Source organism: Paracoccus albicereus (genome assembly GCF_024359525.1).
Taxonomy (GTDB): Bacteria; Pseudomonadota; Alphaproteobacteria; order Rhodobacterales; family Rhodobacteraceae; genus Paracoccus; species Paracoccus albicereus.
In genome coordinates this window covers 168,736-224,175 of sequence record NZ_JAKZEU010000003.1, presented here as the reverse complement: position 1 = coordinate 224,175, position 55,440 = coordinate 168,736, and the positions used below count along the sequence as shown (strand labels likewise).

The 55,440-nt window shown below is 64.3% G+C and carries 57 protein-coding genes, 2 tRNA genes and 1 pseudogene (2 of these 60 cut by a window edge); 29 read left to right on the top strand and 31 right to left on the bottom strand.

Features of this window, described 5'->3' with window-relative positions; all coding sequences use genetic code 11:
• On the bottom strand, positions 1-934 hold the 5' portion of the coding sequence (locus MLD63_RS09905; protein ID WP_255329741.1) for a nitrite/sulfite reductase. 740 nt of this gene lie to the left of the window's left edge; the window shows 934 of its 1,674 coding nt (coding positions 1-934); it begins with the start codon at positions 932-934; its stop codon lies beyond the left edge, outside the window.
• Entirely contained in the window at positions 927-1,265 is a 339-nt protein-coding gene (locus tag MLD63_RS09900) for a DUF2849 domain-containing protein (RefSeq protein ID WP_255329740.1), read from the bottom strand. The genes MLD63_RS09905 and MLD63_RS09900 overlap by 8 nt, the downstream gene beginning before the upstream one ends.
• A gap of 143 nt (positions 1,266-1,408) precedes the next feature.
• Here MLD63_RS09900 and MLD63_RS09895 point away from each other — a divergent pair, with 143 nt between their 5' ends.
• From MLD63_RS09895 to MLD63_RS09885, 3 genes are all read left to right on the top strand, one after another.
• Positions 1,409-1,879 carry an Lrp/AsnC family transcriptional regulator gene (locus MLD63_RS09895; protein ID WP_255329739.1) on the top strand — a complete coding sequence of 157 codons (471 nt, stop codon included), beginning with the start codon at positions 1,409-1,411 and terminating at the stop codon, positions 1,877-1,879.
• Between the two features lie 78 nt (positions 1,880-1,957).
• Positions 1,958-2,641: an arsenical resistance protein ArsH gene (gene arsH, locus MLD63_RS09890; RefSeq protein ID WP_255329738.1), complete on the top strand. Its 684-nt coding sequence runs from the start codon at positions 1,958-1,960 to the stop codon at positions 2,639-2,641.
• 243 nt (positions 2,642-2,884) lie between these two features.
• Complete coding sequence (locus MLD63_RS09885) at positions 2,885-3,250, top strand: PEP-CTERM sorting domain-containing protein (protein WP_255329737.1); 366 nt, start codon at positions 2,885-2,887, stop codon at positions 3,248-3,250.
• Positions 3,251-3,270: 20 nt separating this feature from the next.
• Here MLD63_RS09885 and MLD63_RS09880 read toward each other — a convergent pair whose 3' ends face one another.
• Positions 3,271-3,729: an Rrf2 family transcriptional regulator gene (locus tag MLD63_RS09880; RefSeq protein ID WP_255329736.1), complete on the bottom strand. Its 459-nt coding sequence runs from the start codon at positions 3,727-3,729 to the stop codon at positions 3,271-3,273.
• A 173-nt stretch (positions 3,730-3,902) separates the two neighbouring features.
• Between MLD63_RS09880 and MLD63_RS09875 the strand changes: the two genes are divergently transcribed.
• Positions 3,903-4,565 carry an alpha/beta hydrolase gene (locus MLD63_RS09875; RefSeq protein WP_255329735.1) on the top strand — a complete coding sequence of 221 codons (663 nt, stop codon included), beginning with the start codon at positions 3,903-3,905 and terminating at the stop codon, positions 4,563-4,565.
• Positions 4,566-4,600: 35 nt separating this feature from the next.
• Here the strand turns inward: MLD63_RS09875 and MLD63_RS09870 are convergent, their stop codons facing one another.
• Positions 4,601-5,749 carry a Hint domain-containing protein gene (locus tag MLD63_RS09870; protein ID WP_255329734.1) on the bottom strand — a complete coding sequence of 383 codons (1,149 nt, stop codon included), beginning with the start codon at positions 5,747-5,749 and terminating at the stop codon, positions 4,601-4,603.
• 263 nt (positions 5,750-6,012) lie between these two features.
• Between MLD63_RS09870 and purQ the strand changes: the two genes are divergently transcribed.
• The 5 genes from purQ to MLD63_RS09845 all read left to right on the top strand — a co-directional run bounded on the left by purQ (position 6,013) and on the right by MLD63_RS09845 (position 13,371).
• Positions 6,013-6,681 carry a phosphoribosylformylglycinamidine synthase subunit PurQ gene (gene purQ / locus MLD63_RS09865; protein ID WP_255329733.1) on the top strand — a complete coding sequence of 223 codons (669 nt, stop codon included), beginning with the start codon at positions 6,013-6,015 and terminating at the stop codon, positions 6,679-6,681.
• A 76-nt stretch (positions 6,682-6,757) separates the two neighbouring features.
• Entirely contained in the window at positions 6,758-8,569 is a 1,812-nt protein-coding gene (locus MLD63_RS09860; RefSeq protein WP_439957645.1) for a sensor histidine kinase, read from the top strand.
• 21 nt (positions 8,570-8,590) lie between these two features.
• A complete protein-coding gene (locus MLD63_RS09855) occupies positions 8,591-9,916 on the top strand; it encodes a sigma-54-dependent transcriptional regulator (RefSeq protein ID WP_255329732.1) in 1,326 nt (441 codons plus the stop codon).
• A gap of 80 nt (positions 9,917-9,996) precedes the next feature.
• Entirely contained in the window at positions 9,997-12,183 is a 2,187-nt protein-coding gene (gene uvrB, locus MLD63_RS09850) for an excinuclease ABC subunit UvrB (RefSeq protein WP_255329731.1), read from the top strand.
• A gap of 18 nt (positions 12,184-12,201) precedes the next feature.
• Positions 12,202-13,371 (top strand): hypothetical protein, encoded by a 1,170-nt coding sequence (locus tag MLD63_RS09845; RefSeq protein ID WP_255329730.1) that lies wholly within the window; start codon positions 12,202-12,204, stop codon positions 13,369-13,371.
• Between the two features lie 6 nt (positions 13,372-13,377).
• On the opposite strand, the gene MLD63_RS09840 is transcribed toward MLD63_RS09845, so the two are convergent.
• From MLD63_RS09840 to rpmH, 11 genes are all read right to left on the bottom strand, one after another.
• A complete protein-coding gene (locus MLD63_RS09840) occupies positions 13,378-13,896 on the bottom strand; it encodes a SixA phosphatase family protein (RefSeq protein WP_255329729.1) in 519 nt (172 codons plus the stop codon).
• Positions 13,893-14,501 carry a ferredoxin gene (locus tag MLD63_RS09835; RefSeq protein ID WP_255329728.1) on the bottom strand — a complete coding sequence of 203 codons (609 nt, stop codon included), beginning with the start codon at positions 14,499-14,501 and terminating at the stop codon, positions 13,893-13,895. The genes MLD63_RS09840 and MLD63_RS09835 overlap by 4 nt, the downstream gene beginning before the upstream one ends.
• Positions 14,491-15,390 carry an acetylglutamate kinase gene (argB, locus tag MLD63_RS09830; protein ID WP_255329977.1) on the bottom strand — a complete coding sequence of 300 codons (900 nt, stop codon included), beginning with the start codon at positions 15,388-15,390 and terminating at the stop codon, positions 14,491-14,493. The genes MLD63_RS09835 and argB overlap by 11 nt, the downstream gene beginning before the upstream one ends.
• Positions 15,391-15,465: 75 nt before the next feature.
• Positions 15,466-16,116, bottom strand: coding sequence for a ribosome biogenesis GTP-binding protein YihA/YsxC (gene yihA / locus MLD63_RS09825; RefSeq protein WP_255329727.1), 651 nt, complete (start codon positions 16,114-16,116; stop codon positions 15,466-15,468).
• Positions 16,113-16,865: an MOSC domain-containing protein gene (locus tag MLD63_RS09820; RefSeq protein ID WP_255329726.1), complete on the bottom strand. Its 753-nt coding sequence runs from the start codon at positions 16,863-16,865 to the stop codon at positions 16,113-16,115. Before MLD63_RS09820 ends, yihA begins: the two co-directional genes overlap by 4 nt.
• The gene (gene yidC, locus MLD63_RS09815; protein WP_255329725.1) at positions 16,862-18,715 is read right to left on the bottom strand and encodes a membrane protein insertase YidC; all 1,854 of its coding nucleotides are present in this window, start codon (positions 18,713-18,715) and stop codon (positions 16,862-16,864) included. Before yidC ends, MLD63_RS09820 begins: the two co-directional genes overlap by 4 nt.
• A 204-nt stretch (positions 18,716-18,919) precedes the next feature.
• Entirely contained in the window at positions 18,920-20,224 is a 1,305-nt protein-coding gene (locus MLD63_RS09810; RefSeq protein ID WP_255329724.1) for an EAL domain-containing protein, read from the bottom strand.
• 96 nt (positions 20,225-20,320) lie between these two features.
• A complete protein-coding gene (ttcA, locus tag MLD63_RS09805) occupies positions 20,321-21,178 on the bottom strand; it encodes a tRNA 2-thiocytidine(32) synthetase TtcA (protein WP_255329723.1) in 858 nt (285 codons plus the stop codon).
• A complete protein-coding gene (yidD, locus tag MLD63_RS09800; RefSeq protein WP_255329722.1) occupies positions 21,168-21,419 on the bottom strand; it encodes a membrane protein insertion efficiency factor YidD in 252 nt (83 codons plus the stop codon). The genes ttcA and yidD overlap by 11 nt, the downstream gene beginning before the upstream one ends.
• Positions 21,416-21,748 (bottom strand): ribonuclease P protein component, encoded by a 333-nt coding sequence (gene rnpA, locus MLD63_RS09795; protein ID WP_255329976.1) that lies wholly within the window; start codon positions 21,746-21,748, stop codon positions 21,416-21,418. The genes yidD and rnpA overlap by 4 nt, the downstream gene beginning before the upstream one ends.
• A 128-nt stretch (positions 21,749-21,876) precedes the next feature.
• Complete coding sequence (gene rpmH, locus MLD63_RS09790; protein WP_255329721.1) at positions 21,877-22,011, bottom strand: 50S ribosomal protein L34; 135 nt, start codon at positions 22,009-22,011, stop codon at positions 21,877-21,879.
• 287 nt (positions 22,012-22,298) lie between these two features.
• Here rpmH and MLD63_RS09785 point away from each other — a divergent pair, with 287 nt between their 5' ends.
• Positions 22,299-23,726 carry a sensor histidine kinase gene (locus MLD63_RS09785; protein WP_255329720.1) on the top strand — a complete coding sequence of 476 codons (1,428 nt, stop codon included), beginning with the start codon at positions 22,299-22,301 and terminating at the stop codon, positions 23,724-23,726.
• Between the two features lie 77 nt (positions 23,727-23,803).
• Positions 23,804-23,880 (top strand) — tRNA-Arg (locus MLD63_RS09780).
• 69 nt (positions 23,881-23,949) lie between these two features.
• Here MLD63_RS09780 and MLD63_RS09775 read toward each other — a convergent pair.
• The 9 genes from MLD63_RS09775 to MLD63_RS09735 form a co-directional block, all read right to left on the bottom strand.
• Positions 23,950-26,304: a calcium-binding protein gene (locus tag MLD63_RS09775; RefSeq protein WP_255329719.1), complete on the bottom strand. Its 2,355-nt coding sequence runs from the start codon at positions 26,302-26,304 to the stop codon at positions 23,950-23,952.
• Positions 26,305-26,450: 146 nt separating this feature from the next.
• A complete protein-coding gene (gene rpe / locus MLD63_RS09770) occupies positions 26,451-27,131 on the bottom strand; it encodes a ribulose-phosphate 3-epimerase (RefSeq protein ID WP_255329718.1) in 681 nt (226 codons plus the stop codon).
• A gap of 80 nt (positions 27,132-27,211) precedes the next feature.
• On the bottom strand, positions 27,212-29,374 hold the full coding sequence (locus tag MLD63_RS09765) for a calcium-binding protein (protein ID WP_255329717.1): 2,163 nt from the start codon (positions 29,372-29,374) through the stop codon (positions 27,212-27,214).
• A gap of 124 nt (positions 29,375-29,498) precedes the next feature.
• Complete coding sequence (gene ptsP / locus MLD63_RS09760) at positions 29,499-31,745, bottom strand: phosphoenolpyruvate--protein phosphotransferase (protein ID WP_255329716.1); 2,247 nt, start codon at positions 31,743-31,745, stop codon at positions 29,499-29,501.
• Between the two features lie 74 nt (positions 31,746-31,819).
• Complete coding sequence (locus tag MLD63_RS09755) at positions 31,820-33,076, bottom strand: aspartate kinase (protein ID WP_255329975.1); 1,257 nt, start codon at positions 33,074-33,076, stop codon at positions 31,820-31,822.
• A 78-nt stretch (positions 33,077-33,154) separates the two neighbouring features.
• The gene (locus tag MLD63_RS09750) at positions 33,155-33,580 is read right to left on the bottom strand and encodes a DUF1178 family protein (protein WP_255329715.1); all 426 of its coding nucleotides are present in this window, start codon (positions 33,578-33,580) and stop codon (positions 33,155-33,157) included.
• A 27-nt stretch (positions 33,581-33,607) separates the two neighbouring features.
• Positions 33,608-34,870 (bottom strand): 3-deoxy-D-manno-octulosonic acid transferase, encoded by a 1,263-nt coding sequence (locus tag MLD63_RS09745; RefSeq protein ID WP_255329714.1) that lies wholly within the window; start codon positions 34,868-34,870, stop codon positions 33,608-33,610.
• A gap of 2 nt (positions 34,871-34,872) precedes the next feature.
• Positions 34,873-35,199: a DUF1330 domain-containing protein gene (locus MLD63_RS09740; protein WP_255329713.1), complete on the bottom strand. Its 327-nt coding sequence runs from the start codon at positions 35,197-35,199 to the stop codon at positions 34,873-34,875.
• Between the two features lie 138 nt (positions 35,200-35,337).
• Positions 35,338-35,411: transfer RNA gene (locus MLD63_RS09735), tRNA-Cys, on the bottom strand.
• A gap of 147 nt (positions 35,412-35,558) precedes the next feature.
• On the opposite strand from MLD63_RS09735, the gene MLD63_RS09730 reads away from it, so the two are divergent.
• Genes MLD63_RS09730 through MLD63_RS09720 form a run of 3 tightly spaced genes read left to right on the top strand, consistent with a single transcriptional unit; the run spans position 35,559 to position 38,922 of the window.
• Positions 35,559-36,215, top strand: a complete 657-nt coding sequence (locus MLD63_RS09730; protein WP_255329712.1) for a protein-L-isoaspartate O-methyltransferase family protein — start codon at positions 35,559-35,561, stop codon at positions 36,213-36,215.
• Positions 36,212-37,609 carry a TolC family outer membrane protein gene (locus tag MLD63_RS09725; protein ID WP_255329711.1) on the top strand — a complete coding sequence of 466 codons (1,398 nt, stop codon included), beginning with the start codon at positions 36,212-36,214 and terminating at the stop codon, positions 37,607-37,609. Before MLD63_RS09730 ends, MLD63_RS09725 begins: the two co-directional genes overlap by 4 nt.
• 32 nt (positions 37,610-37,641) lie before the next feature.
• The gene (locus MLD63_RS09720) at positions 37,642-38,922 is read left to right on the top strand and encodes a hypothetical protein (protein ID WP_255329710.1); all 1,281 of its coding nucleotides are present in this window, start codon (positions 37,642-37,644) and stop codon (positions 38,920-38,922) included.
• Between the two features lie 64 nt (positions 38,923-38,986).
• Here the strand turns inward: MLD63_RS09720 and MLD63_RS09715 are convergent, their stop codons facing one another.
• From MLD63_RS09715 to surE, 3 genes are read right to left on the bottom strand one after another with little or no spacing between them, the layout of a single operon-like run.
• Positions 38,987-40,096 carry a LysM peptidoglycan-binding domain-containing protein gene (locus MLD63_RS09715; RefSeq protein ID WP_255329709.1) on the bottom strand — a complete coding sequence of 370 codons (1,110 nt, stop codon included), beginning with the start codon at positions 40,094-40,096 and terminating at the stop codon, positions 38,987-38,989.
• Positions 40,097-40,130: 34 nt separating this feature from the next.
• Positions 40,131-40,808 carry a protein-L-isoaspartate(D-aspartate) O-methyltransferase gene (locus tag MLD63_RS09710; protein WP_255329708.1) on the bottom strand — a complete coding sequence of 226 codons (678 nt, stop codon included), beginning with the start codon at positions 40,806-40,808 and terminating at the stop codon, positions 40,131-40,133.
• Positions 40,805-41,611, bottom strand: a complete 807-nt coding sequence (surE, locus tag MLD63_RS09705; RefSeq protein WP_255329707.1) for a 5'/3'-nucleotidase SurE — start codon at positions 41,609-41,611, stop codon at positions 40,805-40,807. The genes MLD63_RS09710 and surE overlap by 4 nt, the downstream gene beginning before the upstream one ends.
• A 122-nt stretch (positions 41,612-41,733) precedes the next feature.
• Here surE and MLD63_RS09700 point away from each other — a divergent pair, with 122 nt between their 5' ends.
• Positions 41,734-42,648, top strand: a complete 915-nt coding sequence (locus MLD63_RS09700; RefSeq protein ID WP_255329706.1) for a sulfite exporter TauE/SafE family protein — start codon at positions 41,734-41,736, stop codon at positions 42,646-42,648.
• On the top strand, positions 42,645-43,562 hold the full coding sequence (locus MLD63_RS09695; protein ID WP_369697001.1) for a TIGR02186 family protein: 918 nt from the start codon (positions 42,645-42,647) through the stop codon (positions 43,560-43,562). The genes MLD63_RS09700 and MLD63_RS09695 overlap by 4 nt, the downstream gene beginning before the upstream one ends.
• A gap of 123 nt (positions 43,563-43,685) precedes the next feature.
• Here MLD63_RS09695 and MLD63_RS09690 read toward each other — a convergent pair whose 3' ends face one another.
• The gene (locus tag MLD63_RS09690) at positions 43,686-44,651 is read right to left on the bottom strand and encodes an HpcH/HpaI aldolase/citrate lyase family protein (protein WP_255329705.1); all 966 of its coding nucleotides are present in this window, start codon (positions 44,649-44,651) and stop codon (positions 43,686-43,688) included.
• A 156-nt stretch (positions 44,652-44,807) separates the two neighbouring features.
• Between MLD63_RS09690 and MLD63_RS09685 the strand changes: the two genes are divergently transcribed.
• Complete coding sequence (locus tag MLD63_RS09685) at positions 44,808-45,668, top strand: D-amino-acid transaminase (RefSeq protein ID WP_255329704.1); 861 nt, start codon at positions 44,808-44,810, stop codon at positions 45,666-45,668.
• A gap of 7 nt (positions 45,669-45,675) precedes the next feature.
• On the opposite strand, the gene MLD63_RS09680 is transcribed toward MLD63_RS09685, so the two are convergent.
• Positions 45,676-46,416 carry an N-formylglutamate amidohydrolase gene (locus tag MLD63_RS09680; RefSeq protein ID WP_255329703.1) on the bottom strand — a complete coding sequence of 247 codons (741 nt, stop codon included), beginning with the start codon at positions 46,414-46,416 and terminating at the stop codon, positions 45,676-45,678.
• Between the two features lie 124 nt (positions 46,417-46,540).
• Here MLD63_RS09680 and pyk point away from each other — a divergent pair, with 124 nt between their 5' ends.
• The 5 genes from pyk (at position 46,541) to MLD63_RS09655 (ending at position 50,185) form a co-directional block, all read left to right on the top strand.
• Complete coding sequence (pyk, locus tag MLD63_RS09675) at positions 46,541-47,986, top strand: pyruvate kinase (protein WP_255329702.1); 1,446 nt, start codon at positions 46,541-46,543, stop codon at positions 47,984-47,986.
• 33 nt (positions 47,987-48,019) lie between these two features.
• The gene (locus MLD63_RS09670) at positions 48,020-48,241 is read left to right on the top strand and encodes a hypothetical protein (RefSeq protein ID WP_255329701.1); all 222 of its coding nucleotides are present in this window, start codon (positions 48,020-48,022) and stop codon (positions 48,239-48,241) included.
• Between the two features lie 120 nt (positions 48,242-48,361).
• Positions 48,362-48,562, top strand: coding sequence for a 50S ribosomal protein L35 (rpmI, locus tag MLD63_RS09665; protein ID WP_143791292.1), 201 nt, complete (start codon positions 48,362-48,364; stop codon positions 48,560-48,562).
• A gap of 14 nt (positions 48,563-48,576) precedes the next feature.
• Positions 48,577-48,936, top strand: a complete 360-nt coding sequence (gene rplT / locus MLD63_RS09660) for a 50S ribosomal protein L20 (RefSeq protein ID WP_255329700.1) — start codon at positions 48,577-48,579, stop codon at positions 48,934-48,936.
• A 145-nt stretch (positions 48,937-49,081) separates the two neighbouring features.
• Positions 49,082-50,185 carry a calcium:cation antiporter gene (locus tag MLD63_RS09655; RefSeq protein ID WP_255329699.1) on the top strand — a complete coding sequence of 368 codons (1,104 nt, stop codon included), beginning with the start codon at positions 49,082-49,084 and terminating at the stop codon, positions 50,183-50,185.
• Here the strand turns inward: MLD63_RS09655 and MLD63_RS09650 are convergent.
• A complete protein-coding gene (locus MLD63_RS09650) occupies positions 50,182-50,544 on the bottom strand; it encodes an ASCH domain-containing protein (RefSeq protein WP_255329698.1) in 363 nt (120 codons plus the stop codon). The genes MLD63_RS09655 and MLD63_RS09650 overlap by 4 nt on opposite strands.
• Positions 50,545-50,607: 63 nt before the next feature.
• On the opposite strand from MLD63_RS09650, the gene MLD63_RS09645 reads away from it, so the two are divergent.
• The 6 genes and pseudogenes from MLD63_RS09645 (at position 50,608) to MLD63_RS09620 (ending at position 54,673) form a co-directional block, all read left to right on the top strand.
• Positions 50,608-51,972, top strand: a complete 1,365-nt coding sequence (locus tag MLD63_RS09645; RefSeq protein ID WP_255329697.1) for a cytochrome P450 — start codon at positions 50,608-50,610, stop codon at positions 51,970-51,972.
• A gap of 68 nt (positions 51,973-52,040) precedes the next feature.
• Positions 52,041-53,123, top strand: coding sequence for a phenylalanine--tRNA ligase subunit alpha (gene pheS / locus MLD63_RS09640; RefSeq protein ID WP_255329696.1), 1,083 nt, complete (start codon positions 52,041-52,043; stop codon positions 53,121-53,123).
• Complete coding sequence (locus tag MLD63_RS09635; RefSeq protein ID WP_369697000.1) at positions 53,057-53,485, top strand: DUF2513 domain-containing protein; 429 nt, start codon at positions 53,057-53,059, stop codon at positions 53,483-53,485. The genes pheS and MLD63_RS09635 overlap by 67 nt, the downstream gene beginning before the upstream one ends.
• A 53-nt stretch (positions 53,486-53,538) precedes the next feature.
• Positions 53,539-53,841, top strand: coding sequence for a BrnT family toxin (locus tag MLD63_RS09630; protein WP_255329694.1), 303 nt, complete (start codon positions 53,539-53,541; stop codon positions 53,839-53,841).
• 36 nt (positions 53,842-53,877) lie between these two features.
• Positions 53,878-54,015 (top strand): annotated as a pseudogene (locus tag MLD63_RS09625) (BrnA antitoxin family protein); the annotation flags it as partial.
• A gap of 184 nt (positions 54,016-54,199) precedes the next feature.
• The gene (locus tag MLD63_RS09620) at positions 54,200-54,673 is read left to right on the top strand and encodes a hypothetical protein (protein ID WP_255329693.1); all 474 of its coding nucleotides are present in this window, start codon (positions 54,200-54,202) and stop codon (positions 54,671-54,673) included.
• A gap of 77 nt (positions 54,674-54,750) precedes the next feature.
• Here the strand turns inward: MLD63_RS09620 and MLD63_RS09615 are convergent, their stop codons facing one another.
• Entirely contained in the window at positions 54,751-55,050 is a 300-nt protein-coding gene (locus tag MLD63_RS09615; RefSeq protein WP_255329692.1) for a TM2 domain-containing protein, read from the bottom strand.
• A gap of 127 nt (positions 55,051-55,177) precedes the next feature.
• Here MLD63_RS09615 and MLD63_RS09610 point away from each other — a divergent pair, with 127 nt between their 5' ends.
• Positions 55,178-55,440, top strand: the 5' portion of a protein-coding gene (locus MLD63_RS09610) for a YrhK family protein (protein WP_255329691.1). 43 nt of this gene lie beyond the right edge of the window; 263 of the gene's 306 nt are visible here — the first part of the coding sequence; the start codon lies at positions 55,178-55,180; the stop codon falls past the right edge of the window.

The window sequence follows — 55,440 nt, the reverse complement described above, 5'->3', positions numbered from 1 at the left end:
CAGCGTCATAGCTGTCGGTCGGCGCGTCCCGGAAACTGGGTGCCGCGAACCGGTTTTGGAACCCGTGCAACGCCTTTCGGACAACGCCGGTGAACGCTGCGCGGCGGCGGACGAACTCGTCTTCCGTATCGGCGCGAAACGCATCGATCCCGCGTTCCGATACGGTGATCTTGATCCGCGCCTTGTACTTGTTGTCGCGGCGACCGCTGAGGTTGTATGTTGCAACGATCGCTTCGAGATAGGGCAGCACGTCATCTTCGGGCAGGAAGTCGCGGATCACCTGACCCAGGATCGGGGTCCGGCCCAAGCCGCCGCCGACCCAGACTTCAAAGCCGCGCGCGCCATCGCGTTCGACCAACCGCAGTCCGATATCGTGCGCGGTCACCAAGGCGCGGTCCTCGGCCCCGCCCGAGATCGCGATCTTGAATTTGCGCGGCAGGAACTGGAACTCTGCGTGGTCGGTCGACCAGTGGCGGATCAGCTCGGCGTAGGGGCGCGGGTCCGCAACCTCATCAGCGGCCGCACCGGCGAAGGCATCGGTGGTGACGTTCCGAATCGTGTTGCCCGAGGTCTGGATGGCATGCATCCCGACAGTCGCCAGGGCATCCAGCATGTCAGGGATGTCGATCAGTTTCGGCCAGTTATACTGAATGTTCGTGCGCGTGGTGAAGTGGCCGTAGCCCTTGTCGTAAGTCTCGGCGAGATGCGCCAATACGCGCATCTGGTCGGCATCCAGAGTGCCATACGGGATCGCGACCCGCAGCATGTAAGCGTGAAGCTGAAGATAGACGCCGTTCATCAACCGCAGGGGGCGGAATTCCTCTTCGGTCAGGCTACCGTCAAGACGGCGGGCGACCTGCTGGCGGAATTGTGCGGCGCGGTAGCGGACATACTCGGATTCTGTCTCGGGGCGGGACGGGCGGGCGTCAAACATGGCTGGCCTCGTGATTGCGATCCAGATCGGCTTGGATGCCGTGGAAATGGTTCGAGGGTCCCGTCTGGCGGAACGCCTCGCGGAAATGGGCGGGCTGGGGACCGTTGGGACCGCGCCGTGCCTCGACGAGATAGGCCCCGACGACGACGTTCGACTGTCCGATCGCCTTCAACAGATCCAGTTCCGCGATCGCCTCGTCTTCATAGAGCGTTGCGTCAGCCGGGTTGCGCGACCAGCCAGTGGTCGTCATCCAGACGTTATGGCCTTCCCGCAGATCGTTTGCGGTAATGACGCCGGGCTTGGCGGTGCTCGGGGTGAAGGCCTTGCTCATCTGTCGCCCTTTCGTTGCTTCAGGGAAATATAGAATTTTGTTCTGGAATTTGGCAGGAGGGTCGGCCAAATAAGGACGAACAGCCGGCAGCGGTTCCCGGCAAAGGACGTCGTTCCTGAATTGGTCGAAAAGGACGAACAGTCATGCGGCTGGACGATACCGACGCGAAAATTCTGTCGCTGATGCAGCAGGACGCGAGCCTGTCTCTCGATCAGATTGCGGAACGGGTAGGGGCCTCCAAAACCCCGGTCTGGAACAGGATTCGCAAGCTGAAGGACGCTGGTGTCATCAAGGGCCAGGTCGCGATTCTGGATGCCGAAGCGCTTGGGCTAGAGGCCTGCTTCTTCGTGCTGATCCGCACCAGCGAGCACGATCCGGACTGGGCACGGCGCTTCCTTGCGACCGTGCGCGCCAGTCCCGAGGTGCTTGAGGCGCACCGTCTGGCCGGCGATATCGACTATATTCTCAAGGTGCAGGTCAAGAATGCCCGGGCCTACGATCGGTTCTATCAGTCGCTGATTTCGCAGGTGAAGATCCACAACGTCACCGCGCTTCTGTCGATGGAGGAACTGAAGGCGACGACCGCGCTTCCCATCCCCGACCGCGCGGACTAGGATTCGACCGATGTTGGGCGATCGTTCCTTGGCCACTGGTTGTCGTGCCGTGCCGGCTTGTTCGGGCCTGCACGCCTGATGCCCCTGCGTGAACTTCGCGAGCCGGACCTGCTTCCAGCGCTAAGCCCGGACTACGATCCCCGCCAGGCTGTGTCAGCCTTCGGGACTAACGAGCCTCCCGTCCGAGTCCTCATTCTTTACGGCAGCCTGAGAGAGCGCAGTTATTCACGCTTTTCCGCCGAAGAGGCCGCGCGGCTGCTGCTGCGCATGGGGGCCGAGGTTCGCATCTTCGATCCTTCCGGACTGCCGTTTCCGGATCAGGACGGTGAGCGCGACCCTGCCGTCGCCGAGTTGATCGATCACGTTATCTGGTCCGACGCGATGGTGTGGTCCAGCCCAGAAACTCACGGCAACATGTCCGGCCTGCTTAAGGCGCAGATCGATCACATCCCGCTGTCGGTCGGCGCCATCAGGCCGTCGCAGGGGCGTTGCCTCGCACTGATGCAGGTTTGCGGCGGTTCGCAAAGCTTCAATGCATTGAACAGCATGCGCGTGCTGGGTCGCTGGATGAGGTTGATCACGATCCCGAACCAGTCTTCGGTCGCCAGGGCCGGGGCCGAGTTCGACAAGGCAGGACGGATGCGGCCCTCTGCCTACTATGACCGGATCGTGGACGTGGCTGAAGAACTGATGCGGATAACGTTGTTGACCCGACCGCATCGGGATCGACTGGCCGAGCGCTATTCGGAGCGCCAGCGCTGAAGACGCTGCAGTTCTGGCTACATCGCGAAATTTTGAGATTTTTGGTTAACACAGCTGCACTGACGCTGCGTCATTTTCCCGCGAAATCAGGGATTTGTCGTTTTCGTCCGAAATCGTTGTCTATTTGGACAACTTCCATGCGTCCAAAAGATCGTTATGTGGGTCGTAGTGTAAGTTGACGAGTTTGACATGGTTTCGAGTGACATCACTGCCGCAGGGCGTTTTCGCTCAGCGACGAGGGTATTGCTGACTGCGGGCGCGCTTTCCTGCGCGTTGGCGCAGTCGGCACCCGCGGGTGGGTACGTGGCGCCCGTCATCGAATATCCCGTTGACATGACGCCGATCCGGGGGGTGACAACCTCGGCTCCGTCGAATGCTGCCCTGTGGTTTGTGGGCGGTGCTGTGATCTTGTGCGCGATCTTCTGCTTCGGGAGTGGTGACGACAGTTCCAGCAGTGACGACGATGACGGCCCCGATCGTCCGGACAGGCCCGACGAACCGGATACGCCAGACACGCCGGCACCGGTTCCGGTGCCCGGTGCGCTGATCGGCACGCTGACAGCGTCAGGCGCGCTTTGGGCGATCCGCAGGAAGCGGCGCAAAGGCTGAATGTCGACCCCGGTTGGCCGTCAGTCGTCGACGACGTTCAAGATGGATGGCAGGGCCGGACAAGGAAGCAGTTGATTGCGTGCCACATCCGCCAATGTGTGGTTGTGCAAAAACACGTAGACATGGGCGGAGAGCCCTTCCCACAGTCGGTTCGACAGGGTCTGCGCCTTAGAGCCCGAAACCCCGCCCGACGCGCCCGCACCGACATGCATGGCGCTTACGGTCTCGTCCACGGCTTCGAGAACCTGGGCGATGCGGACCGTTTCCGGCGCGCGTGCCAGGCGATAGCCGCCGCCCGGGCCGCGAACCGAGGTGACCAGGCCAGCGCGGCGAAGCTTGACGAAAAGCTGCTCCAGATAAGGCAACGAGATATCTTGCCGCGCCGAAATTTCGGTCAGCGAGGTTGGTGCGCCCTCTGGCGCGGTGGCCAGATCGACCAGCGCGATGATTGCATAACGTCCCTTTGTCGAAAGCTTCATCCCGTCCCCCTCTCGGCCCGCCTGCGGCACCGTTCCCTCTGCGCGATTTCTTGACGCGAAGCGCTCTGCTGCGCTATCCCCGCCCGGCGCGTTTCTTGCGCTTTTTTCGCAGGCATCCCAGATAAGGGCCAAGCGCGATTGCGTCAAGAAATCCCCAGCTGCGAAGGAATCCCATGCCAGAGCTGATTTTCCCCGGTCCCGAGGGCCGTCTTGAGGGCCGTTACCATCCCCAGCCCGGCAAGCCAGACGCCCCGATCGCGATCGTCCTTCATCCGCATCCGCAATATGGCGGGACGATGAACAACCGGGTCGTCTACAACCTGCATTATGCCTTTCATAAGATGGGCTTCACGGTAATGCGCTTCAATTTCCGGGGCGTGGGGCGCAGTCAGGGTGAGTTCGACCAGGGGATCGGCGAGTTGTCCGACGCCGCCTCTGCGCTGGACTATTTGCAGGCGATGAACCCCAACTCAAAGCATTGCTGGGTCGCAGGCTTCAGTTTCGGTGCGTGGATCGGGATGCAGTTGCTGATGCGTCGGCCGGAGATTACCGGTTTCATCAGCGTCTCTCCGCCCGCCAACATCTACGATTTCAGCTTCCTCGCGCCGTGCCCCAGCTCGGGGTTGATCGTGAACGGGACGGCCGACCGCGTGGCGCCGCCGAAGGACACGCATGCCCTTGTCTCGAAACTGCGGGAGCAGAAGGGCATTACGATCAGCCATGAAGAGATCGAAGGCGCCGATCACTTCTTCCGCGACGACGAGGCGCATATGGCCCCGATGATCGGCCTGGTCCAGAACTATGTGCGCCGCCGGTTGACCGAGACGAGCCGCTAGCAGTCCTTTCGGCGCAGCCCTTGGTCGGCTCGGCGTCAGTTCAACGGACGGTCGTTCTTGAGGTGCCGGTCAGCCAGCGCGCGCGCCTTGCGACCCTCTGCGACAAGGCGCGCCGTGGGATAACTGGCCGCGCCGTCCCGCAGGGTTGGAAACAGAGCAAAGATCTCTTCCGTTTGCGGGCCGACCGCCGCCATGGCCTGTGCGCCGGGATAAAAGGATTCGGTCAGCGCACCGTCCGACATCAGCACCTGATGACGGTCGAACATGAGATGAAGATAGGTGATCGGCGCGGGCTCCGTCACGGCGTCGATTCCCGGCAGGGCAACAAGTTGCCGCGCGGCGACGAGCAGTTCTTCTGCGCCAAACATCCGCCGGGCGATGGCTGAACGCACCAATACCCGGTGTTGCGGAGACACCGTCAAAGTCCGGCACGGTTGGTTCTGGCCAAGCGCGCCGGCGAGGATCCTGATGGGCGCAACCTTCGGCAGCGCCGCGACTTCCGCCGCGCTCAGGTCGCGACGTCCGATCCAGCGGATCGGTTGCAGCCCCTCATCCCGGGTCCAGACGAAGTCGCCGACCACAAGCGTCTCGACCGGGCGCTCACCCTCACCGGTGCGTATCATCGTTCCGGCGGCGAAGCAGTTCACGAACTTCGCCAGATCGTGGCGCCCTGCATAAGCGGCGTTATAATCGGTCTTGTAGGATGAGGCGGTCGTCGGCAGCTTGATCCCGACGATGGGAAATTTCGTCAATGCATCGACTTCGGCCTGGGTCGTATCGGTCAGGGGCGGCGGTATGACGAATGCGTTGCCCTCCGTATCCTGAAAGATGCGCACCATCGCGCGGATGGTGCTGGTCGTGCCGTCGGGCATCATTCGGGTGACCGTGGCGTCCTTGACCGTAAAGGCCCCATCGATCTCGTTTCGGTGCTGGGTGCCGTCCGCGAGCGTGTAGCTGATATCTTCCTGCGTGCCCTTCCAGTTGTCGGTCAGGATCATGCCGTCACCGCTGGTGTCGTGCATCGTGACCGCGGTCAGTTGCCGATAGAGCGGCGCGACCGACGTCCCGAAGGCTTTACCCGCGAAGATCTTCGTCGCGTTTTCGGAGTTGAAGTCACGTTCGTCGACATCAATGTCGGCGAATTTGCCAAGATGGATCATGTTGTAGACGGGCGGCGTGAGCATTGTCGTTTTCGGTCAGATGACCTACTGCCGATACCACGCAATATGCCTCATGTATCTTGGATTACATGCTGTTTTTTATGCATATTCTTGCAAATCGATAACAGGCCGTTAAGCGTCGGGCTTCGGGCCGGATACGGCCTCTAATCAATCGGCTCAGGCTGGACGCTTCTGCCGAAACTGCAGGTCGCCTATCGCGGGGACGCGCTTTCAATGTGGCGCATGATGGGATATCCGCTGACAATCCTCTTTTCGGAGCCCGCCCCATGAAAGCCGCCGTCATCACCTTCCCCGGCTCGAATTGCGATCGCGATCTGGCGGTCGCGCTGGAACGCGCGGGGGCCGACGTGACACGCGTCTGGCACAAGGACACCCAACTGCCGGAGGGGACCGATCTCGTGGGGGTGCCGGGGGGGTTTTCGTACGGTGATTATCTGCGGTGCGGGGCGATCGCGGCGCATTCGCCGATTGCCGCGAGCCTGCGCGATCACGCGGCGCGCGGGGGTTACGTGCTTGGCATCTGCAACGGCTTCCAGGTCCTGACAGAGCTTGGCCTGCTTCCGGGTGCGCTGATGCGCAATGCGGGTCTGACCTTCCTGTGCAAGCCAGCGGCGCTGACCGTCGTGACGACCGACAGCGCCTTCACGGCGGGTTATTCAGCAGGCGATGAGATCACCGTGCCGGTCGCCCATCACGACGGAAATTACCAGATCGACGCCGACGGTCTTGCCAAATTGAGTGATGGCGATCGGATCGCGTTTCGGTATGCAAGCGGGCTGAACGGCTCGGTCGACGATATCGCCGGTGTCCTGTCGGACAACCGTCGCGTGCTGGGAATGATGCCGCACCCGGAACGCGCGTCCGATCCGGCGCTGGGCGGCAGCGACGGCGCGGCGCTTTTCGACGCGGTTGTGAAGGGCGTCGTCGCGGCGTGATCCAGCTGCGACTTGAGCCATTGCCCATCTAAGAATAGATTGCGTCAATTCATGGGCCTAAGGGGGTATGGGCCGGGTGGCCGCCAATCGTGACACCAGTGAGGACGACGATCCGCTGACGCAGGAGGCTGCGCCGCTGCAGAACCCATGGTGGCTGCGGACCGCGATCGGGCTGATCCTGGTCGCAGGTTTGACGGTGATCTGGGCCACGAATGCGTGGCTGACCGATCGCTTTTCCGAAAATACGCGCGTCCGGTCTGAATTGCGCGCGACGCTTTATACCGGGAACCTGTTGTCGGAACTGCAGCGAACCTCGGTCGTGCCGCTGCTTCTGGCGCGCGATCCCATGTTGATCAATGCGCTGCGAGGAAATGATTTTTCGACCACGTCGGCGTGGCTGATCGGCGCGCAAAAGGAAATCGCCGCGTCCTCGATCCGGCTCTTCGACGCGTCGGGGCGAACCGTCGGGTCGACCGATCGCTATCAGATCGGCACGAACAATGTTCTTGCGCCTTATTTCGTCGAAGCCTTGCGCTCGCGAGACACTGTCTTCACCGTGGCCGAGGTTGCCTCGGGCGCCTACGAGTTCACCTATTCGCGCGCGATTGTTGCAGATGGCAAGACGCTGGGCGTCATCGCGGTCGGCGCCGATCTGACGCGGCTTGAACGGTCGTGGGCCGGGATTTCGGACGCGGTCGCGGTATCGGACAGCGAGGGGCGGATCATCCTGTCGACCGAGCCGCGCTGGCGCGGGCTCACCATGCCAGAGGCGCTGGCGGTCCGGTCCGCACCTTCGGCGATCCAACGCGCCTTTCAGGTCACCGCGGACTGGACCAGCATGCCGGCCGACGCCTATGTCCGCGGCCGCGCCGTCATGCGCACCGAAAGTCGCATCCCGTTTCGCGGCTGGCGGATGATCAACTTCACGACCTACGCCTCGATCCGCGACAGGGTGAATGCATTCCTCGCGCTGGAGATCATGGGCTTCGCGATGCTCCTGGCCGCGACGTTCTATGTGCTGTCGCGCCGGGCGCGGCGGCAGTCGGCGGCCTATATGCGCGAATCGGCGGATTTGAGGGCGCTGAACAGTCGCCTGACCCGAGAGATCGCCGAGCGCGAGCGCGTGCAGAAGGAACTGCGCGTCGCCGAACAGACCGTGCAGCAGTCGAGCAAGCTGGCAGCCTTGGGCGAGATGTCGGCCGGGGTCAGCCACGAACTGAACCAGCCCCTTGCGGCGATGAAGACCTATCTGGCTGGTTCGCGGCTGCTGCTTCAGCGCGGTCGGTCGGAGGAGGCGCTGACCTCGTTCCAGCGCATCGACGATCTGGTGGATCGCATGGGCGCGCTGACCCGGCAGCTCAAGGGTTATGCGCGGAAGGGCGGCGAAGCCTTCGAACCGGTGGACCTGCGGCAGGCGGTGTCGAGCGCGCTGAGCATGATGGAGCCGCAGCTGCGCGCCCGCACGATCGAGATCCGTCATCATTTCCCGCGCCAGCCTGTCACCGTGCTGGCCGATCGCATCCGCCTTGAACAGGTTATCGTGAACCTGTTGCGAAACGCCATCGATGCGGTCAAATCGACGCGCAAGCCGCTGGTCGAGATTGGAGTCAGCAGCGGTTCGCTTGCGCATCTGACGGTGCGCGACAACGGGCCCGGCGTCTCCGACCTCGAAAAGCTGTTCGAGCCTTTCTGGACGACGAAGAAACCTGGGGAGGGCACCGGTCTCGGGCTGGCGATCTCGTCCGGGATCGTGACCGATTTCGGCGGACGCCTGACCGCGCATAACGCGGTCGACGGCGGCGCGGTTTTCGAGATGGAACTGCCGTTGCACCCCGCCGGTTCGAGAGCGGACCGCGAGGCGACGGTAAACCCGCTAGCGGCGGAATGAGTTGGAAGGAACGATGAGACGATGAGCCGTAAACTCAAGATCGCGATCGTGGACGACGAACCCGACATGCGGGAATCGATCAGCCAATGGCTGGTGCTGTCCGGCTTCGACACGGAAACATTTGCCAGCGCTGAAGATGCGCTGAAGGTCATCGGTCCAGACTGGCCCGGGGTGGTGGTCAGCGACATCCGTATGCCCGGCATGGACGGCATGGCGTTCCTGAAGCGTCTGATGGGCATCGATTCAGCGCTGCCGGTGGTGATGATCACAGGGCACGGCGATGTTCCGATGGCAGTCGAGGCGATGCGCGTCGGCGCAATGGACTTCATGGAAAAGCCTTTCAATCCCGACCGGATGACTGAGCTTGCCAAGAAGGCCACACAGGCGCGACGCATGACGCTGGACAACCGCGCGCTTCGTCGTGACCTGTCCGAGGGTCAGCAGGTGATGTCCAAGCTGATCGGCGCGAGCCCTGTGATGGAGCGTCTTCGCGAGGACATCCTGGACCTGGGCCAGGCCGATGGTCACGTCCTGATCGATGGCGAGACAGGCACCGGCAAGACGCTGGTGGCGCACGCGCTGCACGCCGTCGGACCGCGCGCATCGAAGAAGTTCGTGCAGGTGTCCTGCGCGGCCTATGGGGACGAGGCCTTGGCCGCGCGCCTGTTCGGCCCCTTGGAGGACGGTGTGCCGGCGCTGGAAGAGGCGCGTGGCGGGACCCTTTGCCTGGAGGATGTCGAGGCGCTTTCGGATCCGCTGCAGGGTCGTCTGCTCGCCTTCATCAGCGATCAGACCATTCCTGCCGATACGCGGATCATTGCGATCTCAAATGCGCGCGGCGAGGGCCGAAAGGCAGAGGATTCGCTTCGCCCCGATCTGTTCTACCGGCTATCCGCTCTGAAGATCACCGTTCCGCCGCTTCGGGCGCGGGGCGAGGACATCCTGTCACTCTTCACGCGGATGACCGAGCAGTTTTCCGAGGAATACGGCTGCGAGCCGCCTCAGGTGAACGCGCAGGAGGCAGCGCAATTGCTGCAGGCGCCCTGGCCGGGCAACATCCGGCAATTGATCAATGTCGCCGAGCGCGCCGTGCTGCAGAATCGGCGCGGGTCGGGCAGCATTGCCTCGCTGCTGATGACAGGTGGCGAGGACACCCAGCAGGCCACCACGACCGAGGGCAAGCCGCTGAAGGAATATGTCGAGAGCTTCGAGAAGATGCTGATCGACAACACGATGCGCCGCCACAAGGGCAGCATTGCCAGCGTAATGGATGAGCTGTGCCTGCCGCGCCGGACGCTGAACGAGAAGATGGCGAAATACGGTCTGTCTCGCGGCGATTATCTGTAGGCGCGATCTAGCAAGCCTGCTGACGAAAACCGTCAGCAGGTGCGCTTGACTTTCGACCGTCCGCGCCCACCTTGACCGGCATGGGTCACAATAACACGAACGCGCCCGTGGCGCGCTTTCCCGAGGTCAGCCGCCCCAAGCTTGAGGGCGGCAAACGTTTCGTCATGGCGAGCGAATTCCAGCCCGCCGGCGACCAGCCGACCGCAATTGCAGAATTGTCTCAGGGCGTGAATGACGGCGAGCGCGATCAGGTGCTGCTTGGCGCCACCGGCACAGGCAAGACCTATACGATGGCCAAGGTGATCGAGCAGACGCAGCGCCCGGCGATCATCCTTGCACCCAACAAGACGCTCGCCGCGCAGCTTTATGGCGAGTTCAAGGGCTTCTTTCCCGACAACGCCGTCGAATACTTCGTCAGCTACTACGATTACTACCAGCCGGAGGCTTACGTCCCACGGTCGGACACGTATATCGAGAAGGAAAGCCAGATCAACGAAGCGATCGACCGGATGCGCCACTCGGCGACCCGAGCGCTACTGGAACGCGATGACGTGATCATCGTCGCTTCGGTCAGCTGCATCTACGGCATCGGTTCGGTCGAAACCTATTCGGCGATGACGCAGGATATGGTCGTCGGCCAGTCCTACGATCAGCGCGAGTTTCTGGGCCAGCTTGTCGCGCAGCAATACCGTCGGCTTGACGGCGCCTTCCAGCGGGGTAGCTTCCGTGTGCGCGGCGACGTGGTCGAAGTCTGGCCCGCCCACCTTGAGGATCGCGCCTGGCGCTTCGATTTCTTCGGAAACGAGTTGGAGGCGATCACAGAATTCGATCCGCTGACCGGCGCCAAGACCGACAACTTCAAGCAGATCCGCATCTACGCGAACAGCCACTATGTCACGCCCCGGCCGACGATGCAGCAGGCGGTCAAGGGCATCAAGAAAGAGCTCGCGGACCGGCTGAAGGTGCTGCAGGACGAAGGCAAGCTGCTGGAAGCGCAGCGGCTGGAACAGCGGACGAACTTTGACATCGAGATGCTGGAGGCGACCGGCGTCTGCAACGGGATCGAGAACTATTCCCGCTATCTGACAGGGCGAGCGCCGGGCGAACCGCCGCCCACCCTGTTCGAGTTCATTCCTGACAACGCCATCGTCTTTGCCGACGAATCCCATGTCAGCGTGCCGCAGATCGGCGGCATGTATCGTGGCGACTTCCGGCGCAAGTTCACGCTGGCCGAACACGGCTTCCGGCTGCCGTCCTGCATGGACAACCGCCCGCTGAAATTCGAGGAATGGGACGCGATGCGCCCGCAATCGGTCTTCGTCAGCGCCACGCCAGCCGATTGGGAGATGGATCAGACCGGCGGCGTCTTCACCGAACAGATCATCCGCCCGACCGGCCTGCTGGATCCGCAAGTCGAGATTCGTCCGGTCGAGATGCAGGTCGACGACCTGCTGGACGAGGTTCGCAAGGTCACCGCGAAGGGGATGCGCACCCTGGTCACTACGCTGACTAAGCGCATGGCCGAGGACCTGACCGAATACCTGCACGAACAGGGCATCAAGGTCCGCTACATGCATTCCGACATCGACACGATCGAGCGGATCGAGATTTTGCGCGACCTGCGTCTCGGTGCGTTCGACGTCCTGGTCGGCATCAACCTGCTGCGCGAGGGCCTCGACATCCCGGAATGCGGATTGGTTGCCATCCTCGATGCAGACAAGGAAGGCTTTCTGCGCTCGGAAACGTCGCTGATTCAGACGATCGGTCGGGCGGCGCGGAACGTGGACGGGCGCGTCATCCTTTACGCCGACCGGATCACCGGCAGCATGGAACGCGCGATGGCTGAAACGGACCGGCGGCGTGAAAAGCAGATGGCCTACAATCTGGAACACGGAATCACGCCCCAGACCGTTCGCAAGAACGTCGATGACGTGCTGGCCGGCTTGTGGCAGGGCGACACCGACCAGTCGCGGGTCACGACCAAGATCGACAAGCCGATGGTCGGCGCGAACCTTCAGGCGCATCTGGACGCGCTGCGCACGCAGATGCGCAAGGCAGCCGAGAACCTTGAATTCGAAGAGGCGGCCCGACTGCGCGACGAGGTGAAGCGCCTGGAAGCCGTCGATCTTGCGATTTCTGACGATCCGATGGCGCGTCAGTCGGCGATCGATGAGGCGGCAGAGGCGGCGGTTCGTTCGTCAGGTCGATCGTCGGCCGGCCGTGCCGGTCAGCGCGGCGGCAACAAACGCTCGAAGCGGCGGCGCTGAATCTGCTATGGCGTGATCATGCGCCATTACCTGACCAAGCTGAAACAGTTGATGAGTGGCCGGCAATGGTCGGGTGAGTCGGTCGGCGTTACCGTGGGGGGCTTCGGCATCAATGTCCCCATGGGTCGTGCAAGCAATCTTCCCGCCGTCCTTCGGCACGGTCTGGACCCGGCTGATCCGACGCCGCTTTACAACATGGACGCACCGACATTGATGCGGTGGTTCAACGGCTATGCCCAGACACCGGAATTCATGCAGCATGTGCTTTACGGTGAAACCGTGGCCCTGTTCGAAGGCGCGATGCGTCCGATCGTGCGCGGTGGACTTGACGTTGCGGACCTGACGATCGAGTTCGAGGCGACGCCCTATCAGGTGCCGATCGCACTCCAACGGCACCGGGATGCCATGCTGGACTTCTTCCGGCACACCGGGCGCTCTCGACGGCTGCCGGATGGCGAGTGGGAAAACAATATCACCGCGCGCCTGTGCGAGTTCGACCCGTCAACGGGGCATATGGTGCTGCAGCAAGCCCGCTACACCGACCAGATTGCCACCAACCTGTCGGTGGATACGAACTCGAACCATCTTCCGCCCGGCATGCTGTCGATCAGGCGCGGGTTTGAGCCGCCGCACGATGGCCGTCTGGTCCCGCTTCATCGGTCCGGCCTGGCAAACTCCCTAGGTGTGGCCGGGGTGCTTTTCGCGCGCGACGGGCAGCCGTTGATGCGAGAGCGCAGCAAGCATTTGGGTTCCATCAACAGCCAGAAGATCCATTGTTCGGTCTCGGGCGTTTACGAAATACCGCCCGGCACGCGGCTGGGCGAGCGGCATGGCTACCCGCTGCTGCGTCACGGGATCGAACTGGAAATCCGTCACGAACTGGGTCTTGAACCGGGCGAATACAGGCTGTTCCCCATCGCTTTGTCCCGCGAATTGCCGCGCCATGGTAAGCCTCAACTGTTTTTCGCGATCCTCAGCGACATGCCGGTCACGGATCTTATCGCGCGAATGCAAACGGCCGACGAGAGGCACGAATTCCTGAACGATCCGAACTTCATGTTCAGGATCGCGCCCGCCGATCACTCGACTTACAGCCGATACACCTATGAAGGCTGGGCCGCGTTGCATTTCGCAACGAAGTTCCTTCAGGCAAATCAGGAATCGCTGGCGTTTGCACCGAGGAGGTGAGTTTCGCTACCGGCGCCCGTCGAAGCGAACGAAATCCATGACACTGCCGGTGCCGGGTTTTAGTTGACCCCAATCCTCGATCTGAAAGTCGACTACCAGGGTCGCTGCGGTCGGGTACTGGCGGAACTCGGGGTCGAGCGGTGCCTCGGCGGGCAGGCTGGCCGCAAACTCCGCGATGCCGGGATTGTGGCCCAGCATCATCACCGTCTGGTGCTGGGCGGTTCGCAGGATCTGCAACATCCGCTCGGGCGAGGCGTGATAAAGCTTCGGCTCCATCCTCACGAGCGGCCGCACTTCCAGCGGCGCGCCCGCAACGACCTCCCATGTCTCGGCGGTGCGGCAGGCGGTCGAGCACAGGACCTCTTCGGGTTCGTAATCCCGACTGGCCATCCAGTCGCCCAATTCTCGGGCGGCGCGGCGCCCGCGTGGGTTCAGCGGCCGGTCGTGGTCCTCCATCTTCGGGTCGTCCCACGAGGATTTGGCGTGGCGGGTCAGGATCAGGCGGCGATAGCCGAGCGGGGTCATGGGTGGAACTGCCTCATATGCCATGCCGATTGCTCGGGCAGCCTGCCACAGCCCTTGCTGATCGGGCAAGCACGACGCGCAAGACAGCCCGCTGCAAGACAATTTCCGCCGGCCGGTGTGTCGAGCCACCGGTGGCAGGCGTCCGTATCGTACCGACCGTCGGTGAAGGCATCGACCGGGCAGGCGCTCAGACAGGGGGCATCGCAGTCCGTGCAGGGCGAGGTGTGCGCATTAAGCTTTGCGGGCGGACCGGGGACGCGCAGCGCGCCGCGAAAGCTGACGAAAAGACCCATGCGGCGATCGACCAGCATCCCGGTGGGCGAGGACCAGAAACGCCCCGAGAGAAGGGCCCAAGCGACAAAGGGCGGATAGGGAGGGTCCGAGGGGAACAACGCCTCGACCCCGATGGCATTTGCCGATGCGCCGATCACCCGGCGCGACCAGCGGTCCATCGGATCCGCGGTACCATCGGCATATTCGGGCGCGGCAATGAAAATCGGCCAGAAAGCTGGCTCATCCGGCGCGATCAGGACGATGGAGTGGCCGCCGCTCTCACAAATGCCCCCGACGCGCAGGCCGGGTGGCGGTTTCAGGTCAACGGCCATCCTCGCCCTGCCGCAGCCCGCGGGGTTTGACGCGAGGCTCGGTCGAGCGGATCAGGCTGCCCGCGCCATGTTCGGTGAACAGCTCCAGCAGCGCGGCATTGTCCACCCGGCCGTCCAGGATCACCACCGCGCGCACGCCATCCTCGATCGCCTTCAGCGCGGTTTCAGTCTTGGGAATCATTCCGCCCGCGATGGTACCGTCGGCAATCATCGCGCGAACCTGCTCGGGGGTCATCTGCGTGACGACCTCGCCTGACGAATCCTTCACGCCAGCGACGTCGGTCAGCAGCAGCAGTCGATCCGCCTTGAGCGCACCGGCGATGGCACCCGCCGCAGTGTCGCCGTTGACGTTGAAGGTCTCGTTATCGGCCATGCCGGTGGCCACCGGAGCAATAACGGGGATCAGTCCGGCCATGTAAAGGTCGCGGATGATCTGGACGTTCATCTCGATCGGGCGGCCGACGAAGCCCAGTTCGGGATCATCCGCCTCGCAGACCATCAGGTCGTCGTCCTTGCCGCTGATCCCGACCGCGCGCCCGCCGGCATCGTTGATCGCCTGCACGATGCGCTTGTTCACGAGGCCGGACAGGATCATCTCAACGACTTCGACGGTTTCCTGCGTGGTCACGCGCTTGCCACGGACGAAGCGGCTTTCGATGCCCAGCTTGCCCAGCATCTCGTTGATCATCGGGCCGCCGCCGTGGACCACGACCGGATGGATGCCGACCTGCTTCATCAGCACTATGTCGCGGGCGAATTCGGCCATGTCGTCCTGATCGCCCATCGCGTTGCCGCCGAACTTGACGACGACAACGGCGCCGGAATAGCGCTGCATGTAGGGCAGGGCCTCGGAAAGCGTGCGCGCGGTCGTCGTCCAGTCCCGGTCCATACTCTGCTTTCTCATCCATCTGCCCCTGTCTGTTGGGGCGGAGCCTAGGCCGCGCGTCCCGGCCAGTCCAGAGCGTCAGTCCAAGGCCGCGATGATCGCGCGAAGGGTCGCGATGCCCTGACCCTTGTCCGAAGATGTGACGACCAGTTCGGGAAAAGCGGCAGGGTGCTTCTGCAGCGCGTCCTCGACCTGCGCGATCACGGGCTTGATTGCGTTCGGACCAAGCTTGTCGGCCTTCGTCAGAACCACCTGAAAGGGCACGGCTGAGCGATCGAGAAGCTGCATGATCTCGTGATCGACGTCCTTCACGCCGTGACGGGCATCGATCAGGCAGAAGGCGCGGCGCAGGGTCTGTCGCCCGGCAAGGTATGATTTCAGCAGAGCCTGCCATTTCGCCACCACCGCGACGGGGGCCTTGGCGAAGCCATAGCCCGGCAGGTCGACCAGATAGGTCTGATCGCCGAGGGTGAAGTAGTTGATCTCTTGCGTGCGCCCCGGCGTGTTCGACGCGCGCGCGAGGCCCTTGCGGCCGGTCAGGGCGTTGATGAGGCTCGACTTGCCGACATTGCTGCGTCCGGCGAAACAGACCTCGGGACGGTCGGCAGGCGGCAGGCCGTCCATGCCGACGACCCCCTTCACAAAATCGACGGGTCCGGCGAACAGCAGCCGTGCGGCCTCGGCGGCTTCGGCCTTGGGGTCCGGCGCAACGGGAAACGCGACCTTCATGCAGCGATCCTGTCGCCGATGGCGATGTCGCCGCCGGTGACCACTTCGGCGTAGATGCCGAAATCCGTGTGGCCGAAGGTCGATGCAAGGGTCGCGAGCATGTCGATGTCGCGCGTGCCCGTGTCGGTGTTCGCGCTGGTCGCCTCGCATCGGCCGATTGGCTCGGTCACACGCAATTCGATGGTCCCTAGCCTGATGACATGTCCGATCAGGTCGCGCTCGGCCGATGGCTCCCAGCCCTCGACCCACAGATTGCCCCGCCAGCGCTCGATCCCGAGCGATTTGCCTGCGGATTCTTCCAACTGGGACAATGTAGACAGCGACAGGATCGAAACCCACGGCCATTTGACGTCGGTCCAGATGCCCGCGCCGCGCACCAGCCTGCTGGCCGCTGGCTTGTCCTCGGGCCAGAGGGGGGCAATCCAGTCGGTCAGCCGCGCGCCTTCGGTTTCAGGCTCGAAGATGAGGTCGGGAAGGCTGGGGTGCGTCAGCCGCATCCGGCGTTCGTCCATCCAGCCATCGCTGACAGCCTGCAACGGCGCAGCCGCGACACCACGAAGGAAACAGGATTTCGGCAGCCAGGTGGCCGGCTCGCCCTGACCCGCGTGACGCTCGCCGCTTTGCGTCAGAATGGCCCATTCACGGTCGCCGGGGAGGCGGCGTGCTGGGGCAAGGGTCACCCGGTCCAGATCTTCGCCGCCGACCGATTTGATCGGATGGCGGCGGATCCGGGCGAGTCGCCCCGTCACTTTCCGCCCTTGCGGGGCTTTGGAACCGACGCCTTGATGTTGCCGAACAGGTCGGGTCGGTGCCCGTGCATCGACATGATCGTGTACTGCTGCGCGATCGTGATCAGGTTGTTGGTGATCCAGTAAAGAACCAGCCCCGACGCAAAGCCGCCCAGCATGAACATGAACACCCATGGCATCCAGGCGAAGATCATCTTTTGTGCCGGATCGGTGGGGGCCGGGTTCAACTTCTGCTGCAACCACATGCTGACGCCAAGGATGATCGCGAGGATCGGCAGCGACAGCGAGTGCAGCAGCGTGCCCTGCGCGGGAGGCGCGAAGGGCAGCAGCCCGAACAGGTTTAGCAGGCTCGACGGGTCGGGCGCCGACAGGTCACGGATCCAGCCGACCCACGGTGCGTGGCGCAGTTCGATCGTGACGAAGATCACCTTGTAGAGCGAGAAGAAGATCGGGATCTGTAGCAGCACGGGCAGGCAGCCCGCCGCCGGGTTCACCTTCTCGCGCTTGTAAAGCTCCATCATCTCTTTCTGGAACTTCACGCGGTCGTCGCCGGTGCGCTCTTTCAGCGCCTCCATCTGCGGCTGCAATTCCTTCATCTTCGCCATCGAGATGTAGGATTTGCGCGCCAGCGGGAAAACGATCAGCTTCAGGATGAAGGTCAGCGCGATGATCGACCAGCCCATATTGCCGATATGGGCGTTCAGCCAGTGCAGCACCTGGAAGATCGGCTTGGTCAGGAAGTAGAACCAGCCCCAGTCGATCGAGTCGACAAAGCGTTCGATGCCCGGATTTTCTTCATAGTCGCGGATGACTTCCCACCGCTTCGCGCCTGCGAAGAGGTAGCTCGACGCGCTCAGCACTTCGCCCGGCGCGACGGTCTGGGTCGGATAGCGCGCCTCGGTCTGATAGATGTCGGCGCCGTCGGCGTATTTTGCGACAGCGGTGAAGGCCTGGCCGGGTGCCGGCGCGAGCGTCGTCATCCAGTACTTGTCGGTGAAACCGATCCAGCCGTTGGAATTGACCGAGATCAGGTCGGCGCGACCTTCGCGCTCGATCGGGTCGAGATCGGCGATGTCACCATAGTCGAGCTCGATCAGCTCGCCGTCATGCATCCCGACAATGCCTTCGTGAAGGACGAAATAATTTGAGGTGTCAGGGCGCCCGTGGCGCGCGATGATCGCGTAAGGGGCTGCCGAGAAGGGCGCCGCGCCGTCATTCGTCACCGACTGGGTCACGGTGAACAGATAGTTGCGGTCTAGTTCGAACGTGCGGCGGAAAACCTGGCCTGCGCCGTTGTCCCAGACCAGAGTCACAGGGCTGTCGGGCGTCAACTCAGCGCCGCTTTCAACTTCCCAGACCGTTGCCGGCCCCGGTACGGCGGCGGGGTCGGTGCCACCGGCGGGAGCCCATCCATAGACCGCGTAATACGGCTTCGTCGCTGGGGCTTCGGCGGAGTCGCGGGGCGCGCTGCCGGTCGGGCTGAGCAGCCGGACATTGGGCGAGGCGTCCGACAGTGTCTCGTGATAATCGGTCAGCAGAAGGTCGTCGACGCGCCCGCCCGCAAGAGAGATCGAACCCTTGAGCGAGGGCGAGGCGATGGTGACGCGACCGGCTTCTGCGGTCGGGTCATCGCTGCCCGTCGCGGCGTTGTCGAGCGTCGCGCCGGCGGGCGCATCGCTCGCGGCATCCGGCGTCACGGGCTGGCCTGGCGCGTCCGTCGCCTGCTGGCTTTGCGCCGCAGGTTCGTTAACCGGCTCCGTGGGGGCTGGGGCGAAGACGGTGTACCACACCAGGATCACCAGGAACGACAGTACCGTCGCCAGGATCAGATTGCGGTTGTTGTCGTCCATTCGGGCCCACCCGTCCTGTCGCAGTCGCGCCGGTTCAACAGAAGGGAGGCTGAAAGGTCAAGGGCTATCCGGGGAAACGCCACGGATGCTGCATGGAACGACAAGCCTGACAGGCTTTCCGAACGCGTGACGCTGGGTCGTGGCGTCTAATGGCCGCGCCCGTACAGGAATGCCGGACGTCTTAGGCCGGGCAGGATGTATCGCTCAGCCCGCGCGCTTGATCTGCAAGCTGGGAATGTCACCCTGTCGCGCGGCATAGTCGCGCAGGAAATCCATCGTCTGGTCTAGCTGCATGGGGCGTGCGATCGCATAGCCCTGAACCTCGTCGCAGCCGATCTGGGCCAGGAAGGAATGCTCCTCGACGGTTTCGACACCTTCGGCCAGCGTTGCGATTCCCAGCCTTTCGGTCATCGCGAGGATGCTCAACACCATCCGTTGCTGGCCCGGATCGCGGTCACATCCGCTGATGAACGAGCGGTCGATCTTGATACGATGGACACCGAAATGCCGGATCGAGTCGAGACCCGCATAGCCGGTCCCGAAATCGTCGAGGTCCAGACGGCAGCCGGCGTCGGCCAACTGCGCCAGGTTTCGGCGCGCATGTTCGCAGCTGTTGATCGGACCCACCGATTCCAGCACCTCGACCACCAGACGCTCTGGCCTGATGTTCATGCGGTCAAGCTCCCAGATCACCATCTCGGCAAAGCCGTGGTCGGAGAGTTCGGGTTGCGAGATGTTGATCGACACCGTCGGCACGCGCATTCCTTCGGCATCCCAGGTTGCAAGAGCCTCCAGCGAACCGCGCAACATCCTTAGCGTCAGCGCCGCATGATCGAGCGCCGTCATTCCGGCCATGAAGGCCGCCGGCGTCAGGGTGCCTCGCAGCGGATGGATCCAACGCGCCAGCGCCTCGAACCCCGTGACAGCACCGGTGTTGCAGCAGACCTGCGGCTGGAACCAGGGTTCGATCTGTCCTTCGGCCACAGCCTCCGCGACGGTCGCGGGCAACGACGAGGGCTGCTTCTGCCAGTGCTCGTAGGGCAAGAGCACGATACGCCCCAATTGCTCAACTTCGATCGCATCGAGCCTGTTGCGGCCCCATTCGACCAGCGTCAGTGTCGGGACCGCGGTCGCACTATTGTTCTGCACAAGGACCCCGCTCAGGATCGGCACCACGGCCATGCCGGCGACCTGATACGCAGTCTGACAATCGGCCTGCAGCCGCAGCGCGATGCGCATCGCCTCGACCTCGGACCCGGTATGAAGCACGACGGAAAAGACGCCCGGCGCCGCGATCTGAACCGGATCGTGGGGCCTGAGCGCGCGCGACATCCGGACCGAGATCTGCACCAGGAAATGGGCGAAGCCTGCGTTGCCGAGGTAATCGCCCAGAAGGCTGACATTCTCCAGTCGCAGGACCAGCGCGATCCGATCGGCGTCGGTGCCATCTTGGCGCGACATCCGTGCCACCCCTTGGCGCAGTCGCGCCAGCCAATTCTTGAACCGCATCAGCTTGTCCCGTTCTCGTCAGGACAATCGCTATCAGGAACGGATGATCGTTCAGTTAATGTTCCGCAATTGCGGCCCAATGAAAAGGATCAAATGCTATCCTTGTTCGCCGCGGGGGGGCGGGAACAGCCCTGCGAAATCGAACAGCGACGGGTCGGGCAGATGCGACGCCCGCACGTTGGTCAAGGCGCGGAACATGACCTGGCGCCGTCCGGGCGAACGACGCTCCCATTCGTCCAGCATAGCCTTGACCTGCTGGCGCTGCAGCCCTTCCTGACTGCCGCACAGATCGCAGGGGATGATCGGATAACCCATGATCCGCGCGAAGCGGTCACAATCGGCCTCTGCGACATAGGCAAGCGGACGCAAGACGGTCAGGTCGCCATCCTCGTTCAACAGCTTGGGCGGCATTGTTGCCAACCGACCGCCGTGGAACAGGTTCATGAAGAAGGTCTCGAGGATGTCGTCACGGTGATGACCCAGCACCACGGCAGAGCAGCCTTCTTCGCGCGCGATCCGATAAAGATTGCCCCGTCGCAGACGTGAACACAACGAACACATCGTGCGACCCGGCGCGATCTTGTCCACGACGATGGAATAGGTGTCCTGATACTCGATCCGATGAACGACACCACGTTCGGTCAGAAAGCGGGGCAGAACCGTCGCCGGGAAGTTCGGTTGCCCCTGATCGAGGTTGCAGGCGAGCAGATCGACAGGCAGCAAACCGCGCCATTTCAGTTCATGCAGAACGGCCAGCAGCGTGTAGCTGTCCTTGCCGCCGGACAGGCAGACAAGCCAGCGATCGCCTTCGCGAACCATCCCGTAATCCTCGATCGCGGCCCTCGTCTCGCGAACGAGTCGTTTGCGCAGTTTGCGGAATTCGGTTGTCGAGGGTGCGCCGGAGAACAGCGGATGGATGTCGCCGCCAGATGGCTCTTCGCTGTCATCCAGCATCGCGTGGCTCCTTGGCCGAAATTTCTGGCACCGGGTCGAAACCGTGGCCGCCCCAGGGATGGCAGCGCAGGATGCGCCGCATTGTCAAAGCTCCGCCCCGAAACGCGCCGTGACGGTCAAGCGCCTCCAGCGCATAGGCAGAGCAGGTCGGCTGAAAGCGGCAGCCGTGTCCCACCCAAGGCGAGGCAGCCAGGCGATAGCCCCGCACCGGAAGCGCGATCAGGGCCGCCAGCGGGCTCATGATCGGTGAATCTTTCGCAGGGCGGCGGTCAGTTCGTCACGCATTGCGGCAAAGTCGCGGTCGACGGTCGCACCGGGTCGGCCGACCAGAACGTAATCCCAGCCCGAACGTGCCAGCGCTGGCATCACGTCGCGCGCCAGCGCACGCAGGCGGCGCTTGGCGCGATTCCGCGTCACTGCGTTGCCGATCTTCTTCGAACAGGTATAGCCGATCCGCGCAGGACCTTCGGTGCCCCTTGCCAGAGCCTGAAGAAGGAAACCGGGCATCCCCTGTCGACGTCCCTTTGCTGCGGCCAGAAAATCCGCGCGCTTGCATAGCGTATCGGGCATGACGAAAACCGCCCCGCCGGCATCCGTCCGCTGATCGTCAGCACGGGGATGGGGCAGAGGCGGCATGAAAGAGCCTCGGACGATGAACGGCTGATCCGCGTGGCGGGCGTCGTACCCGCCGATAGCGATCAGGCCGAAAGGCGCTTGCGACCGCGGGCGCGGCGGCGGTTCAGAACCTGGCGGCCAGCCTTGGTGGCCATACGCGCGCGGAAGCCGTGACGGCGCGCACGAACGAGATTCGAGGGTTGGAAAGTGCGCTTCATGGTCGTTACTCCGGAATCGTCTGTCGGTCTGTCTAAAGTTCGCGGCGGGCGGTCGCGGCGCAATGGTCCGGCACACAGCCAGACCCCTGCCAACGGCCGGGTCGATGGAAGTGCGCTGGATAGGGCAGGCATCTCGACCTGTCAACCGGCGAATCGTCGCCCAAGTGAAGTGGCGGAACCGCTTGCGGTCGCTGCGGGTTTGACACCGAAAGCGGTCGGTTCCATCACACCATCGGGATCGTGGGCCCGCGTTGCTAAGCAGAACGAGGGCCAGAACTGGGGACGGAATGCGGCTGAATTCTTTATCCGGGCGTTTTGCGGCACTGACGATCATCTTCGTGCTGCTCGCCGAGATCCTTATCCTTGTTCCGGCATTGTCCAATTTCCGGCTGAACTTCCTGCAGCAGCGTCTGGAGCGCGCACAGATCGCGAGTCTGGCGGTGCTGGCAAGCGACCAGGCCATCGCCGCCGATCTGGAAGAGGAGCTGGTCCGTAACGCCGGGGTCTACAACGTCGTCTTGCGCCGGGACGAGATCAGACAACTGATGCTGGCATCGCAGTTCCTCGATCCCGTCGAAGAAACCTTCGATCTGCGTGACCAGACGATCTGGGTCGCAATGGACGACGCGCTGCGGCAGCTTTTCGATCGCAGCAACCGCACGATCCGGGTAATCGGCGAGCCCGTGAACCAGGCGGGTCAGCTGATCGAGATCACGCTGGGAACGGAAGCGCTGCGTCAGGCAATGATCGATTTCGGTCTGCGGCTTCTGGCGCTTTCTGCCGCCTTTTCGGTGTTGACGGCTTTGCTTCTGAACCTTGCCGCACAACGGATGATCCTGAAGCCGATGCGTCGCGTCATCAGCCACATGTCGACCTACGCGTCGGCGCCCGAGGATGAGCGCTCGATCATCATTCCCGATGCGCGGCTGGTCGAGATCGCCGAGGCGGAGACTGCGCTGGCTTCGATGCAGCGAACGCTGACCTCGGCCTTGAAGCAGAAGGACCGGATGGCCCAGCTGGGGCAGGCCGTTGCGAAGATCAGCCACGACTTGCGCAACATCCTGACGACTAGCCAGATCTTCGCCGATCGGCTGGAGGAAAGCGCTGACCCAAAGGTCCGTCGTGCGGCACCGAAACTGGTCAATTCGATCACGCGCGCGGTCAATCTGTGCGAGACGACGCTGGCCTTCGGACGGGCGGAAGAACCACCGCCGACGCTGTCCCGCTTCCCGCTGGCGCCGCTGGTGGCAGAGGTGATCGAGGCCGAGGCTTTGCTGGCAACAGGGGGCGAGCAGTCCAACATCGTCGACTATGTGACCGACATCCCGCCGACGCTGGTGATCCGTGCCGATCGCGACCAGTTGCACCGGGTGCTGTCGAACCTTGTCAGGAACGCCCGCCAGGCGATCGAAGGAACCGTCCAGCCCGGCACGATCGAGGTGGCAGGCGCGGAAAATGACAATGAATGGTGCATTCGCGTCGGCGACACCGGTCCCGGCCTGCCGCCAAAGGCCCGCGAATTCCTGTTCCAGCCGTTTTCCGGCTCTGTCCGCAAGGGCGGGACAGGGCTTGGTTTGACCATTGCGGCAGAACTGATCCGGGCGCTCGGCGGTCGGCTGGAACTGCTCCGAAGTGATGAGGAGGGAAGCGAGTTCCTGATCCACATCCCCCGTGCGATGGCGATCCGTACCCAGCGCGAGACGACCGCGATCTAGTAAGGGCGCATCCTCAGAAACTGCCAACTTTCTGCTTGCATCCCCGTTTCTTGGCGACTAGATCACCGCCCTACGACGGACCCGTAGCTCAGCTGGATAGAGCACCAGACTACGAATCTGGGGGTCGGGCGTTCGAATCGCTCCGGGTCCGCCACTTTTCTTCCTGTCACTGATCGCGCCGCGACTGCATTCTGTGTTGCAGCCGCTTCTTCGGCATTCGCGCCTAGAAGATCAGGTCGGCATTGGTGAAGTTGGCCTTGTTCGCGTCCTCGATCAGGATTGACGATCCGTCGGACAGGCTGATCAGGACATCGCCGCCCAGCTGGACAACATGCGCGCGGAAGTCGGCCAGCGAACCGATCTCGTCGAGCAGCGAGAAGTCGAGGCGATCCTGTCCGTCCTGCCAATCAACGATGCGATCATCGCCAAAGCCGTTGGTAAAGATGAACCTATCGGCGCCAAGCCCCCCGGACAGGACATCATTGCCGGGACCGCCGATCAAACGGTCCGCCTGCCCTTCGCCGAAAAGGGTGTCGTTGCCGGCCCCGCCGACCAGCAGATCCGAGCCGTTTCCGCCCGCCAGCAGGTCATTCTGAGCGCCGCCATTCAACGTGTCGAGATCGTCGCCACCGCGCAGGGTGTCATTCCCGTTGCCTCCGATCAGGCTGTCATTGGCGACGCCCCCGACGAGGCTGTCATGGCCATTGCCGCCGTCCAGAGTGTCCTTCCCTTCGCCACCGATCAGCGTGTCATTGCCGTCTTCACCATACAACCGGTCCGCATCGAACTGGCCTGTGAGATAGTCGTCACCGGTTCCGCCCCGCAGGACATCACCTGAACCGCCACCGAACAGTCGATCGTCGCCTGCATCTCCGAATAGGTGGTCGGCGCCGAAGTTGCCTAAAAGCAAATCGTCGCCTTCGCCGCCGTAGAGCCGATCGCCGCCATTGCCGCCATCCAGCGTATCGTCGCCGGCTTGCCCCAGCAGAAGGTCGCTCCCGAAGCGGCCATCCAGCCGGTCATCGCCCGCCCCGCCACTCATCGTGTCGTCGCGCCCGCTGCCCAGAAAGACCTCGTCAGCGCTGCTGCCGATCAGAACCTCGATCCCGGTCATCTCTTGCTGGATCGCCCCGCTGGTCATCGTCTCGGTCAGAAGATCGAAGATTGTACCGTGGGCGAAGTTGGTGCCGGTCAGCGTGTCGATCCCGTCGCCGCCCGAGACGGACTCGTCGGCGTCGACCCCGATCACCTCGAACAGGTCATTGCCTGCGCCGCCCCGCAATGTGTCGGCCGTTCCTGCGCCGTCCCGCAAAATGTCATTGCCAGCATGGCCGATGGCGAGGCCGCTGGCGCTGATGTCGTCGTCGCCGTTTGTCCCAACGATTGTCGGACCCGGATAGGATCCGCTCGACACGCCGCCCCGCGTGTCGATGATCGCCGCCTCGATCATCGTCGTGCCGCGCGCCCATGTCGCCGCGATCCGCCCATCTCCAAGCAGCACCGCGTCCGGCGAGGATAGCGCGACCGATCCCGCCGCCAGGATCCGTTCCTCGCCCATCCGGTTGCCGTCGGCGTCGAAACGATAGGCAGCGATCTGACCCTTGCCATGGTCGTCGAGGATGATGACGAAGCCGCCGTCAGCCGTCGCGACGACGACGGGAGTTCGGTGATTGTCGGTGAAACTGCTTGAGACGGATCGTGGCAGGCCTCGCATGCTGCCCGTGGCGTCGTGAATCTGGTAGATCACGTCTGTGTCGTTCGTGTCGGTGTTCGACCAGACGATGACGAACCCGCCCGAGGCGAGGGCGGCAACCGACGGATGGACATCGTTGTCGCCATCCCCAACGGTCGTTGCGATCTTTTTGACGCCTGAAGTCAGGCCGGATGCGGAAATCTGTGCGAACCAGATTTCGCCGTCCGTGCGATTCTCGGCGCCGACGACGGCGACGTAGCTTCCGTCGGCCAGCCTCGCCGTATCGAGCCTTGCCAGATCGTCGCCGTTCGCGTCGTTCTGGAACACGACCACCGGCGCGCCGATCGCACCGGTCGTCGGGTCGTAGATCGACAGGTAGGCGCGATCGTGACCGAGGCTGGACGAGGTATTTTCGATATAGGTGATCAGAGCGCTCTCGGAACCGCTCACGGCAAGCGAGACATCGACGAAAAATCCGGCTCGCGGTTCGATATCGATTTGGTGGAAGGCGGTCGTGTTTCCACTCGTATCCTTCTGCTCGAGCAAGAGCGCAGACGACGATGGACCGAACTGGACATAGACGTTCAGAAAACCGACGCCGGACGATCCGCCGAAGGAAAGCGGAGCGAGCGCCGTGATGTCCTCATTGCCATTGTTCAGGCCTTGATTCAGCAGGAACTCATCGCCCAGCACGTTTCCTTCGATGTCGTAGCGACGGCCGATCTGGTCAGTGCCTGTCGGTTGCCCCGCGCCGGACGCAGCGCTGGACACCCAACCGATGATCAGGTCACCGCCCGCAAGCTGGATGATATCGGGCTGGGCTACGAGACCGGGAGAATGCCGGTTGGCCGGTAGCAGCGTGCGCCAGATCTCGGGCGTGTCCACACCCCTGTCCTTTCGACAACAGGGCGCAGCAAGCGCAGCGCCCATCTATGGGTCAGGACACGAACCGGATGTCTTGACCGGCGCGTGCGAGGCACAGCACCGATCGCAGATTTCGATTAAGATAGGCTTAAGCGGGCTGACGATAATCAGCCTGCGGAATCGCGGATCGCCTGCATGTTGCGACCGTAGACGTCCGCAGCGTCCACCGTCCCGCCCTTGAAGACTGCCGATCCGGCAACCAGCACATCGGCACCCGCGGCCACCACCAGCGGAGCGGTCTGGGGGTCGACGCCGCCGTCGATCTCGATATGGATCGGGCGGTCGCCGATCATCGCACGAAGGCGTTCGACCTTGGTTATGCAGGGATGGATGAACTTCTGCCCGCCGAAGCCTGGATTGACCGTCATCACGCAGATCAGATCGCACAGATCCAGCAAAGGCTCGGCCACTTCCGCCGGGGTCCCGGGGTTTAGTGCAAGACCAGCCCTCTTTCCGGTCGCCTTGATCGCCTGCAGGGTCCGGTGGGGGTGGGGGCCAGCCTCGACATGGGCAGTGATCAGGTCAGCCCCGGCTTCCGCATAGGCTTCGATATAGGGATCGACCGGCGCAATCATCAGGTGGACGTCCATGAAGGTTCTCACATGCGGACGAAAGGCTCTGACCGCGGGCGGGCCGAAGGTCAGGTTCGGCACGAAATGTCCGTCCATCACATCGACATGGACCCAGTCCGCACCCTGATCCTCGATCGCGCGGATCTCTCGACCGAAATCGGAGAAATCGGCGGACAGGATCGACGGAGCGATCTTCAGGCGGCGGTCGAAGGTCATGGCGGAGTCTCCCGGGAAGCGGTCACCGGTGGGCTGCCTTCTTGTGCGCGCGAGGTCAAGCACAAGCAGAGGGCTTTGTCTTAGTAGAGGATCAGGTTGTCGTCGTCGATCTGGCTCGGTACGACCCCGACGAGGCGTACCCAGCTGGTATCCCAGTCGATCAGCGTTCCGCCGGGCGCGCGAAGCACGTCCACGTCCGTCGTTGTACCGTTGCCGGGCAGATCGATGCGGATCACGTCGAAAGCAGGCTGAAAGTCCACGATCACGTCACGGCCGGACAGGGTGCTGAAGACGAACGTGTCCGCACCTGCGCCGCCACCAAGATTGTCGTTGCCTGCCTCTCCCACGATCCGATCGGCGCCGGCCTGTCCGCGGATCAGATCGTTGCCTGTCCCACCCATCAATGTGTTCGCGCCAGCATTGCCGTAAAGCACATCGTTGCCACTGCCGGACCGGACCATCTCGATGTTGCGCAGCAGATCGATGCCCATCCCGGTATTGTGCGCGCGGTCGAGCGCAAGGTTGACCGTGATCCGCTGCGCCCCAAGATACAGCGCCATATCCGCGCCGGCGCCCCCGTCCAGGACATCATTGCCCGCTCCGCCATCAAGCCGGTCCAGCCCGATCCCGCCCAGCAGGACGTCGTTGCCAGCACGGCCTGACAGGTGGTCGTTGCCGCCTGCACCGACCAGGCGGTTGTTGCCCTGGCTGCCCCAGAGGAAATCGTTTCCTGCCGCGGCGGTGACGTTCTCGATCCCCGACAGAACGTCAAGGCCTTCGCCGGTATTCTGTGAACCCGCGCGAAGCAGGTCGACCTTCACTCCGGTGCGGGCAATGAAGACCGCCGTGTCCTGACCAGGGCCGCCCACAAGCGTGTCGTTACCGTAACTGCCGATCAGGACATCGTTCCCTGAACCGCCCGACAGGACGTTACTGGCGATGGTGCCGATCAGTCGATCGTTGCCACCCAACCCGGACATGGATCCTGTGACGTCTACCGTCAGGTTGTCGTTGCTGTCAGTCCCGCGGCCAAAAACCTGCGCTGCGATTCCGTCGTCGTCGCTGTCGATTCCCTCATCCATGTAGGCGACGATGAAGCCGCCGCCTGCCAGAGCCTCGACCTCGAGATCTTCCTGGTCGGTATAATTGTCGAGATTTGTGCCGATCTGGAAGACCGGCCCCTGCGGTGTCCCGTTCGGCCGGAGAATGCGGCCGTAGGCATCGTCGCCGATCTGTCCCGGCGTTTCCGACGATTGATGCCAGACCACGACGATCTCGCCCGATTCAAGCTGCGCGACGCGCATGTCGCGCATCACCTCGCCCGTCTCGTAGACCCTGATCCCACGGCCCTGAGGCGCGCCGAGCCGGTCGAAAAGCTGGATCGTGTTCACGGTTCCGTCGCGATCCGTGTCGTTGTAGAACTGGAACGTCCACAACGTTTGAACCATTGCGAAGCCGCCGCCCTTCAGGGCCGTCACGTCATAGCCATAATCGTAGGGTGTGCCCGCCGATCCGCGCGACGGCGCAAGCTGAAAGTCGGCGCGAAAGACCGTGCCGTTAGGATTGATGATGCTTGCCCGGATGTCGCTTTGCCCCGCGCCGCCATTGTCGATCGTGGCCTCGCTTTTCCAGATGATGATGGTCCGGCCGTCCTCCATCGTGGCGCTGCGGCTGATGATCTGGTCGAAATCCTGCACCCGCGAGTTGACCAGGAAGTTCGGACCTTTCGCGGCGCCTCCGGCGGTATAGGCCCGACCGTAGACCTGATCGAAATTGCCGGTCGAGGAATCGATCCCCCACGAGATGACGAAACCGCCATCCCCGGTGCCTGCCACAACCGGCCGGACCGCATCGTTCGACGCCACGGTATCCACACGGAATTCATCACGCCGAAGGCTGCCATTCGCGTTGAAGACCGCCGCGCGGATTTCGGTGTCGAGCGTGAGGATGTCGTCGTAATCGTCGTACATCCACGTCAGGACAAAGCCGCCGTCGGCCAGTCTCGCGATGGATGGTCCGGTGCTTGACGTTCCGTCGGCGCCCGCAAGGACCAACTCGTTTCCTATCGGCGTGCCGCCAGCGCTAAAATACTGGCCGGCAATATAGGTTGCGGACGGACCATCGTCATATTCGTTCAGGTAGCTTTCCCAGACGATCAGATAGCCGCCATCCTTTTGCGGCAGGATGACGGGATTACGTTGCCAGTTGTTCTCGTAGCTGTTGACTTGAAACGGTCGACCCATCGCAAAACCCCTGAACTTCTGCGCCCGAGGCTTCGACCCTAGGAACCCGCCGAGGATGCGGCAACGCTTCTTAGCGCTCTGACGGTTGGATTGAGGCGGAATGTCGCCTGCATGCGGCTGCGACCTACTGGCGTGCCAGCCAGTCCGTCACCGGGCCGCGCAGGCTCGTCTTGCCTTCGGCCATAGCCTGATCGATCACCTGGCGCAGCTCGCTGATCGACACGCGGCGGATCAGGTGCTTCACGGGTCCAATCGACGCCGGGCGCATGGAAAGACGACGCACGCCGAGTGCCGCCAGGGTCAGAGCCTCGATCGGCCTGCCCGCATCCTCGCCGCAGAAGGACAGGGGCACGCGCGCGTCTTCGCAGCGCTGAACGATCTGCTGGATGAGGTTCAGGAACGGCGTGTTCAGCGTGTCGTAACGACGCCGGACGCGCTCGTTCTCTCGGTCGGCAGCATAGAAGAACTGCTTCAGATCGTTGCCGCCGATCGAGATGAAATCGCACATCTCGAAGAAGCGTTTGGGCGCAAACGCCAGCGACGGCGTTTCCAGCATCGCACCCACACGGATGTCGCTGGGCATCTCGCGACCCAGCTTCTGTTCGCGCGACAGTTCCTGCATCAGGATGCGGTAGGCGTCTTCGTATTCGCCCATGTCCGCGATGAACGGAAACATGACATGCAACGGCCGCCCGACAGCGGCACGGATCAGCGCCTGCAGCTGCATCCGCAGGATGCCACGCTTGTCCAGCCCGACCCGGATCGCGCGCCAGCCCATCGCAGGGTTGGGCTCATCCTGCGGCTTCATGTAGGGCAGCACCTTGTCCGATCCGATGTCGAGCGTGCGGAAATGCACCGGCTTGCCCTTGGCGTTGTCCATCACCCGCGCATAGAGCCCCGCCAGTTCACCCCGCCGGGGAACGTGGCTTCGGATCAGGAACTGAAGCTCGGTGCGGAACAGGCCCACGCCCTCCGCACCCGACCCCTCGAGGGAGGGCAGGTCGGCCATCAGGCCAGCATTCATGTAAAGTTCGACCCGCGTGCCGCAGGTGCCGACGGCGGGAAGTCCGCGCAGATCGGCATAGCGACTTTGCGCTTCGGCCTGCATCGCGACCTTGTCGCGAAAGGCGATGGCGACGCTTTCCTCGGGACGCAGATGAACAAGGCCCTGATCGCCGTCCAGCAGAACCGGATCCCCGTTCAGCGCCTCGGTCGTGATCCGCGTGGCGTGAATCACCAAGGGAATCGCCAAGGCCCGCGCGACGATTGCGGCGTGGCTGCCGACGCTGCCTTCTTCCAGGACAACGCCCTTCAGACGCCGCCCGTAGTCCAGCAATTCGGCGGGGCCGATGTTGCGTGCCACCAGAATCGGGTCTTCCGGCATCTCGGCCCCGGTATCGGCGCCCTGTCCTGTCAGCAATCGCAGCAACCGATTGGACAGATCGTCGAGATCGTGCAGGCGGTCGCGCAGATACGGATCGGCAGCGCTTTCCAATCGGGCGCGCGCCTGGCTCTGTTCCTTTTCGACCGCCGCCTCGGCCGACAGGCCCAGATCGATGTCCTCTTCCATCCGCCTCAGCCACGAGCGTGAATTGGCGAACATGCGGTAGGTTTCAAGGACCGCGACATGTTCGCCCTCGGCGCTCATCTCCGCATTGGCGAGCATCCGGTCGACGGTCGAGCGCAACGCCTCGACCGCCTCGTTCAGGCGCGCCTTTTCGCGCTTGGGATTGTCGCCGACCGGGTTCGCGATCACCACGCGCGGTTCATGCAGCCAGACGTGGCCCTCGGTCGCGCCCTCCTGACCGGTCAGGCCGCGGATCAGCACCGGGAAACGGTGCGACTTCGGCATCGTGTCGTCGCCGGCGCCCAGGAAAGCGCCAAGCTCGGTCATTTCGGCCAGCACCATCGCCACGACTTCCAGACCGTAGCTTTCATCCTCGCTGAACAATCGCGCTTCGCGGGACTGCACGACCAGCACGCCAAGCCTTTCGCCTACACGCTGGATCGGCACGCCAAGGAAGGACGGAAACACTTCCTCGCCGGTCTCGGGCATGAACCGGAAGCCGGGCTCACCCGGCGCATCGGCGGTGTTGATGGGTCGGCCGGTTCGGGCGACGCGGCCCACCAGGCCCTCGCCAAGTCGCAGGCGCGTCTGATGCACGGCTTCGGCATTCAGCCCCTCGGTCGCGCACAGTTCCAACGTGTCGGCATCACGGAACAGATAGATCGAGCAGACGTCGGTACCCATCGAATCGGCGATGTGATGGGTGATCTGATCCAGCCTGTCCTGGCCGCCGCCAGGCGCTGCGAGCGTGTCGCGCAGCCGCCTCAGCAGCTTGCGCGAATCACTGTCCTTGCGTTCCGCCATCACTCCCCCGGATCGACCTGGCAGCATTCTGCGCGAGGTTCCCGTGTCCCGTCGCAGGCCGCCTGCGGATGGGTTCAGGCCTTGTGCAGCTCAAAGGCATCATGCAGCGCCTGAACCGCCAATTCCATGTATTTGCGGTCGATCAGCACCGAAATCTTGATCTCGCTCGTCGAGATGACCTTGATGTTGATGTTCTCGTCGGCAAGCGCCTTGAACATGCGCGCGGCGACGCCGGCATGGCTGCGCATGCCGATCCCGACCACACTGACCTTGGCGACCTCGGTGTCGACGACCAGTTCGTCGTAGGAAATGGCGCCCGATTGCCGCGCCTCCTCCATCGCCTTCTTGGCGCGTTCGACCTGCGCGACCGGAACGGAGAAGGTCATGTCTGTGACCGATCCCGGATGATCGTCGTAGTCCTTTTCGGAAATGTTCTGGACGATCATGTCCACGTTCACGCCGGCTTCGGCCAGCGGCGCGAAGATCGCGGCCGAGATGCCGGGCCGGTCCTCGACCGTGACCAGCGTGATCTTGGCCTCTTCGCGCGAATAGGCGACGCCGTTGACGACTTTCGATTCCATGATCTCATCCTCATCACAGACCAGCGTGCCCGAGGTCTCGTCGGTGTCCTCGAACGAAGACAGCACCCGCAGGCGCACCCTGTTGCGCATGGCCAGCTCTACGCTGCGGGTCTGCAGCACCTTCGCGCCGAGACTGGCAAGTTCCAGCATCTCCTCAAACGCGATCTTGTCCAGCTTCCGCGCCTTCGAGGTGATCCGTGGATCGGTCGTATAGATGCCGTCCACGTCGGTATAGATGTCGCAGCGTTCCGCCTGAAAGGCGGCGGCGAAGGCGACGGCCGTCGTGTCCGACCCACCGCGCCCCAGCGTCGTGATCCGGTTGTCGGGCGCAAGTCCCTGAAAGCCTGCGACGACGGCGACCTTGAATCCTTCGCCGAACTTCTGGTCGAGGTTCTTGCGCGGAATATCCACGAAACGCGCGGCCGAATGCTGTGCGGTCGTATGAATCGGCACCTGCCAGCCCTGCCAGCTGCGCGCCGGCACGTCCATTTCCTGCAAGGTCAGCGCCATCAGCCCGGCCGTCACGTTCTCGCCCGAACTGACGACGGCATCGTATTCGCGTGCGTCGAAGAAGGTGCCGGTCTGCTCGACCCAGCCGACCAGCTCGTTCGTCTTTCCCGACATCGCGCTGACGATGACGATGACGTCATAGCCACGCTCGACCTCGCGCTTGACCTTAGCCGCGGCGTTCCGGATCCGGTCGAGATCGGCCACGGAAGTGCCGCCGAATTTCATCACCAGCAGCGGCATCGCGGGGGCCTCCAGCACCGGGTTGACTGCGTCCGCGGGGCTTTTATGGGTGCCGCTCGCCAAGGGCAAGGGGGGCGGTCAGTTGACCTTTCGACGCGGCGCGAAGGGCAGGGGGGCGATCGGCACGCCGTCTTCGATCAGCTGTTTCGCATCTTCGGGCTTCGCTTCGCCGTGGATGGAGCGATGCGGTTTCTCGCCCTCGTGCATGGCCCGAGCTTCCGTCGCAAACCGGTCACCGACGTAATCCGAATTCTTTTCGACCTCGCGACGAAGCTTGCGCAGACTGGCCATGACCTGATCGGCAGGCGACAGTGCGGGGATGCCGCCTGCATCCTTAGCCTCGCCCGAGACGGCTGGCGCCATCGGACTTTTCTCGACGTCCGTCGATGCGCAATGCATGCAGGCGATGTCGCCGGCGTCTCGCTGCTGCTCGTATGCTTCCGACGATCGGAACCAACCGTCGAAATCATGGCCATCGCCACAGCGCAACCTGTACCGGATCATCTACCCGTTTCCGTCTTCCTGAGCCCGTCAAATATGGGCGCGTGATCTGTTGCGCGCAAGCGCACGGATGCGCGCGAGAAGAGGCGCGGGATCGCCAGCACGCTGGTCCAGCACCTGCCGTGCCAGCTGCCCTGCGCGCCTTGTCGCAGCGGAATCGCCGCCAAGTCGCGACAGCTCGAAGCCCAGTGTCTCTGCCGTCACCCCATGTGAGGCGCCGGCCCTGTCGAGCGCGTCATAGGCTTCAGCGGCATTGCCAACGTGGGGTCCGTGAAGGATCGCGCAATTGTGGGCAGCCGGCTCCCACGGCGTATGCCCGCCGTGATCGATCAGCGAGCCGCCGGTGAAACAGGTGCCCGCCGCCGCGTACCATAGCGCCATCTCTCCCAGCGTGTCGGCCAGCAGGATCGGTGCGGCCTGATCCAATGTGGCGCCAAGGCTGCGTCGCGCGACCGGCAGCCCGCGCGCCTGAAGCAGTCCCGCCACCGCGTCGCCGCGTTCGGGATGGCGGGGCGCAAGGATCAGGCGCAGTTCGGGCTTGTCCCGCCTGGCAGCGGTAAAGGCGTCGATCACGATGTCTTCCTCGCCCGCATGGGTCGATGCGGCAAGAATCGTCCGATCGCGATCCGGCCCGTGATCCGACGGCTTCACCATTGCGGGACCGATCAGCTTCAGATCCATGCGTCCCATCAAGGCATTCGGGTCAAGGCCAAGCGCGATCAGCCGGGACTCGCTGCCGGCGTCCTGCGCTGAAAGTGCCGTGATCCCCGAAAGCACCGGTTCGATCAGTCCCGGCATCTTGGACCAGCGGCGGGCCGACCGTTCCGACATCCGCGCGCCGATCACAACCTGCGGCACGGAAGCCGCCCGAAGCGCCCGAGCGCGGTTGGGCCAGAACTCACCCTCGACGGTGACCTGCACGCTTGGCTGAGCGCGTGAAATAAACCGTGCGGTCGCGCCCGGTGCATCGAACGGGGCGAGGCGCGCGGGCCAACCCGCTTCGCGCGCGGTCGCGCGTCCGGTCAGACTGTTGGTCGTCACCAGCACGCCGGGATCACCGGCAAGCGCGTCGATCAACATCCGTGCCGAGTTCACCTCGCCGACCGACGCTGCGTGCAGCCAGACCGGGCGCCGCGGGATGTCGGCATCCGGTGGCACCAACCTTTCGCGCCAAGCATCGTCGGGCAGCACAAGATTGCGCAGTTGCAATCCCGCCTCTGCCAAGCGGGTAGCAATACCATAGAAGAAGGACAGGCTATTGCCCGCGCGGCGGGGCCGTCGCGGGACCGCCATCCTCAGCCCTTCGACAGATACGGGATGGCACCCGCCAGATCGGTGTCATCGATCAACACGAACTGGCTTTCGCTACCCGCCTGTCGTGCCTCGATAAACGGCGCATAATCGGGGTCCTCTGCGAAGCCGCGGGCCGATGCCTTGTCGGGAAACTGGATCAACGCGATCAGCGACAGGTCGGGCGCGTCACCCTCCAGCGTGTCGATTGCGCCGCTGCGCGACAGGTACCTGCCGCCATGCTTTGCTGCGATGTCGTGAACTTTTGCGGCGTAATCCGGAACCCAGGAATCGTCGGTCACCTTCACGTTGGCGATCAGATAGGCAGTCATGTGCTCCTCCTCGACTGAGGCGACAGTCGCCCCAGACAGAACCTAGCCCCATTTGGACTGCCGGGCGAGACGCTGCGTCGTCCTGCAAGACCTTTGGTCAGGGATATCGCAGCGCGCATGATGCTGAGGGATGTGGCGTGGAGGTGGGTACCGGAATCGAACCGGTCTTCACGGATTTGCAATCCGGTGCGTAACCTCTCCGCCAACCCACCCCGCTAACGGCGCCACGCGTCGAGTGGGGAAGGGATAGAGGATCGGGCAGGACGCTGCAAGACGGGATCGTGAAGGCCCGAGCGGCGTTGCCCAGCGAGGCAAATCGTGGCAATACCGGCGCAGATTACACATGGAAGAGTTACGTCATGGCCGATTTCGCCGCGCGTCGCACGATGATGGTGGATACACAGGTCCGTCCCAACGACGTGACACGCTATCCGGTGATCGAGGCGATGCTTGCCATCCCACGCGAAGATTTCGTTCCCGACTCGCGCCGCGCCATCGCCTATTCCGGCGAGAACCTACCCCTGGGACAGGGGCGCGTCCTTCTAGAACCGCGCACGCTGGCCAAGTTTGTCGACGGTTTGGACATCCAGCGCAACGATCTGGTGCTCGATGTGGGATGCGGTCTGGGCTACGCCGCTGCGGTCATCGCGCGGATGGCCGAGGCGGTCGTGGCGCTGGAGGAGGACGAGACGATGGCGGCCGAGGCAGAGCAGCGCCTGGCGACGGCAGGTGTCGACAACGTGGCCGTCCTGCAGGGTTCGCTGGTCGAAGGCTGCGCCGGGCAGGGGCCTTACGATGTCATTCTGATCGGCGGCGGCGCCGTCGAAACCGTGCCCGATGCGCTGGTCGAGCAGTTGAAGGATGGCGGCCGGATCGGTGCGCTGTTCGTCGAAGGCGGCCTTGGCATCGCGCGCATTGGCCGCAAACTGAACGGTCGCGTCAACTGGCGCTACGCCTTCAACGCCCATGCTCCGCTTCTTCCGGGCTTTCAGCGTCAGCGAGGATTCGCGCTATGAAGCGGCTTTCAGCCCTCTTGCGTGCGGCGACGGCCGCTGCGGCGCTCTCCCTCACAGCGCCTGCATCCTATGCGGAATCTCTTGCCGACACGATGGTCGCGGCCTATCGCCATTCCGCGCTGATGGATCAGAACCGTGCCGTCCTGCGTGCCGCCGATGAAGATGTCGCAGCCGCCGTCGCCCGTCTGCGCCCGGTGCTGAACTGGGTCGCGGATTACGGCTTCACCAGCAATCTCGACGGTCTCAACGCGCATAGTGCAACGATCGCGCTCAGGGCGCAGATGACGCTTTGGGACTGGGGCCGCAGCGCGCTGGCGATCGACATCGCCAAGGAGACTGTTCTGGCCACGCGCGAGAATCTGGTCGCGGTCGAACAGGACGTTCTCTTTAACGCCGTGCAGGCTTTCTTCGACGTGCGCAGCGCGCTGCAGCAGGTCGATCTGCAGCAAAGTTCGCTGCGCGTGATCGGACAGGAACGCCAGGCTGCGCTGGACCGCTTCGACGTGGGCGAGATCACCCGGACCGACGTTGCGCTGGCCGAAGCGCGGCTTGCAGCCGTACGCGCGACGCTGGCAACCGCCCAAGGCCAGCTTGAAATCGCGCGCGAGAATTACCGCACCGCCACCGGCGCGCCGCCCGATTCCCTGGATGCTCCACCGCCCTTGCCGGACCTTCCGGCGACGCTGGACGGAGCACGGACCATCGCGCAGCGATCCCACCCCGCGATCCTGCAGGTTCAACGGCAGGCTGCGGCCGCCGAACTGGGTGTCGCCGCCGCCGCGGCCGAGCGCAATCCGACGCTGAACGGCACTGCGGGTCTGCAGGTCGACCGTTCGCGCAACCAGCTTGGCGGCGGTTACTCGACGTCGCAAGGCGCGGTCGTCGGTCTGGAACTGTCGCAAACGATCTATTCGGGCGGCAGGCTGCCGGCGGCGCATCGCCAGGCGATGGCGCAGCGCGATCAGGTTCGTGCGCTGCTTCTGGATACGTCACGGCAGATCAGTCAGTTGGTCGGTACGTCCTGGGCGAATATCGACGTCGCGCGGGCGCAGATCAGTGCGATCGAACAGCAGATCAGCGCCGCCCAGCAAGCCTACGATGGTGTCCGCGAAGAGGCGCAGCTGGGTGCGCGAACCACGCTGGACGTGCTTGACGCCGAACAATCGCTGCTGGAGGCGCGGGCGGACCGGATCACCGCTCTCGCCAATCTTCAGTTAGCACATTATCAACTATTGGCTGCTATGGGTCTGTTGACGGTAGAAAACCTTCAACTCGGGATCCCGACCTATGACCCTTCCGAATACTACAATGCGGTCCGTGACGCGCCCTTCACCAGCAAGCAGGGCGAAAATCTCGATAGGGTCCTGCGCGCGCTCGGCCGCGACGGGAACTGACGCATCCTTCGTGGATGGCTGCCATGAATGACATGGCCCGCCCCAACGCTGCCGCCCGCCTTTCGGAAGACATCGGTGACGTCCTGTCTTCGATCCGCCGCCTGATCGCAGAAGATGAAGCGATCGGCGCTGCCCGCGCCAACGCCGCGGCGCGGGTCGCCAAACTGGGCGAGGGCGGTGTGACTGATCCCGTTTCACTCAGCCGCGAAGACGCGCTGGCCCGCCGCTTTGGCGGCAATGCCGCGCTGGCCCGCGATCTCGTGTCAGCCCATCGTCGCGCCGAGCCCGTCCTGCGTTCGCCACGCCGCGGGATGCAGGACGATACCTTCACAAATGTCATTCCGGCCGTCTCGGATCAGGACGATGAAGCCACGGCCTCGTCGGGTGACGACGCGCCGTCGTGGACCTTTTCCTCGCGGTTCCGAGTGGTCGAGCCTACAGTCCTGCGCCTGGAGGCTGCGGATCGGGTCCCTTCATCCTCGGGCACTGATGATCCTGCTGGCGTGAGTGACACGCCGGCACCATGGCGCGCCTGGAAACCGTCGCGGGACGAGATCTCGGTCAAGGTCACGCCGGATCCGGCTGCGCCAGAACCTGCGGCGGTGGTCGCGACCGAAACAGCGGAGATCCAGCCGGCGCCGGTCCCCTTCTTCGATATCGATGCACTGGCCCCGCGCATCGCGACCGACCTTCAGGATGCCCCTAAACTTCGCGCAAGCTTGTTCGAGGATGAGGACGACTTCGCCGAGCAATTCGACGCCATCGCTCGTCAACAGCACGTCGTCGAGACGCCGGAGCCATCGGTCGAAGCGGCCGGGTCCGCGAACACTGCCCAGCCGCCGTCTCTGGAAAACCAGGTCGATCCCGACCGCGACAGGTCGGACGCGGCATCGATCATCACCACGCCTCCGGCTCCGGTAATGGACCCGTATCCGAGCCTCGCCTTGCGGCTAGCCAGCGCGATCCGGGGCCGTCCTCTGGCCGCGCGGGCACCGGCCGAAATGCGGCCCGTTCCGGACCCTGCAGCCGTGACCCCGGAAGCGCCGGCCTTGGTTGAGACCGGCACCCCCTTGCCGACGATGCCAGTCCAGGGGCCGGTCTTCAGTGCGCCGGCGCCGGTCCGGACCCTGCCAGAGCCGTCCTTTCCGACGGTCGAGGACATTGTGGACGATCCGGCGATGCGCGCGCTCGTCCGCGAGATCATCGGTGAAGAGCTGCATGGGGAGCTTGGGACCCGCTTTGCGCGGAACCTGCGCGCGGTGATCCGCCGTGAAGTCGCGGCCGCGATCGAAGATCAGATGGACCGCTTCTGAGACAAACGAAAATCATGCAGCGCCGCCGGTCTCGACCGGCGGCGTTTGCGTTTGTGCCTCGCGCTCAGAAGAAGGCTTCGGGGTCGGTGCTGTCGAAGCCGCGCCGGACCTCGAAATGGACCACGCCGGCCGCGGTGGCGGTGCCCAGCTTCTGGCCGCTGGTGACGCTGTCACCCTTGGCGACGGTCAGGTCGTTGAGCCCCGCATAGACCGTCATCAGATCGCCGTCATGGCGGATCACGACGATCGGCACCCCGTCGGTATCGCGGGTGATTGCCGCAACCCGCCCCGCACCGGCGGCGCTGACCGAGGTTCCCTGCGGAGCCGAAATGTCGATCCCTTCATTTCGGCCCTTTTCGTAGGGTCGGATGATCGCCCCGTTGACGGGCATCCGCAATTGACCCGAACCCGACGCAGCGGTCCGCGTATCGCCCAGATCGGGACCGTCCGGACGCTCGACCGGGGTCGATGCGGGCTGCGTCGTCTCTTCGGGAAGCGGTCGCGCGGCCGAGGGCGGCTGCGGCGTCCGCGTCCCCGTTCCGGGCGCACTGACCGCCTGGGTCTCTGACGGGGGCTGTTGGCCCGGGACCGGCACCAGAAGGCGTTGGCCGGTCCGGATCGCCATGTTGTCCGGCAAGCCGTTCCAGGCAGCCAGATCGTTGATCCCGACGCTGTAGCGGCGTGCGATGGACCAGGCGGTCTCACCCGGTTGCACCACATGCTCACGCGGGGTTGCGCTGCTCGTTCCGGCCGCCGGGGCGCTGGCCGCGCTCTGGCCCGCGAAGGGATCGGTGACCTGCCCGGTGGTGCTGACCTGGCCGGAAGGTCCCGGTGCGCCCGCCGGAATCCTGCGGGGCAGGGCGACGATCGCGCCCTCCTGCAATACCGCATTGGCGTCGATCGCGTTGTGGCTTGCCAATTCCGCCGCGCCGATCCCCAGCCGAGCCGCGATGGTGGCGACGCTGTCGCCCTGCCGCGCGACCGCGACCTGCGCATTGGGAAAGGTGATCACGCCCCGCGCATCGGGCGCGGGCCGGGGTGCTGCCCGTCCGGCCGCGTCCGCCGTCGTCGGGCCACCCATCAGACCGCGCAAATCCGGATCGAAGGTCCCGTTCGCGCCGCAGGAGGCCAGTCCCATCATCAGGGCCGAGGCCCCCAAAATCCGCAATCTCATGTCACCGCCCTCGCTGCCTGCCGCCGTTCGGGGGTCATGTCTGTCCCAACCCCTCGACCAGCGGCACGAACCGCACCTGGCGCAGTTCGTCATAGTCGAAACCGCCCTCGTGGCGCCTGACGCGGATCAGGGTCTGGACCGCATCCGACTGCCCCACGGGCACCACCATGATACCGCCGATCTTCAACTGCGCCAAGAGCGGGCCGGGCGCATCCTCGGCCGCGGCGGTCACGATGATGCGGTCGAAAGGCGCCTGTTCGGGCAGTCCGCGCGACCCGTCCGCGACCTGCGCCGTGATGTTGGTCAGTCCGAGTCTGCGAAACAGGGCCTCGGCCTCGGTCACCAGCCTGCGATGCCGATCGACGGTGTAGATCCGCCGGCAAAGCCCGGCCAGCACCGCGGCCTGATAGCCCGAACCGGTGCCGATCTCCAGAACGGTGTCACGGGGTCCGACCTCCAATGCCTGTGTCATCAGGCCGACGACCGATGGCTGGCTGATCGTCTGCCCGCAGGGGATCGGCAGCGGCGTGTCCTCGTAGGCGCGATCCGAGAACTGGCCGCGCACGAATTCGCCGCGGTCGATCTTCTCCATCGCGGCCAGGACCGCGGGTTCTGTCACACCGCGCTGGCGTAGCTGAAACAGGAAGCGCATCTTGCGCTCGGCCTCTTCGCCGGCGCCATCATCGTCCACGTCGCCCGGGCCCGCATTCATCCCTGGTCCAGCGCCTCCGCCAGATCGGGCAGCGAGGCGTGGCAGGTCAGGTCAGCCCGCATGGGCGTCACCGTGATGTATCCCGCCATGTTCAGCGCGACATCGCTGCCAGGCGTCGCCTCGGCGTCCTGTTTGCCACCCGCGACCCACAGATAGCGCCGCCCGTTCGGCGCCTGATAGGGCTTCATCGAAAAGCGCGATCCGGTGCGCAGCCCTTGCGGCGCAACGCGGATGCCCTGCACCTCGGACGCGGGAACGGGCGGAAAATTGACGTTGTAGAACAACCGGAAGTCGGCGTCGTTGGTCCAGTCCGCCTGTTCCAGAAGCTGGCGGATCACCCGCGCGCCATGCTGACGCGCGGCCTCGAACGGATCGTCCAGCACCGCCGTCCGCGGCCCCAGATATTGCGACAGCGCGATCGCCGGCCGGTCCTGCAACGCGGCTTCCATCGCGCCCCCGATCGTGCCGGAATAGAGCACGTTTTCCCCGGCATTGTTGCCCCGGTTCACACCGGACAGGACCAGATCGGGCGGCGCGTCGGCCATCACGTCGGAAATCGCTGCCATCACGCAATCGGCTGGGCTGCCCTCGGCGGCGAAGCGTCGCTGCCCCAGTTCGGCCACCATCGTCGGATGCGCGTAGCTGATGCAATGGCCGACGCCCGATTGCTCGAAGGCGGGGGCGAGCGTCCAGATCTCGTCAGGGCCGTCGGCCTTGTCGCCGGCGATCTCGGCCGCGATCTGTTCCAGCACCGCCAGACCCGGCGCGTTGATCCCGTCGTCGTTGGTCAGAAGGATGCGCATGAAATGTCCTGCCTTTCCGTCAGAGTGTTAGCGGTGCGGACTGCCCGCTTCAACCACCGAACGGCTTGGCGTTTGACGCCGCGCTGCGGCGCGTGCAGGATAAGTCAAGCAGCGGGCAGAACATGCAGATCTACCTTCCCATCGCCGAAGTCGCGGTCAATGCCTTCCTGCTGATCGGCGTGGGCGGCGTCGTCGGATTGATGAGCGGCCTTTTCGGTGTCGGTGGCGGCTTCCTGATCACGCCTCTGCTGTTCTTCATCGGTATCCCTCCCCCCATCGCGGTGGCAACCGGCGCCAACCAAGTCGTTGCATCCTCGGTCAGTGGCGTCTTCGCGCATCTCAAGCGGCGCACCGTCGATTTTCGCATGGGGGGCGTGCTGCTGGTCGGCGGGATCGCCGGATCAGCGATCGGCGTGTGGTTCTTCACCTTGCTGCAAAGGCTGGGACAGGTCGATCTGGTCGTGCAACTGTTCTATGTCGTCTTCCTGGGCCTGATCGGCCTGATGATGCTGCAGGAAAGCCTGCGCGCGCTGACTGCCCATCGCCGTCCTGCCGTGCGCAAGCGGCTGCATCAGCACATGTGGGTCCACCGGTTGCCGTGGAAGATCAAGTTTCGCACTTCGGGCCTCTATATCAGCGTCATCCCGCCGCTGCTGGTCGGGCTTGCCGTGGGCGTCCTGGCCGCGATCATGGGCGTTGGCGGTGGGTTCATCATGGTCCCTGCGATGATCTATTTGCTGGGAATGCCCACCAAGGTCGTCGTCGGGACCTCGCTGTTCCAGATCACCTTCGTGACCGCCTTCACCACCCTGATGCACGCGGTCAGCTACAACACGGTCGATCTGATGCTGGCCGTTCTGCTGATCGTGGGCGGCGTCATCGGCGCGCAGATCGGGACCGGTCTGGGCGCGAGGCTGCGGGCAGAGCAATTGCGGATCCTGCTGGCGCTTCTGGTGCTTGGCGTCTGCTTCAAGCTGGCGCTGGACCTATTCCTGCGGCCCGACGATCTCTATTCCATCGCGGCGGGCTCGGTGTGAGGCTGGCGGGACCGCTCTGCGCCGGGGTCCTGCTCTGGTTCGCCGCTGTGGCAATCGCGCAGGAGCCTGTCGCCGATCCACCCGCCGCCGCCCGGCAGCGCGACCAGACAGAGGCGCCGCCCGCCGCCCGCTCGGACATCTACCCGACCTATCCCGATCCCGGTCGCCCGCGCGTCATCGTGCCCGAAAACGCGGACGCCCCGCCCGAACGCGTGGTCGCCGGCCTGTCCAGCGACGCGGTGTCCATCACGGCCAGCTTCGACGGCTCGAACATTCTGATCTACGGTGCGGTCGCACGCGAAGCGCCGGTGCCGGACGGCCCCCCGCTCGAAGTGATCGTGACGATCGAAGGACCGTCGCAGGCGCTGACGGTCCGCCGCAAGACCCGACAGGTCGGCATCTGGATCAACACCGAATCGCTGGAGGTCGGAGCGGCGCCCAGCTTCTACGTCGTCTCGACCTCGGGGCCGCTCGACCAGATCCTGCAGCCGGATTGGGATACGCGCTATCGCATCTCGGTTCCGCTGGCGATGCGGTCGTTTGCCGGTGAACTGACGGTCGAGGACACGGTCCCCTTCACCGAGGCGCTGGTCCGGCTGCGCGAAGGCAACGGACTTTACCGGACCGACGAGGCCGGTGTGAACGTCGTGGACCAGACGCTGTTCAATGCCGACATTCGCCTGCCCGCCAACCTGATCGAGGGTGATTACAAGACCCGCATCTTCCTGCTGCGCGAGGGACGGATCATCGACGTGTTCCGCGCCCCGATCGAGGTTCGCAAGGTCGGGATCGAGCGCTGGCTGTACCGTCTCGCCTTCGACCGGCCGCTGCTCTACGGGCTGATGTCGCTGGCCGTCGCCATCGCCGCCGGCTGGGGCGCCTCCAGCGCATTCCGCCTGTTGCGCAGACGGTGAAGGGCGCCGCAGTACAGCTCGACCCTGAAACAGAAACAGGCCCCGCGGGTGACCGCAGGGCCTGTCGCTCCTCCCCGTGTCGGGCCTGCCGCATCCCCCCGATGCGCGGGCCCTTGGGGTCCTTTACGCGGATTTCGCCGCGATCTTGTCGGCCTGCTTCACGATCACCTCGGCCTGCTTGATCGAGGCGATGTCGATCAGCCGGCCCTTGTAGGTGGCCGCGCCCTGGCCGGATTTCTTGGCATCTTCCATCGCGGCGATGATCTCGCGCGCTTCGGTCACCGCCTTCTCGCCGGGCGAAAAGACCTCGTTCGCCAGCGCGACCTGGCTGGGATGGATCGCCCATTTACCGACCATGCCCAGTGTCGCGACGCGACGGGCCTGCGCGCGGAACCCGTCCGCATCGCTGAAATCGCCATAGGGGCCGTCGACGGGCAGCACGCCATGGGTGCGGCAGGCGGCGACGATCTTTGCGGTCGCCCAGTGCCACGGATCGGGCCAGTAGGACTGACCCTGATGCAGCATGTAATAATCTTCCTGGGTTCCGCCGATGCCGGTGGTGGCCATCCCCATCGATGCCGCGAAATCCGCAGCACCCAGACTGATCGCCTGCATCCGCGGCGAGGCTGCGGCGATCTCCTCGACATGGCTGATACCGGCAGCGCTCTCGATGATCGCCTCGAAACCCAGCTTTCGCTTGCGACCCTTCGCCGCCTCGATCGCGGTGACCAGCGCATCGACGGCATAGATGTCGGACGCGGTGCCGGCCTTCGGGATCATGATCAGGTCCAGCCGATCGGACGCCTGTTCCAGCAGGTCCACGACATCGCGGTACCACCACGGCGTATCCAGCCCGTTGATCCGCACCGACAGCGTCTTGTCGCCCCAGTCGATGTCCCCGATCGCCTGGACGACGGCCTTGCGCGCCGCGTCCTTGTCATCGGGCGCGACCGAATCCTCCAGGTCGATGTTGATGACGTCGGCCTCGGACGCGGCCATCTTCGCAAACAGGTTCTCGCGGGAGCCGGGGCCGAACAGCTGGCAGCGGTTCAGGCGTTCGACGGGCGCGGGCTGTAGGCGAAAACTCATCCTGACTCCGGTCGTGGCGATATCGGTTCGGCCGGATTAAGACATTCTTGCGTGCGCATCAACAGATTTTGAACACCGTCGCATACCGTGGGCCATGCTTGACGCGCGGCGCGCTTTTGCGCACCAAGCGCCACGCGCATGACCACGGAGGCCCCCATGACCCGCACCGTCTACCTGAATGGCGACTATCTGCCCGAGGACGAGGCGAAGGTCTCGATCTTCGACCGCGGCTTCGTGATGGCCGACGCGATCTACGAAGTCACTTCGGTGCTCGGCGGAAAGCTGATCGATTTCGGTGGCCACATGGCGCGCCTGAAACGGTCGATGGACGCGCTCGACATGCAGAACCCGTTGTCGGACGACGAGTTTCTGACAGCGCACCGCGAACTGGTCACCCGCAACGGGATCGAGGATGGCCTGATCTATCTTCAGGTCACGCGCGGCAATCCGGGCGACCGCGACTTCGCCTATCCGCCTGCGGACACCGCGCCGACCGTGGTCATGTTCACCCAGTCCAAGCCCGGCCTTGCCGACAATCCGGCCGCGAAACAGGGCATCCGCGTGATCTCGACCGAGGATCTGCGCTGGGGGCGCCGCGACATCAAGACGGTGCAGTTGCTTTATCCCAGCATGGCCAAGATGGAGGCCAAGGCGAAAGGCGCCGACGACGCCTGGCTGGTCGAAGACGGCCGCGTGACCGAAGGCACGTCGAACAACGCCTATATCGTGAAGGGCGGCACGATCATCACCCGCGAATTGTCCCACGACATCCTGCACGGCATCACCCGCGCCGCGGTCCTTCGCTTTGCCAAGGAAGCGCAGATGAAGGTCGAGGAACGCGCCTTCACGATCGACGAGGCGAAGGACGCCGACGAAGCCTTCGTGACTTCGGCTTCGGCCTTCGTGATGCCGGTGGTGGAAATCGACGGCGTCTCGGTGGGGCAGGGCACCCCCGGCCCGGCGGCAACGCGGTTGCGCGAGATCTACCTGGACGAAAGCCGCAAGGCCGCGGTCTGAAGCCGGCCTAGACGCCCGTCTCGGCCGTCACCCTTTCGATCACCGGCGCCAGCTTATCAGCCCATTCCTTCTGGCCCGCCTCGGTCGCGATCAGATCGTTCCTGACCTCGATCAGCATGTTCGGACGACCGTGCTGCAGGGCGTGGCGGTCGACCGAATCCCCGTCCAGATGGCCGGAATAGGGCTGGTTGTCGCCGGTGATCCAGCCCGCCTCGCGGCAGGCGCGCACCATGGGCGGGCCGATGCGCTCGTCGCGATGCGAATATAGAATTCCGACCAACCAGGGCCGGGGCGGGCGGCCGCGCAATTGCGGTGTGAAACTGTGGATCGCGCAGATCCCGCGATCGGGGTGGGTGCCGGCCAGCCGCTCCAGCGCGGCGTGGTAGGGCCGGTGCAGCAGGTTCAGCCGACGCTCGCGTTCGGCCGCATCGGCCTTGCGGTTGGCCGGAATGACCGTGCCGTCGTAAAGCCGCATCAGCAGCGTCGGGTCATCCTCGCCTCGGTTGGGGTCGATCACCAGGCGCGAGAAATCCGACAGGATCGCAGGCGCGTTCATCACCGCGGCCAGTTGTTCGGCCAGCCCCGCCGCGCCGACATCGAAGGCGATGTGGCGCGCCATGTCCTCGGGCGCGATGCCCAGATCCCCGCCGCCGACCCAGTCCGGCACCCGGTTCGTCGCGTGATCGCAGGTGATGAGCCATCGCGAAGGTCGATCCTCGCCGATGGTGCGAAAGGGCTGTTCCGCCATGAATCCGTCCTTGTTGGGGCCGTTCCATAGGCCATGAATCTGCCGATGGCCAGTTGCCGCGCCGCCGCAACTCCGGCATAGATAGCGCAAACATACGGCAGGCATGCAAGGCAGGGGGACCGCCATGAGACGGCACCGCAAGATCAAGATCGTGGCGACGCTGGGGCCCGCATCGAGCGACGAGGCGATGATCCGCAAGCTCTTCGATGCGGGTGCCGACGTGTTCCGGCTGAACATGTCGCACGGCACCCACGACGATCACCGCGCCCGCCACGCCGCGATCCGCCGGATCGAGGAAGAGACCGGTCGCCCGATCGCCATCCTCGCCGACCTTCAGGGTCCGAAGCTGCGCGTCGGTCGCTTCGCCGCCGGCCCGATCGAGCTTGAGACCGGGCAGAAGTTCCGCTTCGACCTGAACGACGCGCCGGGTGACGCATCGCGCGTGCAGTTGCCCCACCCCGAGATCTTCGCGGCGCTGGAAAAGGGCGCGGGCCTGCTGGTCAACGACGGTAAGATCCGCATGAAGGTCAAGGATTTCGGCCCCGACTTCGCCGATTGCACGGTGACGGCGGGCGGCGAGATTTCCAACAACAAGGGCGTCAACGTCCCCGATGTGGTGCTTCCGCTGGCCGCGCTGTCGGACAAGGACAAGGAAGACCTGGAATTCGCCTGCGAGCTCGGCGTCGACTGGCTGGCCCTATCCTTCGTTCAGCGCCCCGAGGATGTCGAAGAAGGCAAGGCGCTGGCCAAGGGTCGCGCCGCCGTCATGGTCAAGGTCGAAAAACCCGCTGCCGTCCGCGCCTTCGACGAGATTTTGCGCGTCAGCGACGGGATCATGGTTGCGCGCGGCGATCTGGGCGTTGAGATGCCGGTCCATTCCGTGCCGCCGATCCAGAAGCGCATGGTCCGCGCCTGCCGCGCGGCCGCCAAGCCCGTGATCGTCGCGACCCAGATGCTGGAATCGATGATCGACAGCCCGATGCCCACCCGGGCCGAGGTCTCGGACGTCGCGAACGCCATCTACGAAGGTGCGGACGCGGTGATGCTGTCGGCCGAAAGCGCCGCCGGCCAGTACCCGGTCGAGGCGATCCAGACGATGGACGCGGTCGCCCGCTCGGTCGAGGCCGACCCGACCTATCGCCAGATCATCGAATCCTCGCGCAGCGCGAAGCTTCACACGATTGCCGATGGCATCGTGACCGCCGCACGCGAGATCGCGGAAACCACCGATATCGCGGCCATCTGCGCCTTCACCCAGTCCGGCACGACAGCGCTGATCTGCGCGCGCGAACGGCCGCGCGTGCCGATCATCGCGCTCTCGCCGCTGGACGAGACGCTGCGCCGGCTGGTCCTGACCTGGGGCTGCCATTGCGTCAAGACGCCCTCGGTCAGCCGCTTCAAGGAGGCGGTGGTGAACGCCGTCCGTGCCGCGCGCGACCACAACTTCGCCGAGGAAGGCAACCAGATCGTCGTGATCGCCGGGGTGCCGTTCCGTGTGTCGGGCACGACGAACATCCTGCGCATCGCGCCCTGCGACGAACGCTTGATCTCCAGCACCGACCCGGAATAATCCTGCGCGGTCAGTTACAACCGGGCAGGTCACATGTCGGATCTTCTTCTTCTGGGCGGCGTTGCGCTCTGCGCGCTTTCGGTTCTGTGGGCGGTGATCCAGCTCGCCCGGACCGAACCGCCGCGCGCCGCCGCGATCATGCTGGTCCTGGGCATCGCGCTGATGTTCGCCGGCGCCTTCGCCCAGCCCGACGGTTTTCAGCCGGGCGACGTGATGCGCGCATGGCAGGGTGTGATCGGCGTCACACCGGCCTGAACCGGGCCTGAAGCCTTGCAATCACCCGCGCCCACCCGTATAGGGCGCGCTTCAAGACCCGCGCGGCCGGCCGATTGGCATTGCCGAGTCGCGCGTTCACCCCTGACGAAGGAGCTGAAAATGCCGAAGATGAAGACCAAATCGGCCGCGAAGAAGCGGTTCTCCATGACGGCCTCGGGCAAGGTCAAGTCGGCGCAGGCCGGCAAACGCCACGGCATGATCAAGCGCACGACGAAGTTCATCCGCGACGCGCGCGGCACCACCGTCCTGTCGGACGCGGATGCCAAGATCGTCAAGAAATACATGCCCTACAACCGCTGATCGAGGACTGACACATGGCACGCGTTAAATCCGGCAAGGTGACCCACGCCCGTCACAAGAAGGTCCTGGAACAGGCCAAGGGCTATTACGGCAACCGTTCGCGGAACTTCCGCACCGCGACGCAGGCGGTGGACAAGGCGAACCAGTACGCCACCCGCGACCGCAAGAACCGCAAGCGCAACTTCCGCGCGTTGTGGATCCAGCGCATCAACGCCGCGGTTCGCGCGGTCGATGCCGAAATGACCTATTCGCGCTTCATCAACCTGCTGGCGAAAGCCGGTATCGAGGTGGACCGCAAGGTTCTGGCCGATCTGGCCGTAAACGAACCCGACGCCTTCGGCGCGATCGTGGAACAGGCCAAGGCCGCGGCCTAAGCCGCAAGGTCGTCTGATCCGTGATCCTGAGGCCCGCCATTGGCGGGCCTTTTTCATGCGGCTTTCGGTTTCGTGACGATCGGCGGCACCGCTCGCCGTCGCGCCTGATTGTGGGCTGCTCGGGCGGCGGCTATCGTCGCCCCCGATGGGCCAGTTTCTCCACAACATCCTGCGCGAACGGGCGATCCTTGCGGTCATCGCCACGCTCGCGATCTTTACCGTCAATCCCGGCGGCTTGGCGATGGCCAGCAGCGACCTGCTGGGCCTTCTGGGTTTCGTTTGGCTGTTCGGTGTGATGATCTTCGGCGCCTCGGCCGTCGTGCGCCACGCCGAGGCCCTGGCCGAGAAACTGGGCGAACCCTACGGCACCCTGATCCTGACGCTCTCGGTCGTGGTGATCGAGGTCGCGCTGATCGGCTCGGTCATGCTGTCGGGCGATGGCGGCCCGACGCTGGCCCGCGACACCATGTTCGCGGTGCTGATGATCGTGCTGAACGGCCTCGTCGGCCTGTCATTGCTTCTGGGGGCGCTGCGCTTCGGTGAACAGAACTACAATTTCGCCGGCGCCACCGCCTTCCTGACCGTGCTGGTCCCGTTGTCGGTCTTCTCGCTGGTCCTGCCAGACTACACGGCCTCCAGCGCGACACCGACCTTCACCCCGTTTCAGGCCGGGTTCTTCTCGTTCGTGACGCTGGCGCTGTATCTGGTCTTCCTGTCGATCCAGACTGTACGTCACCGTGGCTTCTTCACCGAGGCGGAAGAGCCGCCGGTTCCCATGCCGCATCACGTGACGCGCTACCCCTCTTGGGCGCATTTCCTGCTGCTGGCCGCGACGTTGATCCCGATCGTGCTGCTGTCGAAGAAGATGGGCGGCTTCGTCGATCACGGCACCGCGGTTCTGGGCGTGCCGAAGGCGCTGGGCGGCGTGCTGATCGCCATCATCGTGCTGGCGGCCGAGGGGATGAGCGCGGTCCGCGCCGCTCTGCGCAACCGGTTGCAGCGCGCGGTCAACCTGTGCCTCGGTGCGGCGCTGTCCACCATCGGCCTGACCGTCCCTGCGGTCCTGACCATCGGCATGATCACCGGTCAGCCGGTGGTGCTGGGCCTCGGCAACCAGATGCAGATCATGCTGGCGCTGTCGCTCATCGTCTCGGTCCAGACCTTCGGCGCGCGGCGCACCAACGTGCTGCACGGCGCGGTCCATCTGGTCCTCTTCATGGCCTATATCGCGCTGATCTTCGCGCCCTAGCTGGCTTCCGGTTCGGTCAGCCGAAACGCCACCACCTGCACGACATCGTCCAGCGTGATCGCCGGGTAATGCTCGCGCATCCCGCCCAGCATCACCGCATCGGGCCATTCGGCCGCCATGCCGACAAAAGCCGCCGCAGCGCGCAGCGGCATGTCGGTGACCTGCGTGACCTCGGCCATGACGCTCGCCCCGGCACTGACAAAGCGCAGCGGGCCGGGGCGGATGAGACCCTCGCGCCAGCGGATCGTACGCGTCTTCTCGCCCCGCAGGATCGCGGGAAACAGACGCGGCACGACATCGAGGGTCTGGACCGGATCGTTCATCATGTCGCGATAGCCGCGCCCGCGGGCAGGGCGCAACCTTGATTGCGTCCGGCCGGGCGCACAGATTGAACCTGCGCCCCAGCAAAGTCAGGACCTGTCATGCCGCTCGACGCCACAGCGAACCTGCCCGCCCGGGTCGAACTGGCGACCAAGCCCATCGGCATCTTCGGCACGGTGATGGCCGCCCGCCGCAACCTGCTGTCGATCATCCCCGAACTGGCGACGCGCCAGCCGATGGTGTCGGGCAAGACGGGCGTGCGCTGGCACATGGTCATGGACCCCGGCGCGCTGAAGCGAGTGCTGCTGGACCGGCTTGAGGATTATCCCAAATCCGACGTGACGAAGCTGATCCTGGAACCCGCGATCGGGCAAAGCCTGTTCGTGGCCGAGGGCGCGCATTGGCGCTGGCAGCGCCGCGCCGCGGCCCCCGCCTTCGCGCAACGCCATGTCGAGGCCTTGGGCCCGGTGATGAGCGCCGCTGCCGAGGCCTCGGCCCGACGCCTGAGCGCCGCGATGGGGCAGGGGCCGGTGAATGTGCTCGACGAGACCGTGACCGCGACATTCGAGGTCATTTCGGACGTGACCTTCTCGGGCGACGGGTCGTTCGACCGCGCGGTCGTCCATGACGCCGTGGACGCCTATATCGCGCAGGCCGCCAAGGTCTCGCTGCTGGACGTGATGGGCCTGCCGGGCTGGGTGCCGCGGCCGGGTAGGGTGATCGCCGGGACCAGTCTGCGCCGGATGAAGAAGCTGGCCGATGACGCCATCGCCAGCCGCGCCGCAGCTGCTGAAAAGGACGGCCCGCCCGATCTTCTGGACCTGCTTCTGGACGCGCAGGACCCCGAGACCGAACGCGCGATGACCCGCGACGAATTGCGCGACAACCTGCTCGCCTTCATCGTCGCGGGGCATGAAACGACCGCGCTGACGCTGGCCTGGGCGCTTTATCTCTGCGCCTTCGATCAGGACATACAGAACCTTGCCGCCGCCGAGGCGCAGGCCGCCCTGGGCGACCGTGCGGCCAGCGCGGCCGATCTGGATGCGCTGCCGCTGATTCGCCGCATCGTGGATGAGGCCTTGCGCCTTTACCCGCCTGCGGCGTTCCTGTCGCGCACCGCGCAGGCGCCCGATACGCTCTGCGGTCGCGAGATCCTTCCCGGCGACACGGTGATGCTGCCGATCTACGCGCTGCACCGCCATCGCCAACTATGGGACAATCCCGACGCCTTCGACCCCGACCGCTTCCTGTCCCCGCCCGACCGCTTCGCCTTCCTTCCTTTCGGCGCCGGCCCCCGCATCTGCATCGGGATGAGCTTCGCGCGGCAGGAGGCCGCGATCATCCTCGCGACCCTTCTGGCCGGGCTGCGCTTCGACACCATCCCAGGCCGCAAGCCCGAACCCCGCATGATCCTGACTTTGCGGCCCTATGGCGGCCTATGGCTGCGCGTTGCCGCGCGGGCGTGACGCCCTTTCCCTTTCCGTGCGGCCCATGCTAATCCGCGCGGGCCGCACGGAACCCGGAAAGACGCGCCATGAGTGACCTCGACACGATCCGCCAGACCTGGCTCGACCGCATCGCCGCTGCCGGCGACGCCCCCGCTCTGGAGGATGTGCGCGTCGCGGCACTTGGCAAGAAGGGCGAGATCAGCCTGAAGATGCGCGAACTGGGCAAGATGTCGCCCGAGGAACGCCAGACCGCCGGCGCCGCCCTGAACCGCCTGAAGGATGAGATCGACGCCGCGCTTCGCGCCCGCAAGTCCGGGCTGGAGGATGCGGCGCTCGACGCGCGCCTCAAGGACGAATGGCTGGACGTGACGTTGCCGGGCCGTCCGCGTCCGCAGGGCACGATCCATCCGATCAGCCAGGTGACGGAAGAGATCATCGCGATCTTCGCCGACATGGGCTTTGCGGTCGCCGAAGGCCCACAGGTCGAAAGCGACTGGTTCAATTTCGACGCGCTGAACATCGCCCCCGAACATCCCGCGCGCCAGGAACACGACACGTTCTTCCTGCACCGCGCCGAGGGCGACGACCGTCCGCCCCATGTCCTGCGCACCCATACCAGCCCCGTCCAGGTCCGCGCCATGCAGGCCCAGGGCGCGCCCATCCGCGTCATCGCGCCGGGTCGCGTCTATCGCATGGACATGGACCAGACCCACACGCCGATGTTCCACCAGATCGAGGGGCTGGCGATCGACCGCGACATTTCCATGGCGCAGTTGAAATGGACGCTGGAGGAATTCTGCCGCGCCTTCTTCGAGGTCGAGGCGGTCGAACTGCGTTTCCGCGCCAGCCACTTCCCCTTCACCGAACCCTCGGCCGAGGTCGACATCCGCTGTTCGTGGGAAGGCGGCCAGTTGAAGATCGGCGAGGGCAACGACTGGATGGAGATCCTGGGTTCCGGCATGGTCCATCCCCACGTGCTGCGCTCGGCCGGCGTTGACCCCGACCAGTGGCAGGGCTTTGCCTTCGGCATGGGCATCGACCGGCTGGCCATGCTGAAATACGGCATCCCGGATCTGCGCGCGTTCTTCGAAAGCGATCTGCGGTGGCTTCGTCATTACGGTTTCGCGGCCGGCGATGTGCCAAGCGTCGCAGGTGGGTTGTCGCGGTAGTGCCAAAACGTGATCACGACTTCATCCGCCAGTTGCTGATGAGCATGGAATCAGCCGATGACTGGCTGACCGTTTCCGCACTTCATATGGGCTCTAACGCAGACTCTCAAAAAGAATACTTCCATATGCAATTGCTCGCTGATCAAGGGCTGGTTCAGGAGCGTGGACGTAATGGCGATGTCTATAGACTGACAGCGCAAGGTCATGATTACCTCGATTCAATTCGGGATGAGGGTGTTTGGAGCAAAACGAAGGCTGCCGTTGCGGAGACAGGAGGCTCGGCTTCAATTGAAATTATGAAGCAACTGGCTATGGCATATCTACGTAAGCAGATCGCTGATAGAACCGGCCTAGATATTTGAGGATCGCGTCTTTCTAAAACGCATCGCACGCCTCATTTTTGTAATAACACTAATTGGCCATCGAGTTCGACCCTGCTGAACTTGCGCTGATCGTCACCGAACACGGTTTCGACATGGCGCGGGTCGGTGAGGTTTTCGACGATCCGACGCTGACGGTGCAGGACGACCGCTTTGACTACGGCGAGTTGCGCTTCATCACCATTGGTTGGCTGGATCGCCGCATGATCGTTGCCGTCTGGATCCCGCGCGGAAACAGCCGCGGATCATCAGTCTCAGGAAAGCCAATGACCGAGAACAGAAGCTCTACGGCCCCCAATTTCTCTGACGACGCCCCCGATCTTGCGACCACCGACTAGCACGCGAAGTTCGCTGCCGTTCCGGTCCGCCCCGGACGATCGAAAGCCGCGAAGACCAAGGTCTCGACCACGCTGCGTCTCGATCCCGAGGTGATCGACCGCTTCAAGGCCGACGGTCCCGGCTGGCAGAGCCGCATGAACGATGCGCTGCGCAAAGCGGCGGGGCTGTATTGATCACTTCAAGTTGATCCTCGGATTTCCTCGGGCGAACGCGACACGCTCGGCCCTTGCCTTCAAATGCCGTTGCGTCACACCGCCGCCCTCACCAAAAGGACAGGTAGCGCGACGCGGTCGCTGCGCATAATGACCAATTCGAGCGCCGCATATCGGATGCGGCCCGCAGAATTGGTTTCTTGTGATGCGTATCCTGAAGATTGCGGCCGTGCTGGCCGCGTTCGCGGCGCTGCCTGCCTCCGCCGCGACCTACAAACAGAATGACAAGTTCATCGGTCAGCTCGACGGGCTGCAGACGCTGACCTTTAGCGCGCCTTACGCGACGCCTTGCGGCAACGGCGACTGGTCGGGCTGCAGCTATCAGGCCGATGGCCAGATCATGGTCGTGGACGACCCCAAGGCTTGCGGTGGCTGGTGCGGCGAAACGCTGGGCAAGTTCTACATCGACGCCTACAAGCCCGTGCAGACGCTGACGATCGACTTCACCAACTTCGCCAAGAAATGGGTGGTGATCCATTTCACCGGTCAGAACCCGGTCAACTTCAACGCCCAATCGGCAGCCACGCCTTCGGCCGTTCCGCTGCCCGCGCCTGCGATCCTGCTGATGGGCGCGCTGGCGGGTCTGGCTGGTCTGCGCCGCCGCCGCCGCGCCGCCTGACGCGACCCGGATGTAAAAAAGGCCCGGATGCAGCATCCTGCATCCGGGCGTTTTTTCATGATCCGGGGTGTGACGCCTCAGCGCATCCTCCTGCGGATGGCCTCGCGGTCGTCGCGGATCATGCCGGGGATCAGGAACAGGTCCAGCACGCACCACAACACGACAAGGCCGATCGCGGGCCAGCCGATCAGGATCGGCGCGGTCAGCCAGCCAAGCCCCCAGATCACCAGCATCACGATGCCGCTGAACGAGCGACCCAGATACATCCGGTGGACGCCGCAGCCCCACAGGAAGATCAAGAGCAGGTAGGCGACCAGAGGCGACTTCGCCTCGTTGGCGACCCTCTGCTCGATCAGCAATTCGCGTTGCGTGTCCATTTTTGTTCCTTCGTCAGGCATCGTCCTGAATTTGGGGACGAACCGCGCCCGCGCAAGCGACCCGCGGATTCGCGATCCCTTGATCCCGGTGCTAGGGTCCGGCCCTGACAATACGGACACCGCCGCCATGACCTTCCTTTCTCATGTCTTTCGCCGCGACAAACGCCCCCAGGGCCCCGAGGCCGAACGCATCGCCGCCCGGTTCGAACTGGCTCACACGCTCGTCGATTTCGCCGCCGCGGCGATGTTCATCATCGGATCGATCCTGTTCTTCTTTCCGTCCGAATCCGTGCCCGCCACCTGGTTTTTCACCATCGGATCGGTCTGCTTCGCGATGAAGCCGACGCTGAAGCTCTGGCGTGAAATCCGGCTCTACCGCATGGGCGACAT

Coding starts and splice junctions, on each gene's coding strand:
- MLD63_RS09900 (WP_255329740.1), bottom strand. CDS start 1,265: ATGAGCAAGGCCTTCACCCCGAGCACCGCCAAGCCCGGCGTCATTACC.
- MLD63_RS09895 (WP_255329739.1), top strand. CDS start 1,409: ATGCGGCTGGACGATACCGACGCGAAAATTCTGTCGCTGATGCAGCAG.
- arsH (WP_255329738.1), top strand. CDS start 1,958: ATGCCCCTGCGTGAACTTCGCGAGCCGGACCTGCTTCCAGCGCTAAGC.
- MLD63_RS09880 (WP_255329736.1), bottom strand. CDS start 3,729: ATGAAGCTTTCGACAAAGGGACGTTATGCAATCATCGCGCTGGTCGAT.
- MLD63_RS09875 (WP_255329735.1), top strand. CDS start 3,903: ATGCCAGAGCTGATTTTCCCCGGTCCCGAGGGCCGTCTTGAGGGCCGT.
- MLD63_RS09870 (WP_255329734.1), bottom strand. CDS start 5,749: ATGCTCACGCCGCCCGTCTACAACATGATCCATCTTGGCAAATTCGCC.
- purQ (WP_255329733.1), top strand. CDS start 6,013: ATGAAAGCCGCCGTCATCACCTTCCCCGGCTCGAATTGCGATCGCGAT.
- MLD63_RS09855 (WP_255329732.1), top strand. CDS start 8,591: ATGAGCCGTAAACTCAAGATCGCGATCGTGGACGACGAACCCGACATG.
- uvrB (WP_255329731.1), top strand. CDS start 9,997: ATGGGTCACAATAACACGAACGCGCCCGTGGCGCGCTTTCCCGAGGTC.
- MLD63_RS09845 (WP_255329730.1), top strand. CDS start 12,202: ATGCGCCATTACCTGACCAAGCTGAAACAGTTGATGAGTGGCCGGCAA.
- MLD63_RS09840 (WP_255329729.1), bottom strand. CDS start 13,896: ATGACCCCGCTCGGCTATCGCCGCCTGATCCTGACCCGCCACGCCAAA.
- MLD63_RS09835 (WP_255329728.1), bottom strand. CDS start 14,501: ATGGCCGTTGACCTGAAACCGCCACCCGGCCTGCGCGTCGGGGGCATT.
- argB (WP_255329977.1), bottom strand. CDS start 15,390: ATGGACCGGGACTGGACGACGACCGCGCGCACGCTTTCCGAGGCCCTG.
- yihA (WP_255329727.1), bottom strand. CDS start 16,116: ATGAAGGTCGCGTTTCCCGTTGCGCCGGACCCCAAGGCCGAAGCCGCC.
- yidC (WP_255329725.1), bottom strand. CDS start 18,715: ATGGACGACAACAACCGCAATCTGATCCTGGCGACGGTACTGTCGTTC.
- MLD63_RS09810 (WP_255329724.1), bottom strand. CDS start 20,224: ATGCGGTTCAAGAATTGGCTGGCGCGACTGCGCCAAGGGGTGGCACGG.
- ttcA (WP_255329723.1), bottom strand. CDS start 21,178: ATGCTGGATGACAGCGAAGAGCCATCTGGCGGCGACATCCATCCGCTG.
- yidD (WP_255329722.1), bottom strand. CDS start 21,419: ATGAGCCCGCTGGCGGCCCTGATCGCGCTTCCGGTGCGGGGCTATCGC.
- rnpA (WP_255329976.1), bottom strand. CDS start 21,748: ATGCCCGATACGCTATGCAAGCGCGCGGATTTTCTGGCCGCAGCAAAG.
- rpmH (WP_255329721.1), bottom strand. CDS start 22,011: ATGAAGCGCACTTTCCAACCCTCGAATCTCGTTCGTGCGCGCCGTCAC.
- MLD63_RS09785 (WP_255329720.1), top strand. CDS start 22,299: ATGCGGCTGAATTCTTTATCCGGGCGTTTTGCGGCACTGACGATCATC.
- rpe (WP_255329718.1), bottom strand. CDS start 27,131: ATGACCTTCGACCGCCGCCTGAAGATCGCTCCGTCGATCCTGTCCGCC.
- MLD63_RS09765 (WP_255329717.1), bottom strand. CDS start 29,374: ATGGGTCGACCGTTTCAAGTCAACAGCTACGAGAACAACTGGCAACGT.
- ptsP (WP_255329716.1), bottom strand. CDS start 31,745: ATGGCGGAACGCAAGGACAGTGATTCGCGCAAGCTGCTGAGGCGGCTG.
- MLD63_RS09755 (WP_255329975.1), bottom strand. CDS start 33,076: ATGCCGCTGCTGGTGATGAAATTCGGCGGCACTTCCGTGGCCGATCTC.
- MLD63_RS09750 (WP_255329715.1), bottom strand. CDS start 33,580: ATGATCCGGTACAGGTTGCGCTGTGGCGATGGCCATGATTTCGACGGT.
- MLD63_RS09745 (WP_255329714.1), bottom strand. CDS start 34,870: ATGGCGGTCCCGCGACGGCCCCGCCGCGCGGGCAATAGCCTGTCCTTC.
- MLD63_RS09740 (WP_255329713.1), bottom strand. CDS start 35,199: ATGACTGCCTATCTGATCGCCAACGTGAAGGTGACCGACGATTCCTGG.
- MLD63_RS09730 (WP_255329712.1), top strand. CDS start 35,559: ATGGCCGATTTCGCCGCGCGTCGCACGATGATGGTGGATACACAGGTC.
- MLD63_RS09725 (WP_255329711.1), top strand. CDS start 36,212: ATGAAGCGGCTTTCAGCCCTCTTGCGTGCGGCGACGGCCGCTGCGGCG.
- MLD63_RS09720 (WP_255329710.1), top strand. CDS start 37,642: ATGGCCCGCCCCAACGCTGCCGCCCGCCTTTCGGAAGACATCGGTGAC.
- MLD63_RS09715 (WP_255329709.1), bottom strand. CDS start 40,096: ATGAGATTGCGGATTTTGGGGGCCTCGGCCCTGATGATGGGACTGGCC.
- MLD63_RS09710 (WP_255329708.1), bottom strand. CDS start 40,808: ATGAATGCGGGCCCGGGCGACGTGGACGATGATGGCGCCGGCGAAGAG.
- surE (WP_255329707.1), bottom strand. CDS start 41,611: ATGCGCATCCTTCTGACCAACGACGACGGGATCAACGCGCCGGGTCTG.
- MLD63_RS09700 (WP_255329706.1), top strand. CDS start 41,734: ATGCAGATCTACCTTCCCATCGCCGAAGTCGCGGTCAATGCCTTCCTG.
- MLD63_RS09690 (WP_255329705.1), bottom strand. CDS start 44,651: ATGAGTTTTCGCCTACAGCCCGCGCCCGTCGAACGCCTGAACCGCTGC.
- MLD63_RS09685 (WP_255329704.1), top strand. CDS start 44,808: ATGACCCGCACCGTCTACCTGAATGGCGACTATCTGCCCGAGGACGAG.
- MLD63_RS09680 (WP_255329703.1), bottom strand. CDS start 46,416: ATGGCGGAACAGCCCTTTCGCACCATCGGCGAGGATCGACCTTCGCGA.
- pyk (WP_255329702.1), top strand. CDS start 46,541: ATGAGACGGCACCGCAAGATCAAGATCGTGGCGACGCTGGGGCCCGCA.
- MLD63_RS09670 (WP_255329701.1), top strand. CDS start 48,020: ATGTCGGATCTTCTTCTTCTGGGCGGCGTTGCGCTCTGCGCGCTTTCG.
- rpmI (WP_143791292.1), top strand. CDS start 48,362: ATGCCGAAGATGAAGACCAAATCGGCCGCGAAGAAGCGGTTCTCCATG.
- rplT (WP_255329700.1), top strand. CDS start 48,577: ATGGCACGCGTTAAATCCGGCAAGGTGACCCACGCCCGTCACAAGAAG.
- MLD63_RS09655 (WP_255329699.1), top strand. CDS start 49,082: ATGGGCCAGTTTCTCCACAACATCCTGCGCGAACGGGCGATCCTTGCG.
- MLD63_RS09645 (WP_255329697.1), top strand. CDS start 50,608: ATGCCGCTCGACGCCACAGCGAACCTGCCCGCCCGGGTCGAACTGGCG.
- pheS (WP_255329696.1), top strand. CDS start 52,041: ATGAGTGACCTCGACACGATCCGCCAGACCTGGCTCGACCGCATCGCC.
- MLD63_RS09620 (WP_255329693.1), top strand. CDS start 54,200: ATGCGTATCCTGAAGATTGCGGCCGTGCTGGCCGCGTTCGCGGCGCTG.
- MLD63_RS09615 (WP_255329692.1), bottom strand. CDS start 55,050: ATGGACACGCAACGCGAATTGCTGATCGAGCAGAGGGTCGCCAACGAG.